Raw genomic sequence first — 54,737 nt, forward strand, 5'->3', positions numbered from 1 at the left:
TGGGTGTCCGGTGCCGCGCCGGGGTGTCTCCTCGGCGTGAAGCTTTCGTGTTCGGCTTTCCGCCGTCGTTCGTCTCGACCTGCGGGGACACCCCACCGCGTCCCCGTCCCGCCGGTGGCCCACTGTCCGGTTCCGGGTGTGCCCGGGTTCACCCCAGCCCGGGGCCCGTTTCCTCGGCGTGCGGCGGCACACCCCCCAGCGCGGGACCTACGGTCCCCACTTCACGGGCCAACCGTCCCGCGCAACATCCCCGGTGCAGGGTGCGCCTACCCGAGTGCCCCCTGGGGTCTCGTTGGCGTGCTGCGGGCCGGTGGCACGGGTTGTGCCCACCCTCCCCCAGCTACCGCTGGGAGGTGCCCCCTCGCCATGCGGAACGCCTGCCCACAACAAGGGTGGTGGGCCGCCGTCGCTGGCTTCCCGGGCAGGGCTGGGCCCGTACCGCCAGGTGCGGGCACACAGCATGGGAACAAGCGGAGGGGGCACCGGCCGGAGGTTGGCCACCGGGTGGGAGGTGGTGCGGTGGGGTGTCCCCGCAGGACGAGCAAGTCACCGGCGGGGAGTCGAAAACGAAAGCTTCACGCCGAGGAGACACCCCGGCGCGGCGCCGACCCCCACCACACAGGCACCCCATAACCACGGTCCGCGCCATGAATCACGCGGCGTCAGCCGCGTCGCACCGTCACCACACGCCGTAGCCACCGGCCCGCACCCGGAACACGGCGAACCGCCCCACGCAAGGGACCCCGCCCAGGCGTGCTGCGGCACAAAAATCAGCGCGGGACCCTACGGCACCCACCACACCGGCCAACCGTCCCGCGCAACACCCCCGACGAACCGGGCAACCCCCCGTTCCCTTACGCACCCCGCGAAGGGGACCCGTCCCGCGCAACGCCCCCGGCGACGGGAACACCCTGCAACGGCGAACCGCCCAGCGCAGCGTCCCCGCGGCGGATCCGCTCGACCCCCCACGCGCCCAGCGGTCCGAGCGCCTGGTTGAGTGTGTGGCCGTGCTCGGTCAGGGAGTACTCGACACGGGGCGGGACCTCCGCATAGACCTCCCGCCGCACGAGGCCGTCCTCCTCCATCTCGCGCAGATGCTGCGTCAGCATCTTCTCGCTCACGCCCACGAGACCACGCCGGAGCTGTGCGAAGCGCCGTACCCCGTGCGCGTCGAGTTCCCAGAGGATCAGGCCCTTCCACTTGCCGCTCACGACGTCGAGCGCCGCGTCGATACCGCAGATGTAGGGCCCGTTCCTCGGCGCCTTGACCACCGTTGACCTCCTTGCTCACCAAAAGGTAAGTACCGCAGTAATAAGTGGGTACTTCCGAGGCTAGCCGTGCGCTCCGAGCATGGAGGGGTGAACGGACAACACACCACAGCCTCCCGTCAGCAGAGACCTGTCACCGTCATCGGGCTCGGCCCCATGGGCCAGGCGATGACCCGCACGTTCCTGACCGCGGGGCACCCTGTCACGGTCTGGAACCGCACCCCTGCCCGCGCGGACGGAGTCGTCGCCGAGGGAGCGACGCTCGCGGCCTCACCCGCCGAGGCGGTCGCGTCGAGCGATCTGCTGCTTCTCAGCCTCACCGACTACCGGGCCATGTACGACATCTTGGGCGGCGTCACGGGGCCGCTCACCGGCCGCACTCTCGTCAACCTCAGCTCGGACACCCCCAACCGGACCCGCGAGGCGGCCACCTGGGCGGCGGGCCACGGCGCCACCTTCCTCACCGGCGGTGTCATGGTCCCGGCGCCGATGGTCGGCACGGAGGCGTCCCTCGTCTACTACAGCGGACCCTCCGAGGTGATGGAGCGTCACCAACAGGCGCTGGCGCTGCTCGGCTCCCCCAGGTATCTGGGCGAGGACCACGGCCTGGCCCAGATGATGTACCAGGCGCAGCTCGCGGTGTTCCTCACCGCGCTGTCAGGGCTGATGCACGCGACCGCGATGCTGGGCAGCACGGGCATGAAGGCCCAGGAGGCGCTGCCGGAGCTGCTCTCCCTCACCGATTCGATCGGCGCCATGATGAGGGCGGGCGAGGAGGCACCCGGTGCGGCCATGGACGCCGGGGAGCATCCGGGCGACCTCAGCACCGTCACGATGATGGGCGCGACCGCCGACCACATCGTGGAGACCAGTGCCTCGCTCGGCCTCGATCTCGCACTCGCGGAGGCCGTCCAGGCGCACTACCGGCGGGCCATCGAGGACGGGCACGGCGGCGACAACTGGACCCGCATCATCGACGGCATGCGCGCCCCACGCTGACCCCGGGCCCCTGACCCCCACCCCGACAACTCCCCGGTGCGCAGCGCCCGTCGGCCCCGAGAAAGGCCAGGGTAGGGGAGTGTCCGCAGGGATGACGGGGTGGGCGGGCGGGGGTCGCAGAGTGGAGGCGGTCGTACCGCCTTCCCCTCTGGAGCAACGATGCCCGCACGTCACCGTACCGCCCTCGCCGCCGCGTTCGTCGCCGTCCTCGTCCTCGGACCCGCCGCACCCGCACTGGCCGCACCCGGAGCCGGAACCCGAGACGCGGGGGCGGCGTCCATCCGGGCGTACCAGGCGCCCGACGCCGCCGCGCTGCGTGCCGCCATCGCCGGGCTGCCGGACGAGGAGGGCAAGGAGGCGACGGCCGCGCTGGTACGGGTCGGGGGCGCGGGCGGGGGCTGGCGCGGCAGCAGTGGCGTCGCGGCGTTCGGCTCCCCGAGACCGGCACTGGAGCACGGCAGGTTCAGGGCGGGCAGCACCACCAAGGTCTTCACAGCGGCCGTCGTCCTCCAGCTCGCGGCGGAGCGCAGGATCGACCTCGACCGGCCCGTACAGACCTATCTGCCTGACCTGCTGCCGCGGACCTTCGACCCCGTCACCGTGCGGCAGTTGCTCAACCACACCAGCGGCATCCAGCCGGCCGACGGACCCGGCGACACCTTCGAGGATGCCTACGCCCACCGCTTCGACACCGTCACGCCGGAGGAGACCGTCGCCTCCGCGGTCGCCAAGGGGCCGGAGTTCGCACCCGGTGCCGAGCAGCACTACCTCAACATCAACTACACCGTGCTGGGCCTCCTCATCGAGGAGCGCACGGGCCACACGTACGCGGACGAGGTCGCACGTCGCGTGCTGCGCCCCCTCGGGCTGCGGCACACCTCTGTCCCCGGCACCGACCCGCGCATCCACGGGCCGCACAACCGCGGCTATCAGTCCGTCGCCAACGGCGACGGCGGCACGGAGCTGAGGGACGTCACCGAGTGGAACTCCTCCAGCAGCTGGGCGGCGGGCGACATCATCTCGACCACGGCCGATCTGGAGCGCTTCCTCACGGCGCTCTTCCGCGGCCGGGTGGTCCCCGAGCCGCAACTGCGCGAGATGTTCACGGTCCCGGAGGGTGTGCGGACGCACGGCAGCGGCGAGCCCGCCGCGTACAGCGCGGGCCTGACGCGCCTGGAACTGTCCGACGGGACCGTGGTGTGGGGCAAGTCCGGCGGGCGGTACGGCTACAACACCCTGATCGCCGCCACCCGCGACCTGTCCCGCACCCTCGTCGCCTCCGTCAACGGCACCGACGCGAAGGGCCAGGACATGAACCGGGTGATCGGCGACCTCACCTTCGCCGCGTTCGGCCGCTGACCAGCACCGTTGACCAGCACCGTTCACGCCCTGGCCAGTGCCGCGTTGTGCTGGATCAGGGCCTCGGCCATGCCGTTGACGTTGGGGTAGTCCATGGGGACGATGCCCAGACCGCTCCAGCCGCCGCCCTCGTCGCCGGACAGCAGCGCCTTGACGCGCGGGTTCAGCGTGTCCGAGGTGGAGCGGGGCGGGAGCAGCGCGGCCGTGCTGACGTAGTTGGTGAACAGCTTGCCGGGGGAGTCGACGGCCTTGCGGAAGTGGGCCGCAACCAGCTCGTACTTGCGGCCCGGCTCGGCCATGTACTCGTCCTGGATGTTGAACAGCTCGGTGTTCCCGTACCGCACCCCCGGCAGCCCGTCGGAGTCCCCGAGCAGCACCACCTTGCCCCGCGCCGCACCGAGCGTGGGCAGGGTGGAGTCCAGGCGGAACAGGGAACGCCAGCCCTTGCCGTCGAGATAGCCGTCGAAGAGCCTGCGGAACTCCTCGGCGCTCTCCTCCGAATACTCCTGCTTCACCCGCATCAGCACCGTCTCGGAAGGGTGCCGGGACAGGAAGTCGCGGCAGGAGCCGAGGACGTCGTCGAAGTTGAGGTGCTGGTAGTAGGCGCCGTGGTGGATGGCGAAGGAGCCCTCGAAGGCACGGCAGCGGATGTCGAGGAAGCGGATGCCGCTCTCCAACTGCGTGCCGATGGAGGTGTTCTGGCACTCGGTCCAGGGGCCTCCGTGCCGCGCGCCTGAGTTGTGCGTGCCCGGCAGCGTCAGCCGCTGCACGGGGGTGTCGTCGGGGAGGCCCGAGAGCCATTCCGGGGGTGCGGGGAGCGCCGCGCGCTCCGCCTCCGCCGTCGCCGTACCGGCCGCACCCACAGCCCCGGCCGCTCCCACCGCGCCCGCCGACAGCACTCCGGCGGCCGGAACGGCGACCGCCCCTCGCAGAAAACTCCGCCGTTCGATCGTCATGGGAACGCATCGAAGCACGCCTGGCCGTCACTGACCAGACGCCCTCCCGCCCGCGCGCCGCGTCGGCCGCCGCCCCCGCTCCCGTCCCGGCACCGTCACATACGGGCCCGCAAGCGGCGGTCGGCTGCGCGCAGCGAGCGACCACGCACATGCGAACGCGCCCACGGATCGGCGCCCTTCAGCCGCTCCTCCAGGTTCCGCACCGTCCAGCGCCCTGGGGTGAGATCCGGGTCGTCCAGCTCGTCCCAGCCGATGGGCACGGCCACCGGTGCGCCCGGCTTCGCGCGTACGGAATAGGGGGCGACGGCGGTCTGCGCGTAGGCGTTGCGCTGGATGTCCAGATAGACGCGGTCGCCGCGCTTGGCCTTGCGGGGCTCGTCGGTGAGCCGGTCCGGGTTGCGCTGGACGAGGAGCGCCGAGACGCGGCGGGCGAAGTCCCGCACCGCGTCGAAGTCCGCGTTCCGGTCCAGCGGGGCGAGCACGTGCAGACCGCGGGAGCCCGTGGTCATCAGGAGGGTGGGCAGCTCCACCTCCTCCAGCACGCCGCTCACGCAGCGGGCCGACCACCGTACGTCCTCGAACCCGGCCTTGCCGCTGGGGTCCAGGTCGAAGACGAGGACGTCGGGGTGGTGCGGGCGGTCCTCCCTGGACAGCCAGCGGTGGAGCGTGACGCACGCCTGCCCTGCGAGGTACACGAGCGTGTCGGCGTTGTCGCACACCACGTGGCGCACCTCGCCGTCCTCCTTGGGGAGCACGGCGGTGTGGATCCAGTCGGGGAAGTAGTCCGGCGCGTTCTTCTGCATCAGCGGCTTGCCGCCGATGCCGTCCGGATGCCGCTCCATCATCACCGGGCGGCCCCGCAGCCGGGGCACGGCCCTGCGCGCCACTCGTCGGTAGTGCTCCGCCAGCTCGCTCTTGGTGATCCCGTCGTCGGGGAACAGCACCTTGTCCGGCCTGGTGATCTCCACGTCGTTCACGCCGCCACGGGTTGCCGCGACGGGCGCCGGTAAACGGGGCCGGACGGAGCGTTCCGGCCGGACGGGAACGCTCGCGCGAGGGCGGCCCCGCAGCCGGACCCGTAGGCGGATTCGTGGGAAGCTACAAGAGGTGTCGGGTGTTCGCTGGAGCAATGTACGATGGAGCGGTCCTGCGCAACGCGCGTAGAGTCCCTCGCGTTCCTGATCAGGGCGTTGCAACGACGCACTATCGCGCCTGAACCACCGCACGGAGCCCATCCTCATGGCAGACGCCCCCGACGCGACCACAGCGGCCACCACCACAGCGGCCACCACCGCGACGGCCGAGACCGACGAGACCATCGAGACCCGAGGCATCGAGCCGGTGCCGGAGAACGAGCGCCGCGGCAGGGTCCGCGAACTCTTCCCGACGTGGGTCGCCGCCAATATCAGCGTGCTGCTGCTGACCATGGGCGCCGGGCTCGTCGTCTTCAACGGCCTCAACTTCTGGCAGGTCCTGCTCGCGGCCGTGGTCGCGGTGACGGTCTCCTTCGGCCTCTGCGGCCTGCTCTCCCTCTCCGGCAAGTGGGGCGGCGCGCCGGGCGCCATGCTCTCGCGCGCGACGTTCGGCGTCCGCGGCAACTACTTCCCCGGCATGATCCTGTGGGTCGCCCGCTTCGGCTGGGAGACGATCAACGCGGTCACCGGCGCTTACGCCGTCCTGACCGTCCTGGACCTGCTGTTCGGCATCCGGAGCAGCACCCCGCTGATCGTCGTGACCCTGCTGCTCTTCGTCGGTGCGACGTTCGTGGTCAGCGGCATGGGCCGCAAGGTGCTGAACCTCTGCAACACCTGGTCGACGTACCTCTTCGGGCTGTTCAGCGTGCTCGTCCTCGGCTATCTCGTCAGCACCGTGGACTGGGGCGCCGTCTTCGACCGGCCCGCCGGGAGCACCGCGCTCATGATCGCGGGCATCGGCACCATCGCGGCGGGCGGCATCAGCTGGATCCCGACGGGCCCGGACTTCGCGCGCTACCTCCCGCGCACCGCGCCCGGCGGGAGGATCGTCACCACCACCGTCTCCGGCGCCGCGCTCGTGTTCGTGCCGATGGTGCTGATGGGCGGGGTGATGGCGGTGGCCACGCCCGGGCTGGCCAAGACCAGCGACCCCGTCTCCTTCCTCGGCGACGTGCTCCCGATGTGGCTCTCGGTGCCGTATCTGGTCACCGCGGTCGTCGGGATGCTGCTGATCAACAGTCTTTCGATGTACTCGGCCGGTTTCACCGCGCAGACCATGGGCGTCAAGCTGCCCCGCGCGTGGGCCGTCAGCGTCAACGCGGTGATCAGCCTCGTCGGCGGGCTGCTGCTGATGCTGGTGGCCAAGAGCTTCTACGGCTCCTTCATCACCTTCCTCACCCTCCTCGCGGTCTCCTTCTCCGCCTGGGTCGGCGTGTACGGGGTGGACATGCTTCGACGGCGCACGATGGCGGTGCCGTACGAGGCCGAGGGGCTGATGGACACGGGCCGCACGAGCCGTTACTGGTACGCGGGCGGCTTCTGCTGGCAGGCCATGACTGCCTGGGCCGTGGCGCTGGCTGCGGGGATCGGCTTCACGAAGGTCGACTGGTTCACCGGGCCGCTCGCCACCACCTGGGTCGGCGAGAACGGGCTGGGCTGGGCCGCGACGATCGTCATCGCGGCGGCCGTCTTCGCGCTGCTGCCGAGGCCCCGCGAGGGCGCGGCGGCGGACCCGTCGGCGGATGCGGGTGCGAGTGCGTCGGCGGATGCTTCGGCGGGCGGTTCCGCGCCCGCGCCCGTGCCCGCGCGAGGGGAGGCGCCCGCGGCCGTCTCCGATCCGGCCGCCCGGACCGCCTCGCCGTCCTCCTCGGACTGAGCCTCCTCGTCCCGGACCGGGCCTCCTCGGACCGGGCCCCGAGGGCTGCCCCTTCGCGACGCCCGGGACCGCGCCCCGTCGCGCCCGTGTGCCGGTCACCACCACGGTGACCGGCACACACGTGCCGGGCCGCCGCTCCCGCGCGCCTGGGCGGCCCCCGCGCGGCCCCCACGCATGGGCACCGCCCCCCGGGGAACCCCGCACCGTCACCGCGCCCGCCGCCCGGGATTCCCCCTCGGGGGCGGTCTTGCGCGGAGGCGGGGGGCGCCACCAAGCTCTTGGGGTGCCCGATCCCGGGGGAGGGATGACGCGCCCGCCGCCCCTGGGGAAACCGCGCGGAGGACGGCCGCGCGACATGCGAGAGGAGGCGCGCCATGGAAGCCACACTGGACGAGGCGGAGGCGGAAGCCTACGTCGGCGGGATCTGTTTCAAGACGGGCCCGCCGCGCCGGGTGGGAGTGGAACTGGAATGGCTCGTCCGGGACCGCTCCGACCCCACCAGTCCCGTACCGCTCGCCCGGCTCACCGGCGCACTCGCGCCACTGTGGCCGTCCGGGGGTCTGCCAGGCGGCAGCAGGCTGACCCGGGAACCAGGCGGGCAACTGGAGTTGAGCACTCCACCCGGTGACACCCTCGCCGAGTGCGTCACCGCGGCAGCGGCCGACGTCGCCGTACTGCGGGAGCGCGTCGGACAGGCGGGAGCCCTGCTGTACGGGTGCGGACTGCACCCGTATCTCACCCCGCCCCGCGTGCTGGAGCATCCCCGTTACCGCGCCATGGAGGCGCACTTCGACCGCCGCGGCCCCTCGGGCCGCACCATGATGCGGGCGACCGCCGCCGTCCAGGTCAGCCTGGACGCGGGCGACGACTCCGACGGCGCCACCGGCTACCGCCACCGCTGGCGGCTGGCCCACCGGCTGGGCCCGGTCCTCGTCGCCGCGTTCGCCAACTCCCCTCTACGGCAGTCGCGCCCCACCGGCTGGGTCTCCACCCGGCAGAGCGTCTGGGCGCAGACCGATCCGGGCCGTACACATCCGCCACGCGCGGACGGGGACCCCCGCGAGAGATGGGCGCGCTACGCGCTCGACGCGGACCTGATGTGCCTGCGCAGGGAGCCGCCCGCCGACTGGACGGCGCCGACGGGGCTGACGTTCCGCTCCTGGCTGCGCGGCGGGGGCGGCGAACGCCCGCCCACCCGCGACGATCTGGACTACCACCTGGGCACCCTGTTCCCGCCCGTACGCCCGCGCGGCTGGCTGGAACTGCGGATGATCGACGCGCAGGACAGCGACGACTGGATCGTGGCGACCGCCGTACCGGCCACGCTGCTCAACGACCCGCGTGCCGCCGGGGCCGCCTGGGCGGCGACGGAACACCTTGAGGACGCCGACCAACTGTGGCTGCGCGCGGCCCGGCTCGGGCCGACGGACCCGCTGCTCGGACCCGCCGTGCGCGACTGCGTCGCCGCGTCGGCCGAGGCACTGGCCAGGACCGACCCCGGCAGCGCGCTGCACCGTGCCGTCACCGGCTTCGCCGAGCGGTACTCCGAACGCGGCCGTTGCCCCGCCCATGACCGACTGGACGCCCTGAGCCGGTGACGGGCCCCGGCCGGTGCGGTGCCGTACGCGCGCCGAGCGTGCGCTGTACGTGCCGTGCCGGCCGGGCACGCGGAGCCGTCATGTCGTCCACAGAACCCGGACCCCTCCCGAGCGCCAGCGAGGCGCGCGCCGACCGACGATCCGAGGAGCACACCCGATGGCCGAGCACACCTCTGCCCAGGGCAGTGCACCGCTCACCGCGGCGCCCCCCGCCGAGTCCGCCCAATCCGCCGCGCCCGGCGAGTTCGACGCGGGGGCCCGCGAGCGGGCCAGAGCCGCGCTGGAGCGGGCGCGCGAGCGCACCCTCGCGCTCACCGACTGCCTGGACGAGGACGGGCTGACGGCACAGCACTCCCCGCTGATGTCCCCGCTCGTCTGGGACCTGGCGCACATCGGCAACCAGGAGGACATCTGGCTGCTGCGCGAGGCGGGCGGCGGCCCCGGGCTGCGCCCCGCACTCGACCCCGTCTACGACGCCTTCCGCACCCCGCGCGCCGACCGCCCGACGCTCCCGATGCTCCCGCCCGACGAGGCGCGCGCCTTCGTCGCCGAGGTGCGCGCGGGCGCCCTGGAGGTGCTGGAGCGGGCACCGGCCGGCGGCAGCCCGCTCCTCGCGGGCGGCTTCGTCTTCGGCATGGTCGCCCAGCACGAGCAGCAGCACGACGAGACCATGCTCGCCACCCACCAACTGCGCCGTGGCCCCGCCGTGCTGACGGGCGAGGAGCCGCCACGCCCCGACCCCGCCGACGTGGCCGCGCTGCCCCGCGAAGTGCTCGTCCCCGGCGGTGTGTTCACCATGGGCACCAGCACCGACCCGTGGGCGCTCGACAACGAACGCCCGGCCCACCCCGTCGACGTGCCCGCCTTCTGGCTGGACACCGTCCCCGTCACCAACGGCGCCTACCAGGAGTTCATCGACGACGGCGGCTACCGCGACCCGCGCTGGTGGTCGCCCGAGGGCTGGGAGTACGCGCGCAGGGTGGGCCTGGAGGCCCCGTTGTTCTGGAAGCGGGAGGGCGGCATTCACGGCGGGGGCGGCACCTGGACGCGCCGCCGCTTCGGGCACACCGAACCCGTACCGGCCGGTGAACCGGTGGTGCACGTGTGCTGGTACGAGGCCGACGCGTACGCGCGCTGGGCGGGGCGGCGGCTGCCTACCGAGGCCGAGTGGGAGAAGGCCGCGCGCCACGATCCCGCGACCGGCGCGTCGCTGCGCCACCCCTGGGGCGAGCGGGACCCGGAGCCCCGGCACGCCAACCTGGGCCAGCGCTCCCTGCGCCCGGCCCCCGCCGGTGCTTACCCCGAGGGGGCCGCGCCGTGCGGGGCGCGGCAGTTGCTCGGGGACGTGTGGGAGTGGACCGCTTCGGAGTTCACCGGCTATCCGGGCTTCACGGCGTTCCCCTACCGCGAGTATTCGGAGGTCTTCCTCGGCGACGGCTACAAGGTGCTGCGCGGCGGCTCGTTCGGCACGGACGCGGTCGCGTGCAGGGGCACGTTCCGCAACTGGGACCACGCCGTGCGGCGCCAGATCTTCGCGGGCTTCCGCACGGCACGCACCGCCACCGAGGGGGAGGGGGACCTGTGCTGAAGCGCGTCCCCCCGACCGCCCCCGATCCCGCCGTCGACGGAGGATCCTGATGTGCCGTCACCTCGCCTACCTCGGGCCGCCCGTCTCGCTGGCCTCCCTCGTCACCGAACCGGCGCGAGGACTGTACGAGCAGTCGTGGGCGCCCCGGAGACAGCGCCACGGCACCGTCAACGCGGACGGCTTCGGCCTCGGCTGGTACCCGCAGCGCGGCCCGGCACAGGGTCCGGCCCAGGGCCCGGACGGTGACGGCGCCGCCCCGCCAGCCCGCTACCGTCGCGCCGTCCCCATCTGGGCCGACCCGAACCTGCCGGACTTGGCCCGCGCCCTGCACAGCACGGCCGTCGTCGCCGCCGTCCGCGACGCCACCGTCGGCACGGCGCAGGACGAGACGGCAGCGGCACCGTACGCGAGCGGCCCCTGGCTGTTCAGCCACAACGGCGCCGTCCCCGACTGGCAGCGGCTCCCCGACGACCTCGGCATCCGCCTGGACGCGGCCACCCTCCTCGGCCTTGAGGCGCGCTGCGACTCCGCGCTGCTGTGGGCGCTGCTCCACGCGCGGCTCGTCGCTGGCGAGCCGCCGGGCGAGGCGCTGGCCCGGCTGACGCGGCGCGTGCGGGCCGTACGTCCTGGGGCCCGGCTCAACTTCCTGCTGTCCGACGGGCACACCGTGGCGGCCACCCGCTGCGGCGACACCCTCTTCCACCGCTCGGGCCCCGGCAGCGTGCTCGTCGCCTCCGAGCCCGACGCCGCCGACGGCTGGCGGGAGGTCCCGGCCGACTCCGTCCTGCTGGCCACCCGCTCCGAGATCACCGTCACCTCCCTCGCCCTCCCCTCCGAGAGGAACGCCACCGTATGACGGGCCGATTCGCCCTCACCCGCCGCCTGCCGCCCGGCTACTTCGCGCAGGCACTGCACGACGACGCGCTCAAGGGGCTCACCGCCGAGCCCAAGACGCTGCCGCCCAAGTGGTTCTACGACGGCCGGGGCAGCGAGCTGTTCGAGCGGATCACCGAGCTGCCCGAGTACTACCCGACACGTGCCGAGCACGAGATCCTGCGCGCCCGTGCCACCGAGATCGCCGCACGGACCGGCGCCGGCACCCTCGTCGAGCTGGGCTCGGGATCCTCGCGCAAGACACGGCTGCTCCTCGACGCGCTCTCGGCGCACGGCACGCTGCGCCGTTACGCGGCGCTCGACGTGAGCGCGGAAGCCCTCCAGGAGGCGGGCGACGCGCTGCGCATCGACTACCCGGAGCTGCGCATCGACGCCGTCGTCACCGACCTCGACACCGACCCCTTCCTGCCGCCGTCCGACGGCTCGCCCCGCCTGGCCGCCTTCCTCGGCGGCACCCTCGGCAACTACGACACCGAGGCCAGGCCCGCCTTCTACGCGGCCCTGCGCGAACGTCTCGACGAGGGGGACGCGCTGCTGCTGGGAGCCGACCTGGTGAAGGACCCCGGGGTGCTCGTGCGGGCCTACGACGACGCGCAGGGCGTCACCGCCGAGTTCAACAAGAACGTGCTGCGCGTGCTCAACCGCGAGCTGGGCGCCGACTTCGACCCGGCGGCCTTCGACCACCGCGCCGTGTGGAACGCGGAGGAGGAGCGCATCGAGATGCGGCTGCGCTCCCGCCGCGCCCAGACCGTCGCGCTGCCCGCGCTCAACCTGAGCACCGGCTTCGAGGAGGGGGAGGAGCTGCTGACGGAGATCTCCTGCAAGTTCCGCCGCGGTCCGCTCGTCGCGGAGCTGGAGCGCGGCGGGTTCGGCGTGCGGCGCTGGTGGACGGATCCCGCGGGCGACTTCGCACTGCTGCTGGCGGTTCCGGTCTGAGCGATTCCCTGGACGGGCCCCGGGGTGCGGGGCCCGCTGGGACCGGCGGCCCCGCGGTCACGGTCCGGTGGCCGGTCGGGCCCGCTCACCGGTCCGGTGGCAGGGGCACCGCCTTGCCCGACGGCCTGGGCCGATCACCGGTCCGGCCACGGGTCCGGTCCGGCCACGGGTCCGGGCCGGACCGGTGCGGGCTGACGGGCCGTCACGACGGCCGGGGCGGGCGGTGCGGCCCGCGCCGGGACCGGCCCCGCGCCCCGCTCGGCGCGCGGGCGAGGCAGGATGGAGTACGGCCGCACACGTGGCCGCAGCACCGTTCTGGGGGAAACGCCGTGACCGCTGACACCACCGCTGCCGCCGCCGGGCCCGACCCGTCCGGGAGACCCGACCCGTCCGGGGCGCCGGAACCGGAACCGGAACCGGAGGCGGTGACGGGGGAGCCCGCCGCCCCGGCCCCGGCCACCGAAGCCCCGTCCGTGGCCGGGGCGTCCGACGAGAAGGCGCCCGCCGAGGGCCCGCCCGCCTGGCGGGTCCTGCTCGGATACGTCCGCCCGTACCGCGGCGCCCTCCTCGTCGGAGCGCTGCTCTCGCTCGTCACCGGAGGCACCGGGCTGGCGCTGCCCCTCGTGGCGCGGCAGCTCATCGACGACCTCTCCCACGACCGCGCCCTCGCGCCCACCCTGCTGGCGATGACCGGGCTCGTGCTCGCCAACGCCGCGCTCGGCGCGACGGGCGGCTATGTGCTGCGCCGTACCGCGGAGTCCGTGGTGCTCGGCGCGCGGCGTGCCCTCGCCTCGTATCTGCTGCGCCTGCGCGTCAGCGCCCTCGACCGCAGCGAGCCCGGCGACCTCATGGCCCGGATCACCTCCGACACCACCCTGCTGCGCGAGGTGACCACCGACTCGCTCGTGGGCGTCGGCACGGGCGGGCTCACGCTGCTCGCCACGCTCGTGATGATGGCCGTCGTCGACCTGCCGCTGCTCGGCGTGACCTGCGGCGTCATCCTCCTCGCCGGAACCGTCATCGGCGTGATCATGCCCCGCATCAACAGGGCCAGCAAGCGCGCCCAGGAGTCGGTCGGTTTGATGGGAGCAGCGCTGGAGCGCGTCCTCGGCGCCCTGCGCACGGTGAAGGCGTCGGGCGCCGAGCACCGCGAGCGGGACAACGTGCACGCGGCGGCCCAGGAGTCCTGGCGGCAGAGCGTACGGGCCGCCAAGTGGAACGCGATCGCGGGCAACACGGCGGGCCTGTCCATGCAGATCGCGTTCCTCACGGTGCTGGGCTTCGGCGGCGCGCGGGTGGCCACGGGCGCCATCGACGTCGGCACGCTCGTCGCGTTCCTGATGTACGTCTTCTATCTGATGTCGCCCATCCAGTCGGTGGTGGGCGCCGTGACGCAGTATCAGGTGGGCGCGGCGGCCATCGCCCGCATCCAGGAGGTCGAGCGGCTCCCCGCCGAGCCCGAGAGCGAGGCGGCGCCGCTGCCCGCGCCGGGGTCCCCGCCCGCCGCGCTCGCCTTCGAGGACGTCCGCTTCCGCTATGCGCCAGGGCTGCCCCCGGTGCACCACGGCGTCACCTTCACCGTGCCGCCGCGCGGGATGACGGCCTTCGTCGGCCCGTCGGGCGCGGGCAAGACCACCGTCTTCTCGCTGATCGAGCGCTTCTACGACCCGACAGACGGACGCGTCCTCCTCGACGGCCGTGACATCCAGGAGTGGGACATCCCCGCACTGCGCGCCGCCATCGGCTACGTCGAGCAGGACGCGCCCGTGCTCTCCGGCTCACTGCGCGAGAACCTGCTGCTGGGCACGTCCGTCGCGAACGAGGAGGAGGTGCGCGAGGTACTGCGCACCACCCGGCTCGACGGCCTCGTGGCACGCCTGCCCGAGGGCCTCGACACCCTGGTGGGCCACCGGGGCACCAAGCTCTCCGGCGGCGAGCGCCAGCGCGTCGCGATAGCCCGCGCCCTGCTGCGCCGCCCCCGCCTGCTGCTGCTCGACGAGGCGACGTCGCAGCTCGACGCGGTGAACGAGGCGGCGCTGCGGGACACCGTCGCCGAGGTCGCGCGGACCACGACCGTCCTCGTCGTGGCGCACCGGCTGTCGACGGTGACGATGGCCGACCGGATCGTGGTGATGGACGCGGGCGCTGTGCGGGCCGTGGGCAGCCACGGGGAACTCGTGGCCGCCGACCCGCTGTACGCGGAGCTGGCGGCCACGCAGTTCCTCGCGTCGGCGCCCTCCGGGCCAGAAGGCGCGGAGGGCGCTCAGGACGCGTCGGGCACGACGGTCTGAGCCGTCAGCCGCCGATGCTCCAGGAGACGGTGGAGTCGGCGCCGGCGACCGTCGCGAGGACGATCAGATCGGCGACGCCGAGGCCCAGCCCGAACAGGGCGCGGCCACGGCGTGCGGTGCCGCGCAGCAGCGCGAGACCGGCCAGCACGATGGCGATGGGGCCCAGGACGACGTTGAAGACGAGCAGCCCCGTCAGCCCCAGGACGAAGGAGGCGACGGCCATGCTGTCGGGCTCCCGCGTGCCGCTGCCGCTGCCGCGCTCCGTGGAGGCGGTGCCGGTGCCGGCGTCGGCCTCGCGGGGCGGCTCCTGCGGGCCGTCGTGCTCCCGCCCGCGCCCCTCGGGACGCCGGGTGTCCTGGCGGTCGTCAGGAAACACGTCCTCGTCGGGACGGGGCCGGGGACGGATCAGGGTGTTCGTGGCGTTCATGTCCTGTCAGCTCCCTTGACGGCGCTTGCGCTCACGGAAGGCGAAGACCAGCAGCCAGCAGCCGATGACCGTCGCCGCGACGACGGTGGCCGTGACCGGAATGTGTGCCGCGGTGCCCACCAGGAGTCCCAGCAGGAGGAACGCGGCGACCAGGAAGATCATGTGCGGCCTTTCTCCGAGTTGTGGTCGAGGGGCCAATGATCACGCTTCAGTGAACAACTGGTGTGACAACTGTTCACTGAGTTCCAGCCTACATTGCGTGGGGTGGGCGTACGACTGTTTACTGAATGACATGAGCCACACCCCCACCCTCCGTGACGTCCAGAAGGCCAAGACCCGCCGCGCCCTCCTCGACGCGGCGCTGGAACTGCTGGAGGACCAGAGCCTGAGCAGCCTCGGCCTGCGGGAGGTGACGCGCGCCGTGGGGGTGGCGCCAGCGGCCTTCTACCGGCACTTCAGGGACACGGCCGATCTCGGCGTCGCCCTCGTCGAGGAGTCCCTCGGCAGCCTGCACGAGGTGATCAGCGCGGTGCTGGAGGAGCGCCACGACGAGGACGAGCGCATAGGGACCACCGTCGCCACCATCGCGCGCTACGTGCGCGAGTACCCCGGCCATATCCGCTTCGTGGCCCGCGAGCGCCACGGCGGCGTCCAGGCCGTGCGGGCCGCCATCGGCACCGAACTGGACAGATTCGCCGACGAGGTGGCCGTCGTGCTCGGCACCGACGAGGTCTCGGCGGGCTGGAGCCCGGAGGACATGCGCATGCTCGGCGAGATGTACGTGGACCACATGGTGATGACCGCCTCGGCCTTCCTGGAGGCGGCGCAGGGCGAGGGCCCGGACGAGGCCAGCGTCTCCCGCACGGCCCGCAACCAGCTCCGGCTCATCAGCCTGGGCCGCCGCCACTGGCGCGACGCGTAGCGGCGGTCCCGCGGCCGGTCCGGGTACGGCGGTCCCGCCGTCGGTGCCGTACGGATCAGGTCATGCGGTTCAGGCCGTGTGGTTCAGGCCGTGCGGGCGCGGAAGGCCAGCCCGCCCAGGGGCACCGCGAGCGCCAGCAGCCCGGCGCACCAGGCCAGCGCCTGCCAGGGCGTCGCGCCCGTGGGTTCCGCGAGCAGCAGCCCTCGCAGGGACTCGATCACTGACGTGACCGGCTGGTGCTCCGCGAAGCCGTGCAGCCAGCCGGGCATCGTCTCGATCGGCACGAAGGCGCTGCTGGGGTACGGCAAGAAGAGGAACAGGAAGGTGAACCCGCTCGCGGCCTCGGGGGAGCGGGCGAGCAGTCCCACCGCGGCGGACAGCCACGACAGCGCGGCCACATAGGCCACCAGGATGCCCACTGCCGCGGCCCACCCCGGCGCGTCGGCCCGGGGCCGGAAACCGATGGCGAAGGCGACGCCGAGCACCGCGGCCGTGGCGGCGGCGTTGCGCGCGAGGCTCGCGGCCACGTGCCCCGCCAGTATCGCGAACCCGCCGACGTCCATCGACCGGAAGCGGTCGATGATGCCCTCGTCCATGTCCCGGGAGACGCCGACGGCGGTCATCGAGGCCCCGTACCCGGCGCACAGGATCAGCACGCCGGGCGCGACATAGGTGACGTAGACGCTGGTCCCCGAGCGGATCGCGCCGCCGAAGAAGTAGACGAAGACCAGCATCAGCATGACGGGCAGGACGAGCGAGACGACGGCGGCGTCGGGAGTGCGCGTGCTCAGCCGGACGCAGCGCCCCGCCATGGTGCGCGCGTCCCTGAAGGCGTGCGACGCCGCGCGGGGCGTGGCTGCGGGCGGGGTGTGCAGCGCGGTGGACTCAGACATCGGCGTACTCCGTCTCCCGGTGTGCATCGCGGTCGGTGGCGCCCTCGCGTGGAGTCTTCGTTGCGGCGCGGCCCGTCAGGCTGAGGAACACGTCGTCGAGCGTGGCGCCGTGCACGGCGAAGCGGTCCACGGCCACGCGCTCCGGGTCGAGTTCGTCCAGCAGCGCCCGTACGTGCGCCGCGTGCCCGTCCGTGGCCACGCCCAGCGTCAGCGCCTCCCTGTCCGCGCCGAGCGCGCGGGTGCCGAGGTGCGCGGCGACGGTCTCGTACGCGGCGGCGTCGGCCAGTGTCAGCTCCAGCCGCTGGCCCGCGACCCGCCGCTTCAGCTCGGCGGGCGTGCCCTCGGCGACGATCCGGCCCTCGTCGAGCAGGGCCACCCGGTGGGCGAGCCGGTCCGCCTCCTCCAGGTACTGCGTCGTGAGGAAGACCGTCGCGCCGTCGTCCACGAGACCGGAGACGGTGTCCCACATGGCGCGGCGGCTGCGCGGGTCGAGCCCGGTGGTCGGCTCGTCCAGGAAGACCACCTCGGGGCTGCCGGTGAGACCGGCGGCGAGGTCGAGGCGGCGGCGCATCCCGCCGGAGTACGTGGCGACCCTGCGCCCTGCGGCCTGGCCGAGTCCGAACCGCTCCAGCAGGGTGCGTGCGCGCTCGCGCGCTCGGTGCGCGGACAGCCCGTTGAGCCGGGCCATCATGCGCACGTTCTCCTCGCCGGTCTGCGCCTCGTCCAGCGCCGCGTACTGCCCCGTCAGGCTGATCGCGCGTCGTACGCGACCGCGCTCGCGCACGACGTCGAAGCCCGCGACCCGGACGCTGCCCGCGTCGGCGCGGGTGAGCGTCGTGAGGACGCGTACGGCGGTGGTCTTGCCCGCGCCGTTGGGCCCGAGCAGCGCGAAGGCGCTGCCGCGCGCCACCCGCAGGCCGACTCCGTCCAGCACCTTCGCCGTCCCGTAGGACTTCGTCATCCCCTCGGCCTCGACGGCCGGTCGTTCCCCCATGCCGGTTCCCCCTGCACTGTGTATGTCGTACGCACTACTGTGTATGTTATACACAGATCGGAGAGGGTGACCAGCCTCTCCCACGGGGCACGACGCGGGCGGGAGCGGGACGGCGGCGATGGCGAAGGCGAAGAAGGCCGGGGGGACGGGCGGTTCGGGCGGCGCTGACGGCGGTGCGGCGGGCGGCGGCACCGGGCTGCCGCCCGGCATCGAGGCGGCCTGGGGGCTGCGGGAGCGCCCCACGAAGGGCCCGGCGCGCGGTCTCACCGTCGAGTCGATCGTCGCCGCCGCGACGGACATCGCCTCGTCCGAAGGGCTCGCCGCCGTCTCCATGAGCAGGGTCGCCTCGGCTGTGGGGGTCTCCACCATGGCGCTGTACCGCTACGTCTCCTCGAAGGACGACCTCGTCGTCCTGATGACGGACGCCGCCTACGGGACGCCTCCGGACGGTCCGCCGCCGGGCGAGGGGTGGCGCCGGGGGATCGAGCACTGGGCGCGGGCGCAGCGCGCGATGCTGCACGGCTGCCTCTGGACGCTCCACGTCCCCATCACCATGCCGCCCGCCACCCCGAACTCGGTGGCGTGGATGGAACGCGGCCTGGCCTGCCTGCGCGGCACGGGGCTCGACGAGGGCGAGAAGCTCGGGGTGCTCTCACTGCTGGGCGGCTACGTACGCAACGAGGCGGTCCTCATGGCCTCCCTCGTGGAGGCGGCCCGCGCCTCCGGAAGGACCATGGAGGAGGCCACGGCCTCCTACGCCCACCTGCTGCGCCGGCTCACGGACCCCGAGCGGTTCCCCGCGATCACGGCGGTCCTCGCGTCGGGGGTACTCGAACCGTGGCGCGACGCGGAAGGGGGCGCAGGGCAGGATCCCGCTCCGGACCCCGAGCCGGACCCGGAGCAGGACCTCGACGGGGACTTCGCCTTCGGCCTGGACCGCATCCTCGACGGCATCGAGGCGCTCGTCCGCTCCCGCACAGGCGAGGGCGGCGACGGTGAGGGCGACGACGGCACGCGCACGCGTGCCCCCCTCACTCCGTGACGCGGAAGCTCTGGGCCGCCACGTCGAAGTACGGCTTGGCCGCGTCCCATTCGGCGTCCGGCGCCGAGAGGTAGATGGCGTACTGGGTCTCGCCGACCTTGCCGAAGCCCAGGTCGACCACGTGGTAAGGCCGCACCCGCCCCTGCCAGGTGTACTCCCAGATCGCGGCGGGCTCGCCCTGGTACGCGGTGGCGTTCATGCGCAGCCGCTCGTAGCCGGGGGACTTCGCCCGCACCTCGGGCTCCAGCTGCCGCCAGTGGTGCAGCGGGCTGGTGTCGGCGAAGTCCAGGACGCTGAACTTCAGCCCCGTACGGCCCGAGGGCGCGATGTAGTCGGCCTGTTCGCCCGACGTCGCCTGACGGTGCCAGCCGTCGGGCACGTCCACCGAGAAGCCGAGCGGGTCCTGGACGCGGTGGTACCCCTCCGGTGTGGCGGGGCGCGAGGGCGACGGGCTCGCGCTCCCGGACGGTGCCGTGGAGGGCGAAGCGGCGGACGTGGCGGGGGTCGCCGTGCTGTCCCGCGCGAACCACCAGCCCCCGGTCGCCGCCGCGCAGCCGACGACCGCGACCGTGACGGCCCACGCCAGCGCGCGGCCCCGGCGGCGCGGATGGCGCCCCGTGGCCAGCGTGGGTTCGGCGCCGTTTCCGCCGCCGACGGTGGTGCGGCGCTGCGCGCCGGTCGTCGCCGTCGCCGGTTCGGCGGGCCCGGCCGTCAGGACCTCGGCACCCGCAGGAGCGCCGGACCCGGTGCCCTCGGGCCGCGTCGCCGCCGCCGCGCCGCCGGAGGCCACCGTCGCCGTGCTGCCGGACAGCATGGCCTCGGCCTCTTCCAGCGTGGGGCGTTCGCCGGGCTCCTTCTCCAGCAGCCGCTCGATCAGCGGCGCCAGCGCCCCGGCCCGCTCCATCGGCTGCGGGGGCTCACTTGCCGTGGCGTAGGCGGTCTCCACCCAGGTGTCCCTGCGGAACGGCGGCTTCCCCTCGACCGCCTCGTACAGCGTGGCACCCAGCGCCCACACATCGGCGGCCGGGCCCGAGACGCCGCCCTGCATCCGCTCGGGCGCCGCGTAGTCGATGGAGCCGACGAACTCGCCGGTACGGGTGAGGGTCGAGGTCCCGGAGGCCGCCGCGATGCCGAAGTCGGTGAGGACGGTGCGTCCGCCGTGCGCGCCGTGCGCCGAGTGAGGGGCCGAGAGCAGGACGTTGGCGGGCTTCACGTCCCGGTGCAGCACGCCCGCGCCGTGCGCCGCGCGCAGGGCCGACGCCATCGCCAGCCCGGCGCCCGCCACCCGCTCGGGGGAGAGCGGCCCGTCCTCCTTGAGCACCTGGCTCAGCGAGCGCGAAGGCACGTACTCCATGACGATGCACGGCAGCCCGTCGTCCTCGACCACGTCGTGCACGATGATGACGCTGGGGTGGCTGATACGGGCCGCGCTGCGCGCCTCACGGCGTGTGCGCTCGTACAGCCGCGCCCGGTCGTCGTCCTCCAAGTGGGCAGGGACACGCAGTTTCTTGACCGCGACCTGACGGTCGAGGAGCGCGTCGGAGGCCAGCCACACGGTGCCCATGCCGCCCCGTCCTAGCTGCCGCGTCAGCCGGTACCTTCCGGCCACCAGCCGGTCCTGGTCGCTCACGCCGCACACTCTCCGCTTCCCCCTGGGGCACACACGTTCCTCCAGGCACCCTAACGGGGTGATCCCCGGGCACCGGTGGGGGAGGTGCGCAAGGAGCCCGGGGGTGCCAGGGAGACGTCCGGGGTTGTCCGGGGATGACGGGTTCGCCGACGCACACGGTGAAGGGTTCCCCACGGGCCCCACGGGCCCCCACGGGTCCCCCACAGGTTCGGCGACGCGTCAGACGGCGCCGGGGCGGCCCCGGTTCCCGCCGCGCGTGCCGGTGCGGTCGGCTTCCGGCGGGTCCTCCGGGGTGCCGAAGCGCAGGTACGGGGCCGAGGCGCGCTCCAGCTCCAGCACCCACACCTCGTTCGCCCCCTCCCTCAGCACCGGGCCCGGCACATAGAGGGTGCGCTGCGGTCCCGTCGCCCAGTAGCGGCCCAGACAGAAGCCGTTGACCCACACATGGCCCCGAGTGAAACCCTCCGGCGCGCAGACCGCGTCGCCCGCGCCCCGTACCTCGACGGAGCCGCGGAACAACCCGCGCCCCGCGTCGGGCAGTTCCCCCTCGCCCCCGTGTGCCGTGTCCAGGGGTCCGGCCAGGGGCACGAACGGCACCCGGTCCAGTGCGCCGGGCTCCTCCAGCGCGTCCAGGCGCAGGCCCCGCGCCCGCACCCCGTGCACGTACTGCCGCTCGTGCAGCACCCCGCCCGTGATGCCCTTGGGCTCGCCCAGCCGGGGCCCGTAGTTGACGCGGCCCAGCGACTCCACCCACAGCTCCACGGCGGCCGGTCCCGCCACCTTGCCGACGGCCACCGACTCCGCGTCGCCGCCCCCGTTCCCGTTCCCGTCCTCGCCCCCGGCGTCCGCGCCCGCGTGCGTCCCGAGCACGCCGACCCGCCGCCCGTCCACGTAGGCCACGGCCAGGTCCCGCAGCCCCGTGACGCGCAGCGGGTACGGGCGGCGCGGGCCCGGCACGTCGAGCCGGTAGCGCACCAGGCCCCTGTCCACGTCCAGGTCCTCGAAGCTGGGCGGGAGCGCGGTCTCCGTCTCCTCGCCGCCCAGCGCGTCCACGACCGCGCCCAGTGGCGCCCACCGCACCGGCCGTGCCCCGGTGGGCGCGCCGAGCGCGGGCGGGGGCGGGGGCAGTGGGGGGAGCGGGCCCTCGGCGTAGGGGGCGAGGACGTCGCGGAAGCGCCGGAACTTCTCCGTCGGCCGCCCGTACTCGTCGACGGGCGCGTCGTAGTCGTAGGAGGTCAGCGTCGGCTGGAGCGCTCCGTCGTGCAGCTCGCCCGCGCGGTTGGCGCCCGCCCAGCCGCCGAAGCTGGTGCCGCCGTGCGCCATGTAGACGTTGACCGAGGCCCCGCACTCCAGGATCTCCCGCAGCGCTTCGGCCGCCTCGGCGGGCGAGCGCACGACGGGCTCAGCGCCGCCCCAGTGCCCGAACCAGCCGCACCAGAACTCCATGCACATCAGCGGCCCGTGCGCGCCGTGCGGCCTGTGCCGCCGCAGGGCCGCGAACGCGTCGCGGGCGCCCGAGCCGAAGTTCGCCGTGGCCAGGACGCCGGGCACGGAGCCGCCCGTCAGCATGTGGTCCTCGGGCCCGTCCGAGGTGAACAGCGGCACCGTCACGCCCGCGTCCCGCAGGGTCCCGGCGAGATGTTCCAGGTACGGCAGGTCCGAGCCGTAGGAGCCGTACTCGTTCTCCACCTGCACCATCAGCACGGGCCCGCCCCTGTCCGCCTGACGCGGCACCACCTCGCGCAGCACGCGGCGCAGCCAGCTGTCGGCGAGGTCCAGGTACCCGGGGTCGCGCGTGCGCGCCCGCGGCCCCAGCCGCCCCGTCAGCCACGAGGGCAGCCCGCCGTTCTCCCACTCGGCGCAGATGTACGGGCCGGGGCGCACCAGTGCCCACAGCCCCGCCTCCCGCGCGGCGTCCAGGAACCGGCCCAGCGCCGCCACGTCGCGGTACCGTCCCTCGCGCGGCTCGTGAAGGTTCCACGGCACATACGTCTCGACGCAGTTGAGGCCCATCGCGCGCAGCGTCCGCAGCCGGTGCGGCCACTGGGCCTCGTGCACCCGGAAGTAGTGCAGCGCCCCCGAGAGAAGGCGCACGGGCCGCCCGTCGAGCAGGAAGTCCGCTTCGCCCACCGTGAACTCGGCCACGTCTCGCAGGCCCCCGCTCTCTCCGTCGTCCACCGGGCCTCATGCACCGGGCGTCGTCCACAGTGATCCGTGTGCGGGGGCCGGTCCATGGACAAAGCCCGTGACCGGTTGGACTGATCGCGTCAGCTCGGCCGCGTCAGTCCTCCGCGTCAGCCCTTCGGGTCCGGCTTCCAGTCCTGGGCGAGGAGCCCGAGCAGCACCTCGTCCTTGAACTCGCCCAGCACCCAGGCCGAGGAGCGCAGCACACCCTCGCGGACGAAGCCGTTGCGCTCGGCGGAGCCCAGCATCGCGGCGTTGTCCGACAGTGTCTCTATCTGAAGCCTTTGCAGGCCGCGCACGACGAAACCGTAGTGGCACAGCACCGCGACCACGTCGGTGCCGTAGCCCTTGCCGCGCGAGGAGGGCAGCAGCCCCAGGCCGATGTGCGCTGACCGGTTGTGGTTGTCGATGCCCCACAGCGTCGCGGTGCCGATCAGCGCGCCGCCGTCCAGCTCCACCACCGAGAACGCGACGACCCCCTGCTGCGTGTCGTCCACCACGAGCCGCGGATCCTTCGTATCCGGCTTGAGCGGCCGCCACGGTCCGCCTTCGGCGCGCGAGGCGTTGACCACGTCGTCGTACAGCTCCGTCCGCAGAACCGGAATGTCGTCCTCGTGCCGGGCCCTCAGCCCGACCTTGCCGCCCGTTAGCATGCAGGCTTCCTATCCGACGGGCCTGGCCTGCGGCAACCGAATAGAAGACGGGACGGGACGGGACGGGACCGGACTACGCGCCCGCCGCGCCCCTCGCGTTCCGCGCACCGTCCTTCGCGTCCCGCGCCCTGCTGGGCTGGACCCGTTTCGGCTCGCCCTTCATCTTCGGGTGCTCGGGCGGGTAGGGGAGGTCGCCGAGGCCGTGTTCGCGCTCGTCGCGGTCCGCGAGTTCCAGCGCGGCGTCGAGACGGCACGGCCGCGCGTCCATCCCGGCGTGTACGTCGCCGAGTTCCGCGTAGCGCGCGGGCATCGTCACCAGGTCGAAGTCCTCGGGGCGCGCCGCTTCCACCTCGTCCCAGCGCAGCGGCGCCGACACGGGCGCGTGCGGGCGCGGGCGTACGGAGTAGGCGCTGGCGATGGTGCGGTCGCGGGCCGTCTGGTTGTAGTCCACGAAGATCTTCTCGCCGCGCTCCTCCTTCCACCAGGCGGTGGTGACCCGCGCGGGCGCCCGCCGCTCCAGCTCCCTCGCGACGGCGATGGCGGCCCTGCGCACCTGCGTGAACGTCCACTCCGGCACGAGGGGCACGAAGACGTGCAGGCCGCGCCCTCCGGAGGTCTTCGGCCAGCCGCCGTCGAGCCCGAGTTCCGCCAGCAGCGGGCGCAGCTCCAGGGCCGCGCGCACCGCGTCCGCGTAGTCCGTGCCGGGCTGCGGGTCGAGGTCGATGCGCAGTTCGTCGGGCCGGTCGGTGTCCGCGCGCCGCACGGGCCAGGGGTGGAAGGTGAGGCAGCCCAGGTTCGCCGCCCACAGCACGGCGGCGGTGCCGTCCGGGCAGATCTCGTCGGCGTACCGGCCGCTGGGGAAGCTGATGCGCGCGGTGGGGATCCACTCGGGGAGGTTCTTCGGCGCCCGCTTCTGGAAGAACGACTCGCCCTCCACCCCGTCGGGGTAGCGCTCCAGTGTGGTGGGCCGGTCGCGCAGCGCCCGCAGCACGCCGTCGCCGACGGCGAGGTAGTAGCGGGCGACGTCCAGCTTGGTGAGGCCCCGTCGCGGAAAGTAGACCTTGTCCGGGTGGGACACGCGCACGGTACGGCCGTCGGCCGTCAGCTCCACCGCCTCTGCCATACGGTCACGCTAAGCCGGGAGGCGGGGCCCCGCCTCCCGGGCGCGGACGCGTACGGGCCCGACAGGCGAGGCGCCCAGGGCCGCCGCACAATCGCGACCATGGACCTTCCGGTGATGCCGCCCGTGAAACCCATGCTCGCCAAGCCGGCCGCGCGCATCCCGTCGGGCATGCACTACGAGGCCAAGTGGGACGGCTTCCGCGCCCTCGTCTTCCGTGACGGCGACGAGATCCGGATCGACAGCCGTACGACCAAGCCGCTCACCCGCTACTTCCCCGAACTCGCCGACGCGCTGCGCGCACGCCTCCCCGAGCGGTGCGTGCTCGACGGCGAGATCGTCATCGCGCGCGACGGACGGCTCGACTTCGAGGCCCTGCTGGAGCGCATCCACCCGGCCGACTCACGCGTGCGGCTCCTCGCCCAGGAGACCCCGGCGAGCCTCGTCGCCTTCGACCTGCTGGCGCTGGGCGACGGCTCGCTGCTGGACGCGCCGCTCAGCGAGCGTCGCGCGGCGCTGACGGAGGCGCTGAGCGGGGTGCGGGGCGAGGGGGCGGAAGGAGCGTCGGGGCCGCTGTTCGTCGCGCCAGCGACGGACGACGTCGAGGTGGCACGGGAGTGGTTCGAGCAGTTCGAGGGCGCGGGCCTCGACGGCGTGATCGCCAAGCGCCCGTCGCTGCCGTACCGCCCCGACGAGCGCGTCATGGTCAAGGTCAAGCACGAGCGCACCGCCGACTGCGTCCTCGCGGGCCTCCGCGTCCACAAGAGTGGCGAGGGCGTGGGCTCGCTGCTGCTGGGCCTGTACGACGACTCCGGCACCCTCCAGCACGTGGGCGTCAGCTCCGCCTTCACGGCGTCGCGGCGCCGCGAGCTGCTGGCGGAGCTGGAACCGCTGCGCATGGAGTCGGCCGACGGGCACCCCTGGGCCGAGTGGGAGAGCGAGGAGGCGCAGGCGGCGTCCCGGCTCCCCGGCGGCCAGAGCCGCTGGTCGGGCGGCAAGGACCTGTCGTGGGTGCCGCTGCGCCCGGAGCGGGTCTGCGAGGTCGCCTACGACCACATGCAGGGGGCCCGCTTCCGGCACACCACCCAGTTCCGCCGCTGGCGGCCCGACCGCGAGCCGCGCGAGTGCACGTACGCGCAACTGGAGGAGCCCGTCAGCTACGACCTGACGGAGGCGCTGACGGGTCACCCCGGCACCGGCACCGGAACCGGCTGACAGCTCCGGCTGACGGCTCCGGGGAGGGGGGCCATCACCCGTACGGCCCAGCCCGCCGGGTGGCGCGGGAGGCCGCCGCCAAGACTGGGGGAGGAGACACACCGAGGCCGCGCGGGACGCCGGGAAGCCCCGGGAGCCGGGCCCGCCCAGGAGGGACACCCATATGACGCACAGGCACCCGCACGCGCACCCGTGCCCGCACGCGCGGGGCACCCGCGCCGAGTGGCACCAGAAGAGGAAGGACCTCGGACTGCTCGCGCTCAGGGCCGGGACGGGCGGGGTGCTGTTCGCGCACGGCGCGCAGAAGCTGTTCGGCTGGTTCGGCGGCCACGGTCTGGAGGCCACAGCGGGGGCCATGGAGCACATGGGCTTCCATCCGGGCAAGCAGAGCGCTCTCGCCGCGGGCGCCGGTGAGGCGGGCGGCGGTGCGCTGCTCGCGCTCGGCCTCGGGACACCGGCCGCGGGCGCCGCGGCTGCCGGTGCCATGGCGGGCGCCGTCGCCGTGCACGCGCCCGCGGGCTTCTTCGCCACCTCGGGCGGCTACGAGTACCCCGCGCTGCTCGGCTTCGTCGCGGCCGGGCTGGCCCTGACGGGCCCGGGCCGGTACTCACTGGACCGGCTCACCGGGCACCGCCTCGATCAGCCGTGGACGATGGCGCTGGCCTTCACCGGGACGGCCCTCGCGGCGGCGACCGTGCTGTCCCGGCGGAACCGCGCTCAGGCGGCGGAACCGGCGGAGGACCCTGACCCGGACTCGGCCCCGGACCCGGGGGACTCCGACGCGGCGGCTTCCTCCGCCTCCACCTGACGGCGCACCTCGTCCATGTCCAGGGCGCGCGCCTGGCCGATGACGTCCTCCAGCGCTGCCTCGGGCAGTGCTCCGGGCTGGGAGAAGATCACCGTGCGGTCCCTGACGATCATCAGGGTCGGGATCGACTGGATCTCGAAGGCCGCGGCCAGCTCCTGCTGCGCCTCGGTGTCGACCTTCGAGAAGACCAGATCGGGGTGCCGCTCGGCCGCGGCCTCGTAGACCGGCGCGAACGAACGGCACGGCCCGCACCAACTCGCCCAGAAGTCGATCAGGACGAAGTCGTTGCCGGAGACAACCTCGTCGAAGTTGTCCTTGGTGAGCTCTAGCGTGCCCGTGCTCATGTCTCTCTCCTGCGGTGGGGACTCTCGGTCTCGTCCGGTCTCGTCCGCTGTGCGGGTGTGGGGAAACCTGCCCGTGGAACGATGTCGTACGGCCCCGCATTCCCTGCGACGGCACGAAGATGCACGAGAGGTGCGGTAGACATGAGCAATCTCGATCTGCGGCCGGCCCCGTCCTCCTGCGGTGGCCGCGAGGAGGTGTCGGCCCGCCCCGTGTGTGAACTGCTGGAGCCGCGCACGGTGCCACTGGGCGAGAGCACCGAGGTACGCAGACTGCTGCCCAACCTGGGGCGTCGGATGGTGGGCGCGTGGTGCTTCGTCGACCACTTCGGCCCCGACGACATCGCCGACGAGCCCGGCATGCAGGTGCCGCCGCACCCCCACATGGGGCTCCAGACCGTGAGCTGGCTGCACGAGGGCGAGGTGCTGCACCGCGACAGCCTCGGCAGCCTCCAGACGGTACGGCCGCGCGAGCTGGGCCTGATGACCTCGGGCCGCGCCATCTCGCACTCCGAGGAGTCACCGCGCGAGCACGCGCGGCTGCTGCACGGGGCACAGCTGTGGGTGGCGCTGCCCGAGGAGCACCGGCACCGGGAGCCCGCCTTCGAGCACCATGCGCGGCTGCCCCGGGTCACCGGCTCTGCGGGCGCGGCGAGCCAGGGGCTGGACGCGACGGTCATCCTCGGCGAACTGGACGGTGCCACCTCACCGGGCACCGTCCACACCCCTCTCGTCGGCGCCGACCTGACCCTGACCGAGGGCACCCACGCCCGCCTGCCCCTGGAACCGGACTTCGAGTACGCGGTGCTCACCATGTCCGGGACCACCGAGGTGGACGGCGTGCGGCTGGCCCCCGGCTCGATGCTCTACCTCGGCTGCGGACGCGACTCCCTCCCCCTGCGCGCCGACACGGACAGCGGGCTGCTGCTGTTGGGCGGGGAGCCCTTCGAGGAGAAGCTGGTGATGTTCTGGAACTTCATCGGGCGTACGGGGGAGGAGATCGCCCAGGCCCGCGAGGACTGGACGTCGGGGACACGGTTCGGGGAAGTGAAGGGCTACGACGGGGCCCGGCTGCCCGCGCCCGAGCTGCCGCCCGTGCCGCTGAAGGCGCGGGGGAGGGTGCGCTGACCTGCGACGCTGAGGACGTCCCTCGCACGGTGGGGCGGGCAGTCTTGAGCTGGGACTCCGGACCACTCGAATGTTCGGCCGCGCACGCGGCAAGGCGCGGTCTTCTTCGACTGGTGCTGACCGGCGCGTTGACCGGACTCTGTTTACGGGGTTCCAACAAACCTCGTACAGCGCATCACGCTGTAGAGGTGGGTGTTCGCGACGTGCTGATGTGTGGCATCCGACGCCAGGGCGGTTGTGGGGCGGGCGCCTGAACGCAGGGGTCAGGAAGTCGAGGGCGGTGGCGTGGTCGGTACGGGTCAAGGCCGCGCGCTCCAGCTCTGCGGCATCGATGGCCGACAGGAAGAGCGCGGCGGCCGGTCCGGGAGCGGGTACGTCGGCGACCGCGACGCGGGCGTGGCCGTCGAAGACGGTGCTGTCGGGGTCTTCGCAGGCCAGGATGAGGTGCGGGTGGCTCGCCTGCCTGTGGTTGATGGTGTAGCTGGTCAGCGCGCCCGGGGCGATCCGCTGGCCGTTGATCTCGACCGTGGCCTTCGGACCCCGCGGTGATCCGTACGCGGTGGTTGCTCGCGTCGTGATGGTCCATGCGGACGAAGCTCAGGCCGGTGTCGGACAAACGCCGTGTGGTGTTGTGGCCGGGCCCGGCGGCCCGTCTCCGCGGACCGGGGATGTTCAGCCGTTTCACCACGGGAACCAGGGACGGTGGCCCCGTCCTGTCGCGACGCCTCTGGATCGGCCGGATCGTCTCATGGGCGTCGTCGGCTCGACCCCGGCTGGTCGTGACCGGCGAGCCCACCGGCTAACCCCGAGCGACCTCAGCGGTGTGCGCGGGGGTGTAGCGCTCGCCCATTACCTGGTCGCTCAGCGGGTCCAGCGCGGCCAGCGCCTCGGCGTCCAGGGCGAGCTCCAGCGCGGCCGCGTTCTGCTCCAGCCGGGCCGGGCTGCGGGTGCCCGGAATGGTCGCCACCGCCACCCCGAGCCGCTCGGCCTGGGCGTACACCCAGGCCAGCGCCACCTGGGCCGGGGTGGCACCCAGCCGGTCGGCCACCTCGCGCACGGTCTGCGCGATCTTCTCGTTGGCCTCGCCCGCCTCGCCGGCGAAACGGGGGTTGGTGCGCCGGAAGTCCTTCTCGCCCAGTGTGGAGCGGTCCAGGGCGCCGGTCAGGAACCCCCGCCCCAGCGGCGAGTACGGCACCAGCCCGACCCCCAGCTCGGCCATCACCGGGGTGACCGCCTCGACGTCGCGGGTCCACAGCGAGTGCTCGCTCTGCACCGCGGTGATCGGGTGCACCGCGTGCGCCCGGCGCAGCAGCTCGCCGTCGACCTCGGACAGGCCCAGATGGCGGACCTTGCCCGCCTCGACCAGCTCGGCCATCGCCCCGACGGTCTCCTCGATCTCCACGTCCTGGGGCGGGCGGTGGGCGTAGTACAGGTCGATCACCTCGACGCCCAGCCGCAGCAGCGAGGCGTCGCAGGAGCGCAGCACATAGTCCCGGGCACCGCGGATGCGGCGTGACCTGTCGCCGGCGCTGCGGTCGATGCCGAACTTGGTGGCCAGCTGCACCTGGTCCCGGCGGCCGTGGATGGCCCGGCCCACCAGCACCTCGTTGTGCCCGGTGCCGTAGGAGTCGGAGGTGTCCAGGAACGTGACGCCCAGCTCCAGGGCCCGGTCGATGGTGGCCAGGCCGCCGTCCCAGTCGGCGGCGCCGTAGCTCTCGCTCATCCCCATGCACCCCAGGCCCATCGCGCTGACGGTGAGACCGGACGAGCCGAGCGTGGTTCGGTTGATCATGCGCGGATACTCCTCCTGCCCGGCGGACCGGGCGGTACCTCGAGGGCTGACGAACACCTGGAAAACTAGGACTTGGAGCGCGCTCGAAGTCAAGCCGGAGGACCGGCCCCGCCGGAGGGTCAGGCGCGGCAGGGGTGGGTGAGGGTGAAGCGGTCCACCGGCAGCAGGTCTCCACAGGGCCCGGACACCTGGGTATCTGCGCGGGACTTCCGCTCCGACAACGAGCGGCCCGACAGGTCGGGTGCGTCGCCCATCACCGCTCGTCTTCGCCGTCCTCGACCGCGTCCGGGTCCCGCAGTGGGCGCAGGCCCTGGCCGGGGCCGCTGGCTTGATGTTGAACAGGTAGCGGCCCAGGAAGTTGATGTGCCGGTCCTTGAGCGGAGAGAGGCGGGCGACGTCCTCGTCCTTGCTGTCGTGGCCCTCGGCGCGGAGCTGTGCGACGGCGGCGTCCAGGTAGCGGGTGTTCCACAGGACTACGGCGTTGAGGACGAGGCCGAGGGCGGCGAGCTGGTCCTTCTGGCCCTCGCGGTACGCCTGGCGGATCTGGCCGCGGCCGCCGTGGCAGATCGCGCGGGCGAGGCGGTGGCGGGACTCCTGCACGGTGAGCTGCCGGTTCATCAGCCGACGGTAGGTGTCGTCGACCGGGTCGACCAGCGCGAGCAGGTGCATGGTCTTGTCGATCCGTCCGTACTCGGCGAACGCGGCGCCGAGCGGGGTGGGGTGGGGTGGCCTTCGCGGCCGAACATCCGCAGCAGGTCGTAGGCCCGGACCTGAGATCAGTACCTCGATCGATGACTTGTCACCGCGCTGTGCGGCGCTGACGAGTTGGTCGCCCGGCCATGAACTCCTGGTGGACTGGGCCACGTTCCGCCCGCCTCCTTCGACTCTTCGGCCGTATGGCCGCTCATCCTTGTGTGCATAAGAGCCGGTGGCCGGTGCAAAGGATTCACACGAGTTGGGCCGTGGCGAGCGGAGCCGTGGGAACGGGCCGCTCACAGGTCCAGGATGGTCGCTACCAGTTCGCGGCGGCTGCGGACACCGGTCTTCGTGAAGACGCTTTTCAGGTGGTCCTGCACGGTGGCCGCGGTGATGTGCAGTTCCATGGCGATGGCCCGCGAGGGCAGGCCGGCGACGACCCGCGCCAGGACGTCCCGCTCGCGCGGCGTGAGCCCGTACGCGAGCAGCAGCAACTCGGCCACGTCGGCGGTCGGCGCCGGGTGCATCGTCACCGCGAGGGGCCCCGGGCACGGGCCACCGCTCAGCGGCGAGGCGTGGACCGAGAGCCACCGGCCCGACCGGCCACGGATCCGCCCGTAGGCCGGCAGCGCCGCGCCTCTCCCCCGCGCGGCGACCTCCAGTACCGCGATGGGCAGCTCCGCCCCGGACCAGGCCAGTTCGTCCCGCCAGAGTTTCGCGGCCGGATTCTCCGAGAGCAGCCGCATGTCCTGATCGAGCAGGAGCACACCCGCCTCGGCCGGGCCGGGAGCGGTGTCGGCGGGTGCCCGGTGGACGGCCCGGCGCAGGGCCGCGGCCACCGGGGCGGACAGCCGCCGCAGAACATCGATGTCGGCCGGGGTGAAGTCGGGCCGCCCACCGCCGCGGAACAGGGCGATGGCGCCCCAGCACCGGCGGTCCACCACGAAGCTCGCCCGCAGCTCGTGCCGCGCGTCGATCATCGGGAGCACGGCCCGGTACCGGTGGCTGGACTCCGGGTCACCGCCGGTGGCCGCACCGAGCGTGCCCGCGGGCATCTCGGAGCGGGCGAGCGCCGCGAACTTCAGCACGTCGTCCACCAGGTACTCGTTGTGCACGGCGGCCGCGGCCGCGTCCGGCGTGAGCCCGGCACTCACGTCGTCGGTGATCAGCAATGTCGCGGGGTCGATCGCGCCGAAACAGTAGGAGTCGGCCGGGACGAGCCGCGTCAGCCGCTCGGCGATCCGGCGTCGCAGCTCCCGGGAGCCGAGGTCGAGACGGCAGACCGCCTCGACGTCACGCACCGTCTCGCGCTGGGCCACCGGGGAGCTCACGGCCGAACGGTATCCCAGAAGTGTGGGAGGGCCGGGTGGCTGCCCCGCTGCCTACCCTCAGTCCGGAAACGTAAGGCAAGACACAGGAGGTATCACGGCATGTCCCCATCCATGCTCACCGTCGGGCTCGATCCCGCGCTGGTGGACGACGCGCCCTCGTCGCGGGCGGCGTTCCCCGAGATCGACGCCGAAGCGGTGCGGGCCGGTGTGGCCGCCGAGCGGGCCCGGCTTGAGGAACTCGGCTTCACCGTCGACCTCTGCCTGCTCGACTACGGCCGCACGGCCGAGGCGGTCTACCGCGCCGCGCTGTCCGGGAAGGACTACGACCTCGTGATGATCGGCGCCGGCATCCGGCTGGACCCGGCGCTGACCCCGCTCTTCGAGATCCTGGTCGACACCACCCGCGAACTGGCACCCGGCGCGAAGCTCTGCTTCAACGTGAGCCCGTCGACGACCGTCGAGGCCGTCCAGCGGTGGTGGCCCGAACGCGGGCCACTGGTCTAGCCGCTTCCTCCAGACTCATCCATCAGTGCTGGTCAAGGCTTGAGTGTGGAGAGCGTACGGGAACGTCCACGACCAGCGGAGTCCGGCAGCGGCGGCAGGCGCGGCGGGCACGGCAGGAGAGAGGTGCGGACGTATGGGTGCCAGTGGTGTCGTCGGCGAGACCGGGACGGGAGGGTCCGACCAGGCAGAGCCGTCGGTTCCCGCGGCGGACAGGACCGACGGGGGCGTCTCGGGGGAGCGCGTGGTGCTCTTCACGGACGCGGTGACCGCGATCTCCATCACCCTGCTGATCCTGCCGCTGGTGGACCTCGTCCCGGAAGCCGCGTCCGCCCACGAGGGCGCCAGGGAGGTGATCACCGGCCACCTCGGCCAGATCTGGAGCTTTCTGCTCAGCTTCGCGGTCATCGCGAATATCTGGCGGGAGCACCACCGGACCTTCTCATCGGTCACGGAGTTCACCCGCTCCCTGACGGTATGGAACATGGGATGGCTGCTCTCCGTCATGCCGAGGCTGGCGCGTCTCCGACGCCAACGCACCGCCCGCTGACCACTGGAACGGCCGCCGCCCGGACACCCGCCTGAGCCCTGGGGACAGCCGCTCCGCAGCTCGACATGATCGCTGCTATGGCTCAAGACATCCTGCGTGGGGAGATGCACGAGGACGCGCCGACCGCGACGGGCGGGGGCGGGCCGTGACCGTCCGTGCCGTCTTGCTGCCGGTCCGCCGCGAGCCGTTCGCCCTCGATGCCGAGGTCGGGCATCAGCCGGTCCAGCCACTTCGGGGGAGATCCCGCATCGGGGGCCGTATCAGTTCACCGCGCTCTTCGTGGAGTCCGCGCAGAAATCCGTCCCGCCGAAGACGGGCCCGGCGGGATGGCCCCACCCGAAGCTGCTCCCTCCCGCGCCCACCCCGGTCGTGAGGACATTTCCGGTCTGCGTTCCGGGACCGATGACGCATGAGCAGCGGACCGAACTGTCCGAAGCCCTCACCCGATACGGCGGATCACGCTGGCTGAGCTTGGCCAGCGGACCGGAATCAGCGAGAGCACGGTGTCTCGTCTGGAGGGCGGCAGTCGCAAGCCGACTTTGGAGCTGCTGCTGCCACTCGCCGAGGTGTACGCGGTGCCCCTCGACCATCTTGTGGGCGCGCCCCGTACGGGAGCCCCGGGCATTCACCTGCGCCCGGTGACCCGGGGAGGCGTGACGTTGGTGCCGCTGAGCGATTCTGGCGGCGCGTTCCGCGAGGTCGGCCGCGTGATCCGCACCGTGCAGCTACTGCGCTGCCTCTCCGACGCCCCGCTGCGGCAACGGGTGACCGCTGCGACTGACAAGGTCGAGGCGTACGACCGGTGCCCGTGGCGACTCGCACGTAGGTTATCGAGCGCGCTCGTCGATGAGTGCGGCCAGGCCGTCCAGGATGCGCTGTAGGCCGAATTCCCATGCCTGGTCCTGTCCCTCGGACCGGGCTGCCGAGGCGAGGGCCTCGGTGAGCGCGGGGAACCGCTCACCGTGCGCCTGCACCAGGTCGCCGAGGATGGCGCCGAGCTGGGCCTCGGGGTTGCCAGCGGGACCCGCTGCGCGGGCCTGCTGGGTGATGCCGCGTACGTGACCCACCAGAAGGACGGCTGCGTCCATCCGCTCGGCACCGCTCAGCCCCGTACCGTCCAGTGCGGCGACGGCACGCTCCAGCCAGGACAACTCCCCAGGTCCCACGACCCGCGGCCCGAGGGTGGCCTCCAGCGCCCAGGGGTGCTGGGAGAAGACGGCGAGCAACTGACGGGCCCAGCCCTCCAGTTGCTCCCGCCAGCCACCGTGCGCCTGCTTCGCTGTCGGGCAGGGGCCGATCGCGGCGTCGACCATCAGCGCGACCAGCTCGGCCTTGCCCGGCACGTACCGGTACAGCGCCATTTTGGTGACGCCCAGTTGTGCGGCGACCCGCTGCATGGAGACATCGGCCGACCCCTCCGCGTCGGCGATCTCGATACCGGCCCGCGCGATACGGGCCAGGTCGAGTGTCCGCCTGGGGCCCCGCGCGGGCTTCGGGTGCGGCCCCCACAGCAGCCGCACCGCCTCGGCGTGCGCGTCGCTCAAGTCCCCTCCGGTCCTGCCTTGTTGAGGCAATTCAGCTGTGTCTATGGTACACAGTAATTATCAGTGTCCGTCGGACACGGTTTCAGTGAGGGGCATCCCATGACCACGAACGTCCTCATCTCCGGCGCGAGCATCGCCGGCCCGGCGCTGGCCTACTGGCTGGGGCGCCACGGCTTCAACCCCACCGTCGTCGAACTCGCCCCGGCCCTGCGCAAGGGCGGTCACGCTGTCGACTTCCGCGGTGAGACACACCTGACCGTGCTGGAGCGCATGGGCCTGCTGTCGGAGCTGCGCCGTCTCCAGACCGGCGGCAGCCCGATGCGCTTCGTCGACGAGGCCGGCCGGACGCTGCTGCGTCTGCCCGCCGAGTTCGCAGGCGGCGAGATAGAGGTCCTCCGTGAAGACCTGGCCCGGGTGCTGTACGAGCACAGCGCCCCCTACACCGAGTACATCTTCGGCGACTCGATCACCGGCCTCGCCGAGACCCCGTCCGGCGTGCGGGTCGAGTTCCGCGGCGGCGCCTCACGCGACTTCGACCTCGTGATCGGGGCGGACGGGCTGCACTCCAACGTCCGCCGCCTCGCCTTCGGCCCGGAGCGGGACTACGTCAGCCATCTCGGCTACTACGCCGCCACATGGCAGCTCCCCAGGGACAGCTACCCGGGGCTCGCAAAGGGTTCGGTCGGTTACAACGCGCCGGGGCGGCTGGCCTCCGTCGGCGCCGACCACCGGGACCCGGCACGGGCGGGAGCGTTCTTCGTCTTCGCCTCGCCCGAGCTGTCGTACGACCGGCACGACCCCGAACAGCAGAAGAAGCTGATCGCCGATGCCTTCTCCGGCCTCGGCTGGGAGGTGCCCCGCCTGCTCGCCTCCCTTGATCAGGCCCCCGATCTGTACTTCGACTCGATCAGCCGGGCCGACGTGGACACCTGGTCCACGCGGCGGGTGTGCCTCGTCGGCGACGCGGCCTGCGGAGCCACCATCGGCGGCATGGGCACGGGAACCGCGATGGTCGCCGCCTACGTGCTGGCGGGCGAGCTGGCGCAGGCCCGGGGCGAGCACCGCACTGCCTTCACCCGGTACGAGAGCAGGCTCCGCAAGTACGCCAAGGGCTGCCAGGAAGGCGGCGACCGTACCGGGAAGTTCCTCGCCCCCGCCACCGCCACCGGCGCGCGCCTCCGCAACACCTTGCTCTCGCGCTCCTTGTTCCTGAACGGCATGCTCAAACTGGGCGAGAGGGTCAGCAGCACCGTTGCCCTGCCGGACTATCCAGCCGATCCAGTCGCGTCAGCTCATGACTGACGTGCGGCGTCACCGGAGCACGCCCCGGCCCGGTGTTGCCGGTCAGCAGTTGGCCCACTTGCGGGACGAGAACTTGTTGTCGGCGTCGGCCCAGCCCAGTTGGCCCCACCACTGGTTGCGCCTCACGCAGCCGATGTACGCCCTGTACTGGCTGCTCTTGTCCGAGTTACCGCGGGTGGGCGCCCGGAGAAGCACCAGCGCCGCAAGCCTTCAGCCGCGGGAGCGCAGTATGCGGCGCATCCTGTCGGCCCGGTCCAGGAGGTTCGTGCGGACGACCGGGACAACCTGTGCCGCCAGGTCTTCCGCTCGTCCCACGAAGTTCAGGTCGATACCGAACACCGGGAAGAGGCTTTTGGCGTAGGTCGTCGTCGGCTGGGTTCCGCTGCGGTGGATGGTTCGCACGAGATCGAGGTAGGCCTCCGTGTGGGGCCTGAGCAAGTCGTCCTGGCCGGCGCTCCAGAACAGCGTCGCAACTGAGTGGACCGAAGCGATAGGCACCGCGCGGTCCGTCGCCAGCGTCTGCCAGACTGCCTTCTTCTCGGCCGCGTCCGGGGTCGCCGCGCGGACCTGGAGCCTGCTGATCCATGCGTCGGGATCCGGGTCGCGGTCGAGCAGAGCCTGTGCCTCGGCTGCGGTCGGGCTTCCGAGCTGAGCCTTGCGAACCAGTGCCCGCCACTGGAGATCGATGTCTTCCCCGGCCTCGGTCTGGAGCCACGCAACCTCCTCCAGCCCGGACGCAGTGCGGGCGAAGCCACGCAACGCCGCTTTGCGGTAGGCGCCGACGTCGGAGAGGCTGCGGCACGCCTCAGCCACTGCTCGCAGCAGCTCGTCCCGCTCCGATTCCGGGCTCCACAGATCTGCGGCCTCGACGGCCAGGTTGAGATACGGCTCGATCACCGACGCGGACGTCTCGACAGCGAGCACTCCGGTCAGGCACTGCACGGCTTCGGCGGCTGTCGCTTCGCCGTTGATCAGCATGTCCCAGGCCGTGGTGACGGCGACACCCCGCGCGGTCGCAGTGGGCAGGCGAGCGGCGTTGCGGAAGAACGCGTCTCTGGTCGTGGCGTCGGGTCTCGTCGAGGCGAAGGTCAGGTCTTCATCGTTGACCAGATACAGGTCGGCTCCTGCTGGTAGGCCGAGCCGGGTCCGTTCGCCCGTTACCTCGACTTCGACGAGTGCCATGCGCTCAAGGCGGTCCCCGGACCGCTCGTAGGCGCCGACGGCAAGCACATGCGGGCGTGGCCAGCCACCCGGCCCCTGAGCGACCAGGGCGAACCCGTCTGCATCGTGGTCGAGAGTCAGCCGGTCGGTGCCCGCTGTTTCCAGCCATCCCGTGCGCCACTGGTCCAGGTCACGTCCACTGGCGTCGGCGACCGCGTCGATCAGGTCATGCAGCGTGGTGTTGCCCCAGGTATGCGTGGCGAAGTAGCTGGTGAGACCGGCGGAGAAGTTTGCCTCGCCGACGTACGTCATCAGCTGGTGCAGTACGGACGCGCCCTTGGGGTAGGTGATGGCGTCGAACGTCGCTTTCGCCTCGGAAACGTCGCGGACCTGCTGGCGGATCGGGTGCGTCGTCGGCCCCTGGTCCATGAAATAGGCTCTGAGCTTCTCACCGGCCAGATGTGCCGTCCAGGCATCGGTGTACGACGTCACGCTCACCGCGGCCCAGTTGCTCGCGAACTCCGCCAACGCCTCGTTCAGCCACAGGTCGTCCCACCAGCGCATCGTGACGATGTTGCCGAACCACATGTGCGCGAGTTCGTGCAGCAGGTACCGCGAGAAGATGTCCCACTCCGCCCTGGTCGGAGTGGTCCTGCGCAGGAACCAGTCCATCCAGGTGACGCAGCCGAAGTTCTCCAACGCGCCGGGGAACTCGGGCGTGAAGACCTGATCGTATTTATGCTGCGGAAACGGCATGCCGAACTTGCCAGCGAAGAACTCGAGCCCCTGAGTGGTCAGGGTGAACAGCTCATCGGCGTCCCGGTCCAGGATCGAAGCCAGCGACTGCCGGGCGAAGAGACCGAGATCATGACCAGCTCCGCGACGACGCAATTCGTAGTACGGGCCCGCATTGATCACAGTGTTGTACGCCGCCAGCGGCGGCGTCGGCGGGAAGGTCCAGCGCCGCACTGAGCCGAGCTCTTCAACCTGCGGGTCACCGCTATTGCTCAGCACCCGCCAGTCGGCAGGAGCGGTCACGGTGAATGCCCACGGCGCCTTGAGGTCCGGCTGGTCGAAGCAGGCCAACACATACCGGGCGTAGTCGGGAGCGAAGTCGGTGTAGACATACGTCTCGCCGTCGGCGGGATCGACCGCCTTGTGCACGCCCTGGCCATCGGCCGAGCACTCCGTCACCGAGACCACCGTGAGGACGCTGCGTTCGGCAAGATCAGTCAGCGCGATCCGGCCCTCAACAGCCGACCGCAGCACGACCCCGTTGAGCGTGGCGCTCTCAACCGCCGCCGCACAATCGACAAAGGTCTCGGCCCCGGGCCGGTGACACGTAAAGGTTATCGTTGATTCGCACCGGACCCGCGAACCGGTCATCAACTCCGAAAGATCGACGGCCACGTCATACCGCTCGACCGTCAGCAGCCTCGCGCGCCCCTCAGCCTCGGTTTGAGTCAGACTCTTGCCGCTCATCGCTTTCCCTCTCGCAGATCCGCTCATTCGAGTAGTTCCTGCTCATTCCTGCTGTGGAACCTGGCGATCACCTGATTGAAAAGTAGGGTGCCCAGTCGCCTGCCATACGCTCGTCTGGCATGGCGCGCCGGTTTAGTGAGTATGTGGGAAGATGGCGTCGGCGGTGCCCGGACATGGGTGTGGCCCGGTCGGGCGTCCCCGGTCGAGCCACGTGACGGTGTGGCTGTCCTCGCCGACGAGGACAGCGGAGTCCTGCGAGATCGCCGATCCGGGGTCTAGCTAGCCCGAAAACGCCAACGGGGCTCCCCGCCCACAAGAACGGGAAGCCCTACCGGGCTGCCAACCTGCGCCGGTCAACCGGCCATGGCCGCCACGACCAGCGAAGCAGCCGCACCGCACAGCAGCACGACAAGCGGCCATGCCAGCCAGCCGCGCCCGGTACGCCTGCGCCACAGCACCAGCCACAGTGCACATGCCGCCACGAAAACGAGCGTCACGCCGCCCAGCTCGCCCTCCCGCCACGCCACCCGCACGGCGCCAGGGTGAGCACCCCACACAAGGAGCGCAACGAGGACGCCCACGGCCAGTGCACACACCGCTTCCAGCAGCCTGCTCATACGGGCCCTTCTTCTCCGGCGTGTCCGTCAGGCCAGTGCGCGGGCGGCCGGGGCGCGGAGTTGGGGTGTGGTGCGGCCAGAGAGCAGCAGTCCGGAGATGAGGGACTTCACCGCGGGTCGGGAGTGCGTCTCCTGGGGTGCCTGGTGCTCGGCGGCGAGGAGCGTGCGTAGGTACAGACCCACCCGAAACCCTACGCCGGCCGGTTGCTGCGCACATGATCGTCCACGCGGCCTGAGAGGTGCTTACCAGCCGAAGACGCGGAGCCAGGACCATGACTTGGGGCCTGGCAGGCCGTCCACGATCAACCCGGCACCGGCGACGAGGAGCAGCCCCCCGACCGCTCCCGTCACCGTCGAGCGCCATACGCCGACGCCCGCACCGCGTACACGCATACGCACACGCGCTGGCCCCGCCCCCCGTTTCCCCCGTTGACGTCTCCGGGCAGTGCGGCCCGGTGACGACCTTCGGGTGAGAGTCTGCGGGCCCGGCGCGCCGCGCCGGTAGCGGTTTCGGGCGAGTCCGAAACCGACAGGTCAGGTGTTTCCGGTGAGCAGCTCGGCGCCCAGCGGGGTGAGGGCGTGGCGTACGCAGTGGGATTCCCGCGTGCTGGTGACGAGCCCGGCGCGGCGCAGCACGGCGGCGTGCTCGCTGGCCGAGGACAGGGAGACCCCCGCGTGTCCTGCCAGCTCGGTGGTGGTGCGGGGGTGCCGGAGCGTTTGCAGCACGGCTGTACGGGTGTGCCCGAGCAGCGGCGCCAGCCGGGATTCCGGTACGGCGGGCGGGCCGGGCGGTTCCGGCCTGGCCGGGTAGACGAGGACGGGCAGCAGCGTCTCGTTGACGAGTGCCACCGGTGTGCGACGGCAGAAGTACGAGGGCACGAGCAGCAGTCCGCGCCCGTGCAGGTGCATGTCCCGGTCCACGGGATAGTCGGCGCACAGCACCGGCGGCTGCCAGCGCAGCAGAGGCGCGAAGGTGCGCAGCATCGCCTCGGTGCCCAGGCGGCATTGGGTCCGGCTCCGGTTCAGGCGGTCGGCCTCGGTGCGGTGGGTGATGCGCTGCCAGCTCGGTTCGAGGACCGAGGCGTGGTACTGGCGCAGTGCCTGCCCCACGCGGCGCAGGGTGTCGCATTCCCCGTCGGCCAGGGCCCGGGCCCAGGCGGGCACCGGGTTGCGGGCCGAGAGCAGGGTGACCTCGCTGCGCAGCTGGTGGCGCGGGGTGGAGAGCACGGCGTCGATCCCGCACTCCAGCCCGCCGGACGCCGCCGCCGGGGTGAGGAAGTCGGGGAAGTAGCCCTGGGGCGGCATCAGCGGTGCCAGGACGCGCTGGGCCCGCACCCCCGGCGTACGCGCGTCGTGCCGCCAGGAGCGGAGGACGGGGTCCCGCCGCCGCTCGTGGAGCTGATGGATGCTCAGGACGATCTCCCATAACGGGTCCAGCCCGTCCGCGACCCTGGTGCGGGCCAGATCTCCGGCGCTGAAATGGATACGCAGCACGACTTCCCCCCCGGACAGTCCGTTACTGACGCCATCACGAGAACGGCTCTTCTCTGCTGAAGACCGTAGTGGCGAGAACAGCCGTTCTCAAGCCGCGTAAGGGTGACATAGGAGCCGAATGCGCTTACGGGTCACCAGAGTTGGCGTGGAGGGAGGCTGCGCGCCACGGAGGAGGACGAGACGCTCGGGCGCGTGGTCGCGGTCGCTGGCGACCTCTTCTACGCCCACGGCGTCCACGTGGTGACGATGCGACGCATCCGGGACGCGGCGGGCGTGCGTGTGCGGGGGCCCGGAGGCAGGCTTCAGCTCGACGGTGTCACCGTGGAGCGCCCGGTGTGGGTGGCGCGCCGTTGAGGCCGCCGTCGCCCCGCCGCCCGGGAGGCAGCGTCAGTCTGGGCAGCGTGTAGCCGACCAGCGGCCCGATGCCACCGGCGAAGACGACGGTGGCCACGCCCACGCTGCCGCCCAGCAGCCAGCCGACGACGAGCACGCTCACCTCGATCCCGGCGCGGGCCGCGATCAGCGGGATGCCGTGGCGCGCGAGCCCCGTCATCAGCCCGTCGCGAGGACCGGGCCCCCATCCGGCTCCGACATACAGTCCCGTGGCGACGGCGACGCCGAGCACGGCCATGGCCATGAACACGACGCGCACGCTCCAGTGGGCCGGTGCGGGTATCCAGGCGATTCCCAGGTCCACGAACGGGCCCACCATCAGCGCGTTCGCGGCCGTGCCCAGTCCGGGGCGCTGGCGCAGCGGTACCCACAGTGCCAGCAGGGCCAGCGAGACGACGATGGTGGTCTGGCCCAGTGTGAACCCGGTGACCCGCGTGAGGCCTTGTGTGAACACGGTCCACGGATCGGTGCCGAGGTGGGCTTTCACCAGCACCGCCTGGCTCGTCCCGTACAGCGCCAGCCCCGCCGCGATCCGCAGCGCGCGCTGCACGGGACGGTCGTCAAGACGCGCCATGGCTGTGCGTGGCGGACGCCAGGAGCGCGGCGGCGGCGTGCGCTGCCGCGGTCGTGGCCGCGCTCGCCTCGCCAGGGCCGTGTACGAGGACCCGCGCGGCAACTCCGTCGATCAGCAGAAGCAGCTGCGAGGCGAGCTCGTCCGGGTGGTCGCACCCGGTCTCCGCGCACAGTTCTCGCAGCACACGCAGCAGCCACTGCTTCTCGGCCCGTACGGCGGCGGCCACCGTGTCGTCCGCGGGGGACTCGGCGGCGGCGTTGAGGAAGGCGCAGCCCCGGCCGTTGGCGTGCTCGTACCAGGAGGCGAACCAGTCGAACAGGGCGGTCAGGCGCGGCGCTCCGGGCTCCTCGTCCGCCAGGTGTGCGGCGAGGTCGGCCGCGATGCGCTGCTGTCTCGCCTCCAGCGCGCCGGCCACGAGCGCCGACTTGGAGGCGAAATGCGCGTACACGGTTGGTTTGGTGGCTTTGGCCGCCCGGGCGACGGTGTCGATGTTCGTCCTGGTGATGCCCTGCTCGTAGAAGACCTGCTCGGCCGCGGCCAGCAGGCGAGCGCGGGAGGTCGTGTTCCGCTGCATTATTTTAACTTACCAGATAGTTAAAATAAGGGCCTGGACGGGCTCGGCTCGGCTCGGCCGGAGGGTGCCGACGAACTGGTGCGCATGTGGTGCTGCCCCTGCTGCCCCTGGGGCTCCGGAAGCGTGTGAGCGTCAACTGCCCCGCGCCCGTGGGCACTCGGTCGGGTGGTGTGCGTGGTGCGTGCGTTGCCGGGGTCTCTCGCGGGGCAGCCTCGGCACGCTCCACTCAACGGACACCCTTCGCTAAAGGAGATCCATGCGCCACTCATGCTTCCGGGTAGCTATGGCCACCGCAGCCGCGCTGGCCGGTGTCCTCGTCGGCAGCGGTTCGGCACAGGCAGCACCCGGCGACGTGCCCTCCGAACCCTCCGTCCTGACCAACCACGCGTACGACAACTACCTCGTCCCCGACGACACGGTGGGCAACCCCGGCACCTTCCTGCAGGTGTACTACGCCGACGACAACACCATCCCGCGGACCTTCACCTTCGAACGGGTCAGTGGGCACTCCGACATCTACAAGTGGAAGTCCGCCAAGACCGGCTCCTGCGCCGAGACCCAGGGCAACGGAAAGGCCGGCACATCGGTGCTGCTCCAGAAGTGCGGCACCAACAAGGCGCAGTGGTGGGTCGTCCGGCCGGTGGGCGGCACCAGCGACCAGTTCGTCATCTCGCCCTACAACGACGAGGACCTGGCGGTGACCGGTCTCTTCGGCAACGACAACTACGCTCCGCTGCGCCCGCTCCCCAGCAGCAACACGTCCACAGCGGCCCAGCGTTGGCACATCAACCCTGAGTAGGGAGCAGAGGCGGGACCGTCCGCAGCCGCGCACACCGTTCGCGGCTGCGGCCACCTCATCGGGTGCTCATCGTCCGCTGGAAGCGGGGGAGCTCCCTCGGATTCCGTCCAGGAGATACGTGGTGCGGCGGTCGTAGTCGTCCCGGGGAGGCCGCTTGCCGTGCTTGAGGGCGAGGGCGTTGTCGACGACGAGCGCGTGGAGGTCGTCCGCCGTGAACTCCGGCCGCAGTGCGCCGGTGGCCCGCGCCGCCGCGATGAGCTCTTCGTTGGCCGCGCTGCCGACCCGGCAGATCTCCATGAGCTGCTGCGAGTGCGGATAGGTCTGCAACAGGACGTCGTTGAAGGCGGGCCGGCGGTACTGGAGGTCGCGGATCGCGGTGAGGTAGTACGCGATCCGCTCGCCGACGTCGTCGATGGTCCGGGTGTGGTCGATCACGGCGAACAGCTCACTCGCGACGAGCTCCTCGATGACGGATTCGATGAGGCCGATCCGTCCGCCGAACCGGTTGAAGATCGTGGCCTTGCTCACCCCTGCCGCCTTGGCGACCTCCTCCAGCGGCACCGTCAGGCCCTGCCCCTGGAAGGCGCCGATCGCGGCGGAGCGGATCTGCTCGGAATTGCGCCGGGCGTCGGCGCGCAGCCGGGAGCCCGAAGACACCGCACCGGCCATGGCCCTCACCGCCTCCTCTTGTCACCCGCCGTCGTAATTTGACTGACCGGGTCAGTTTACCTACGGTCGCAGCCAGAAGGGAAACTGACCAGCTTGGTCAACGTATGATTGCGCCCACCGCCAGGACGGACACCGTGGGCGCTCGGGAAGGGCAAGAACATGATCGTTGTCACCGGCGCCACCGGCGGGCTGGGCGGCGCCACCGTCGAGCACCTCCTCAAGCGCATACCCGCCGACCAGATCGGCGTCAGCGTCCGCGACACCGCCAAGGCGCAGCACTTCGCCGACCGCGGTGTGCGCGTGCGGCAGGGCTCCTACGAGGACCCGGCCGCGCTGCGTGACGCGTTCGCCGGTGCCGAGCAGGTCCTTCTGGTGTCCGGCAACGACCCGGCCGCCGACATGGTCGGCCTGCACCGCAACGCCATCGAAGCCGCGGTCGCGGCCGGCACCCGGCGGATCGTCTACACGAGCCAGCAGGGCGCCGTCCCCGGCAACCCGTACCGGCCGTCGGACTTCCACATCGCCACCGAGGCGCTCCTCGGCGACTCCGGAGCCGCCTGGACCGCGCTGCGCAACGGCGCCTACGGCCCGCTCGACCAGGTTCTCGGTCCGTGGCAGCGGACCGGCGTGATCGCCCAGCCGGAGGACGGCCCCATCCCGTACACCGACCGTGCCGACATAGCCGAGGCCACCGCTGTCGTCCTCGCCGGTGGCCGCTCCCTCGACGGCCCCGTCACCCTCGCCGCGCCGGCCGCCGTCACCTTCGACGACTTCGCCGAGATCGCCTCGGACCTCACCGGCCGCACCATCGAACGCGTCGTCGTGGACGACGAACAGTGGGTCGCCGACCAGATCGCGAGCGGTGTGCCGGACCAGACGGCCCGGCTCATGCTCACCTGGTACCAGGCATCCCGCGAGGGCTACTTCGCCGAAGCCGACCCTCTGCTGGCCGAACTCCTCGGCCGCGAGCCCCGCACCGCCGCCGACCGGCTCGCAGCCCTCATCGCCGACTGAACGTGAATCCCGCGTGGGTCTGTGAGTCCTGGTCCGCCGGGTCCGCTGCCGCACAGGGCCCGCTACGCACGTCCACGGGGACCGGCGGCGGGCCATGCTGGATGTACGTCCTCGGGATGAGTGACAGAGGACGGATCACGGCATGCGCACGGCACAAAGGGGTTCCACGGCCTTCCTCCGACGGGCGGCCGATGAGCGGGCCCACACCACGGCCGGCGCTCTTGCGCGCTCTGTCGCCGTCGCGTCATGCCTGGCCACCGACTGTTCCGGAGCAAGGTGCCGCCTGCCCGGGATGTCTCTTCACAGAACAGGAACTCGTATGAGCAAGGGCAAGGTTCTCCTCGTCATGTCGGCTGCCGACGTGTGGGAGCGCACCGACGGATCGAAGTACCCGACGGGTTACTGGGCGGAGGAGCTGGCCGCTCCGCACGAGAAGTTCGTGGAGGCCGGTTACACGGTCGACTTCGCTTCTCCGGGCGGGGTACTCCAGCCGCTGGACGAGCACAGCGCCGACCCGGCGGTCGCGGGGGAGGAGTGCGCCCGCCATGTGGCACACGCCCAGAAGGCGCTGGAGGAGTTCGGCCCGCTGCTGAAGCTCGAGGAGGTCGGCATCGACGACTACGTCGCGGTGGTGCTGCCCGGCGGCCACGGCCCGGTCGTCGACCTCTTCCAGGACGCCGGCCTGGGCCGTCTGCTGGCCGAGGCGGACAAGGGCGGCAAGCTCATCGGCGCTGTCTGCCACGGTCCGGCCGCGCTGCTCAGCGCCAAGGACGAGGACGGCAACTGGCTCTTCGCCGGCCGCAGGATGACCGCGTTCACCGACGAGGAGGAGCGGCTTTTCGGCACCGCCGAGGGCGCTCCGTGGCTGCTCGCCTCGCGTCTGCGGGAGCTGGGCGCAGACCACGTCGAAGGGGCGGCATACCAGCAGCACAACATCGTCGACGGCAACCTCTTCACCGGCCAGAACCCCGCCTCCAGCGCCAGGCTGGCCGAGGACATGATCGCCGCGCTGCGCTGACACACCACCCGGCGCACGAGGAGCGGGCCCTCCCTTCCGGTACGGGGGCGGGCCCGCTCTTCGGCACCCCCGTCCTGGCCGACGTCGCTCACCAGGCAGGAGGCTCTTCGGTAGCCAGGAGGTTCCTCGGTCACCCGGCTTCGAGCGCCGCAGGCGCAGCACTGGAGAGGGCACGCGGTGAGCCGGTTCGTATGGCCTCGCTGACGGCGCGTACGGCGCGTGTGACGCTCGCCGCCGTGGCCGTGGGGGAGGGCTGCTCGGATTCGTGGATGAACGCGGTGACACCACGGCGGCTTCCGACGTAGTCGACGATGCCGTGCTCGATCTGCGTCCGCAGCGCCTGTTCGTATCCGTGACGCTCGTAGGTGCCGGAGTCGGCTCCGGCGACGGGCAGCAGATGTGTCGTGAGCCGTTGCAGCTTCGGGCGCAGACCCGACTCGGCCGTGTCCTCGAAGGCCCAGCCGTTGACGAACACGCGGTCGATCCACCCCTTCAGCAGCGCCGGCACGGACCACCAGTACACGGGGAAGACCAGGACGAGGTCGGTGGCGCGGTCGAGACGGCGGTGTTCGCGGGCGACATCGGGAGGGTGGTCGCCGCCTCCGTGATAGGCCCGGCGGTCCACCGGGGTGAACCTGGGGTCGAACCGCTCCCGGTGCAGGTCCGCCACCTCGACCGCCCGGGGGCGGAGGGCCGCGACGAGTCGTTCCGCCACGTGGTGGGTCAGGGAGTCGGCGTCCGGGTGTGCCGTGACGAGCAGGGTCAGTGCGTTGTCGTCATCAGTGCTCATGACCACCACTGAACACGTGCTGGCCGCACGTTCACATGGGCAGGAAGCCGCAATGCCTTTGTGATCGTCTATCTTGTGGGTGTGGACGTCACCAGCGACCTCTTCCGCGGGGTGCGGGCCCGCGGCTCCCTGTTCGGCAGTTCGACGCTGTCCCCGCCCTGGTCGCTGCACTTCGTGGACGGTGCGCCGCTGACGCTGTGCACTGTCCTCACCGGCGCTGGCTGGATCGTGCCTGAGGGGCATCCGCCTGAGCGCCTCGGCGCCCACGACACGATCGTGGTGCGTGGTCCGACGACATTCACCTTCGTCGACGAACCCGGCAGCACGGCGGAGCCGATCGTCTGCGGGCAGGACTGCGCGACGCCCGAGCAGGGCGGCACACGGCACCGTCTGGGCTGGCACGATCCCGGCGAAGAGGGCGGCGACGGCAGTGGTGCGACGACTTTGGTGGTCGGTGCCTATCCGGTCAGCGGCGAGATCAGCCGGCCGTTGATGGACGCGCTGCCCGTCGTGCTGCGCGTGGACGCCGGAGACACCGGCGACCCGGTGCTGGACCACCTCGCCTCCGAGGTCGCCCGCGACGAACCGGGCCAGCAGGTCGTGCTCGACCGGCTCCTCGACTGGATGCTGGTCTGCACACTGCGCACCTGGCTGGACCGGCCCGGCGGCCACCCTCCGGCCTGGTGGACCGCCCAGAAGGACCCGGTGGTCGGCCAGGCGCTGAGCCTCTTGCACACCGAGCCCGCTGCGCCATGGACGGTGGGCGAGCTGGCCCGGCGTGCGGGGGTGTCCCGCTCGACGCTCGCGAAACGGTTCGCCGATCTGCTCGGCGAGCCGCCGCTGGCCTATCTGACCCGCTGGCGCATGACGCTGGCGGCTGATCTCCTCGTCGAGCGGGAATCCTCGACCGTCGCTCATGTGGCACGCGCCGTCGGCTACACCGATCCGTTCGCGTTCAGCGTGGCGTTCAAGAGACTCCGGGGCACCAACCCGAGCGAGTTCCGCCGCCGGTCCGGCGCTGTTCGCCCCGCGATCGACGCCGCTCGCTAGCATGTGGCGTCACTTAGTGTCAGTATGGCGCTGAGTGAATGCAGTGCGATGGTGAAAGGGGCCGACGGCGTGGCATCGACCGAACGCGGCCGTGGCGGGATGAGCGAGCGGCGGCGCCGTCGCGTACGTCTGGAGATCTCGCGGGAGGCGGCACGCCTGTTCTGGGCGCAGGGCGTCGGCGGCACGAGCGGCGACCAGATCGCGGAGGCGGTGGGGCTGTCGACCCGCACCATCTGGCGTCATTTCCGCAGTAAGGAGAGCTGCGCGGAGCCGATCGTCGCGCAGAGCGTGGAGTGGGAACTCGCCACCCTGCGCAGTTGGCCGCCGCACCGTTCTCTGGAGGAGCACTTCGCCACGGAGGCGAGGCGGTTGGCCGACGAGGCCGGCCCGTCGGAACAGGCCGATGCCGGGCTGGGTATCAAGATGATTCGGCTGGCCGATACCGAACCGGCCCTGCGCACGGCCTGGCTGATGGCCTGCGACCAGGTGGAACGCGAACTGGCCGGGGTCATCGCGACGCGCCTCGGAGTTCCGCCCGACGGCCTTGAGGCGCGGCTGCACGCCGCGGCCGCCGCGGCGGCCCTGCGCGTCATCAACGAGTACGTCGGAGCCGCCCTTCTGGAAGGTGCCGATCCGCGGCAGCTCGGTGACGAGAATTTCGGCTTCATCGCGGACGCCGTCCGCACGGCCACCGGGGGCGCCGTGGGCGATCCGGTCCACCTCGGCGAGGCGCCCGCCGCGCCGGAGGCGGGCGCCTGGGCGTGACTCAGGTCACAGTGCACGAAGTGGCTTCGATCGTCGTGCAGTGTCAGACTGTCACTTAGTGACGAACGATCGATGTGTCCCCGAGACGACCCCGGAAGAGCTGATCACCATGCAGACCACCACCAGTCCCCAGGCGGCGGCGACCGACATGCAGACGGCAGGCGACCGGAAGCGGAAGTCGGCGCTGGAGCAGGCGGGCGGCACCAGGGGGATCGTCTACTCGGCGCTGCCCGCGCTGGTGTTCGTCGTCGCCAACAGCCTCGGCGGACTCAAGGTGGGCATCCTCGCCGCTCTGCTCGTCGCCCTGGGCATCGCGGTGGAGCGGTTGACGCGCAAGGAGTCGATCCAGCCCGCACTCGGCGGCGTGTTCGGCGTGGCGATCGCCGCGGGGATCTCCTGGTACACGGGATCGGCCAAGGACTTCTTCCTCATCGGCATCTGGGCGAGCCTGGCCGGCGCCGTCGTCTTCGTCCTCTCCGTGGCGCTGCGCTGGCCCCTGGCCGGTCTGATCTGGAACTCGGCGACCGGCAAGGGCACCGTCTGGCGGGCGGACAAGCGCTCGCGGATCTACTACGACATCGCCACCCTGGTGCTGGCCGCCATCTTCGGCGCCCGGTTCGCCGTCCAGCAGTACCTCTACCAGGCCGACGAGGTCGGTTCGCTGGGCTTCGCCAAGATCGCCATGGGCTACCCGCTCCTCGCCGTCGGCCTCCTGGCCGTCGCCTGGGCCGCCCGGGCTTCCGACAAGCGGCTGAAGGTCATGGGGCTGCTGCCCGCCAAGCGCGCCTGACCGACGGCTCCGCTCCCCCGCGCCCCTGGCTCGTCCCGACCAGGCCGGAAGTTCTCCGATAATTTTCGAAGATCTTGACCAGGTCATTGATCACCGCATCGACGCATTCGGTGATCGGTCCGGCCTTCGCGTGCTCAGTACGGCACTGAGCTGCCCTTATTTCCTCCTCGTCAATTTCCGAACAAGAAGAGATTTCCGTAATACTTCCGGAAACCGTTGACAACCCGTGGAGCCGGTTCAACACTGTCGGTCATCGACAGGCCGCACCGCTGTCGATCCGGGCCGCCCGTCATGGCCCGGTTCTCCGGTCGTCGAGCCGCGCGCGACCGGCCCCAGCCCCGCCGCGTCGCAGGACGCCGACGCGCGGTCGCCGCCGCCTGGCCGCCACCACCCCCCTGCCGGGTCGTATCACGCTGCCTGGCCTGTGCCAGCCCTCACGAGGAGGAAGCATGCACGAGAACGACGCCCCCACACCCCGCCCGATCAGCCGCCGGAGTCTCATCGTCCGCGGCGGCACTCTGGCGGTGGCCACGACGTCCGCGGTGATGCTGCCCAGCACCGTGGCCCGTGCCGACTCCGACAGAACCGTCAACTCGAACCAGACCGGCACCCACAACGGCTACTACTACTCGTTCTGGACCGACGCGTCCGGGACGGTCTCCATGAACCTGACCGGCGGCGGCAGTTACAGCACCTCGTGGCGCAACACCGGCAACTTCGTCTGCGGCAAGGGCTGGAGCACCGGCGGACGCAGGACCGTGCAGTACTCGGGCAGCTTCTCTCCGTCGGGCAACGGCTATCTGTGCCTCTACGGGTGGACGTCGAACCCGCTGGTGGAGTACTACATCGTCGACAACTGGGGCAACTACCGGCCCACGGGAACGCACCGCGGCACGGTCACCAGCGACGGCGGCACGTACGACATCTACCACACGATGCGGTACAACGCCCCCTCCGTCGAGGGCACCCGCACCTTCCCGCAGTTCTGGAGCGTGCGGCAGCAGAAGAAGACGGGCGGCACCATCACCACGGGCAACCACTTCGACGCGTGGTCCCGGGCCGGGATGTCCCTGGGCAGCTTCCGGTACTACATGATCATGGCGACGGAGGGCTACCAGAGCAGCGGCAGCTCGAACATCTCGGTGAGCGGCTGACCGTTCCCGCTCCCCTTCGGCACCCCCGTGACGCGGCGGCCTCCTCCTGGCCGCCGCGTCACCAGTTCACACCCTCGGAGCCGCCGCGGCGCTGACGGCGCGGCGAGACGTGGTGCGGGGCAGCCCAGTAATACGTCCCGGCGTGGTCAGCGCCGTGCGAGCCGCCGCTCGCCGCCGCTGCCCTGCTCGTAGGCCAGGCCGTAATGCGCGAACACCGACTCCTCCTCGGCGGCCCGCAGCTCCCCGTCGGTGTCGATCGAGGGGGCGTCCTTGACCTGGTCCTTGGAGTGGGTGACCTTCAGATAGCCAGGGCCCACGGTCGCCCCGTCCAGGGGGACGAACGCCAGCCGCCGACGGGTGGGCAGGCCCAGGGTCACCGTCGCGAAGGCGGGCCGGTCGGTGCGGGTGTCCACGTAGACCGACTCCAGCGAGCCGATCTTGTGCCCGTCCAGGTCCACCACGTCGTGGTCCCGCCACTCCTTGATGTCGTGTGCCTCGAACATCGTCGTCCTCCGCTCCTCGGCGGTCTCCATGCTCCTGCACGGGGCCGACGGGCACATCCGGGGGAACCCGGTTGGCCGTGTCCGTCCGGGTATCCGCCCGCACCGGCGCACACGTGAGGGCCCGCGCGGACGCCTTCGTCCGCGCGGGCCCTCACTCCTCAGACCGCTGCCCGTCAGGCCGCGGTACGGGGCGCCGAACCCCGTACCCCCTGTGCCCCCTCCCGGTGGATCGGTGTGCCGGACCCGGTGAGCGGCATGCCCGTGCCGCCGTGCCGGGCCGCGACGATCTCCGCAGCGATGGACAGGGCCGTCTCCTCCGGCGTGCGGGCGCCGAGGTCGAGGCCGATCGGCGACCGGAGCCGCGCCGTCTCCTCCTCCGTCAGCCCCGCCTCGCGCAGCCGCCGCTCGCGGTCCTGGTGCGTGCGGCGCGAACCCATCGCGCCGACGAAGGCGACCGGCATCCGCAGCGCCTCCCGCAGGAGCGGGATGTCGAACTTGGCGTCGTGCGTGAGCACGCACAGGACGGTGCGCGCGTCGGTCTCCGTACGCAGCAGGTAGCGGTGCGGCCAGTCGACGACGATCTCGTCCGCCTCCGGGAAGCGGGCCCGCGTGGCGAAGACGGCGCGCGCGTCGCACACGGTGACGTGGTACCCGAGGAACCGCCCGGCCCTGACGAGCGCCGCGGCGAAGTCGATCGCGCCGAAGACGATCATGCGAGGCGGAGGCAGGCTGGACTCCACGAGCAGGGTGACGCCACCGGGGCAGTGCGAACCGTCCTCCGAGAGCGTGACCGTGCCGGTGCGGCCAGCCTCCAGCATGGCCAGGGCCTCGGCCGCCGCCGTGCGGTCCAGCTCGTCGGGCCCGCCGAGGGTGCCCTCGAGGGTGCCGTCGGGCCGCAGGAGCAGGGCCCGCCCCGGCAGCCCGGCCGGGCCCTTGACGACCCTGGCCAGGGCGACGGGCTCGCCGCGCCGGACGGCCGACACCGCCGCGCGGTGCACGGCGGCCCCTGCCGTCCGGGCCCCGGCCGGTACGACCAGGACGTCGATGACTCCGCCGCAGGTGAGCCCGACGGCGAAGGCGTCCTCGTCGCTGTAGCCGAACCGTTCGAGTACGGTCTCGCCGCTCCGGAGCGCCTGGAGGCACAGCTCGTACACCGCGCCCTCCACGCAGCCCCCGGAGACCGAGCCGATCGCGGTGCCCTCGCTGTCGACGGCGAGCGCCGCGCCGGGGTCGCGGGGCGCGCTGCCGCTGACCCCGACGACGGTGGCGACGGCGAACTCCCGGCCCTCCGCCGCCCAGCGGTCCAGCTCGGCGGCGATGTCAAGCATCCGCCGCTCCCGGACCCGCCCCCGAACCCGAACCCGCTCCGGCCCCCGTCTCCAGGACGCGGTCGGGCCGGATGGGCAGGCTCCGGTGCCGCACACCCGTCGCGTGCCACACCGCGTTGGCGACGGCGGCCGCCGCGCCCACGATGCCGATCTCGCCGACGCCCTTGATCCCGACCGGGTCCTCGGGGTCGTCGTCCGACACCCAGTCGACCTCGACGGGCGGCACGTCGGCATGCGTGGCGACGTGGTAACCCGCGAGGTCGGCGCCGTAGAGGCCGCCCGAGGCCGCGTCCCTGACCGCCTCCTCGTGGAGGGCCATGGACAGGCCCCAGACCATCCCGCCCGCGAGCTGGTTGCGGGCCGTGAGCGGGTTGACGACGCGGCCCGTCGCGAAGATCCCGAGCATGCGCCGCACGCGCACCTCGCCGGTGGCGACGTCCACGGCGACCTCGGCGAACTGCGCCCCGAACGAGTGCCGTTCCTTCTGGGCGAGCGCCGCGACGGCCTCGCTGGTGTCCGAGCGGATGGTGATCCCCTCCGGCGGCACCTCGGTACCGGGGATGAGCCGTTCGCGCAGCTCACGGGCCGCGGCCGTGACCGCCCACGACCAGGAGCGGGTGCCCATCGAACCGCCCGCGATCATCGCGGGCCCGAAGTCGCTGTTGCCGATGCGCACCCGGACGCGCTCGGGCGCCGTCTCCAGCGCGTCGGCGGCGACCAGGGTCAGCGCTGTGCGCGCGCCCGTTCCGATGTCGGCGGCGGCGATCCGCACCGTGAAGGTGCCGTCCGCCTCGGCGGTCACGGCCGCCGTGGACGGCATGGCACCGGACGGGAAGGAGGCCGCTGCGGTGCCGGTGCCGATCAGCCAGCGGCCCTCGCGGCGCTGACGGGGACGGGGGTCCCTGTCGGCCCAGTCGAACCTGTGGGCGCCCTCGCGGAAGCAGGCCAGCAGGTTGCGGGTGCTGAACGGCATCCCGGAGACGGGGCCGCGCTCGGGCTCGTTGCGCGCCCGCAGTTCGATCGGGTCGATCCCGCACTTCTCGGCCAGCTCGTCGAGGGCCGACTCCAGCGCGAAGGACCCCGGTGCCTCGCCCGGCGCGCGCATCCACGTCGGGGTCGGCACGTCGAGGCGTACGACCTGGTTGGAGGTGCGGTGCGCCTCGGCGTCGTACATCACGCGGGCCACCCCCGCGCTGGGCTCGACGAACTCGTGCACGGACGATGTCTGGCTCAGCGCGCTGTGGTCCAGCGCGCGCAGCCTGCCGTCGGCGTCGGCGCCGAGCCGCACCCGCTGCGCCGTGGGGCTGCGGTATCCGGCGAGCGAGAACATCTGACGGCGGGTCATGACGACCCGTACGGGCCGCTGGAGCACGGTCGCCGCCAGCACGGCGCCCACCTGGTTTGCGCGGGTGCCCTTGCTGCCGAAGCCGCCGCCGACGTGCTCGGAGCGCACCCGCACCGAGCCGGGGTCGAGCGAGAAGAGCTGCGCCAGATCGCCCGCCACCCAGCCGCTGCCCTGGTTGGAGTCGACGACGTCGAGGCGGCCACCGTCCCAGCGTGCGGTCGCCGCGTGCGGCTCCATCGGGTTGTGGTGCTCCTCCGGCGTGTGGTACTCGGCGTCCACCACGACGGCGGAGTCGGCGAGTCCGGCGGCCTGGTCGCCCTTCTCCGTCTCCGCGGGCATGTGCCCTTCCAGCGGATAGGCGTCCGGGCGTCCGGGGGAGAAGGCGACGTCGTGCGGCTCCTTCTCGTAGTGCACCACGAGCGCTTCGGCCGCCTCCCTCGCCTGCTCGGAGGTCTCGGCGACGACGAGCGCCACCGGCCAGCCCAGGAAGGGGACGCGGTCGTGCTGGAAGAGGACGGAGGCGGGGTCGGGCGGGGTGCCCATCATGCTGATGAAGTCGCCGTTCACCCGCGGCGCGTTGCCGTGGTGGAGGACGGTGAGCACACCGGGCATCTCCAGGACGGCGTCGGTCTCCACCGAGACGATCCGGCCGCGGGCGACGGTGGAGAGCACCAGCCATCCGTGGGCGAGGTCGGCGAAGGGGATCTCGCCCGCGTAGCGGGCGGCCCCTGTGACCTTGTCCCGGCCCTCCACGCGGGTGTGCGCGGTGCCGACGGACGCGGGGGGTGCCGACGTACCGGTTGTGAGGGTCGTCATCGGGCGGTCTCCTCCGTCAGTTCGGTCAGGACGGCCACGGTCAGATTGCGCATGAGGGTCACCTTGTAGGCGTTGTCCCGCAGCGGCTCGGCCGCCGCCAGTTCGGCGTCAGCCGCTGCGGCGTAGGTCTCGGCCGTCGCCGGGGCTCCGACCAGCACGCGTTCGGCGGCCCGCGCCCGCCAGGGGCGGGAGGCGACGGCGCCGAAGGCGAGCCGCGCGCCGGTCACGGTGCCGTCGCTGATCTCCAGCGCGGCGGCGACGGAGCCGATCGCGAACGCGTACGAGGCCCGCTCGCGCACCTTGCGGTAGCGCGAGTGCCCGGCGACGGGCGCGGGCGGCAGGGTGACGGCGGTGATCAGGGCGCCCTGCGGGAGGGCCGTCTCCCGGTGCGGGGTGTCGCCCACGGGCAGGTAGAACTCGGCGAGCGGCAGCTCACCGGGCCCGTCGGCCGTCTCGTAGGAGACGACGGCGTCGAACGCGGTCAGCGCCACACCCATGTCGGAGGGGTGGACGGCGACGCAGTGCCCGGAGGCGCCGAGGATGGCGTGATTGTGGTGCTCGCCCTCGACGGCGGGGCAGCCGCTGCCGG

The 54,737-nt window shown here is 72.3% G+C and carries 55 protein-coding genes and 1 pseudogene (1 of these 56 only partly in view); 25 read left to right on the top strand and 31 right to left on the bottom strand.

Annotated elements, in window-relative coordinates; all coding sequences use genetic code 11:
• Positions 1-854: 854 nt before the first annotated feature.
• Positions 855-1,271: a winged helix-turn-helix transcriptional regulator gene (locus ACYVOO_RS28465; protein WP_461018568.1), complete on the bottom strand. Its 417-nt coding sequence runs from the start codon at positions 1,269-1,271 to the stop codon at positions 855-857.
• A gap of 87 nt (positions 1,272-1,358) precedes the next feature.
• On the opposite strand from ACYVOO_RS28465, the gene ACYVOO_RS28470 reads away from it, so the two are divergent.
• Both ACYVOO_RS28470 and ACYVOO_RS28475 read left to right on the top strand, forming a co-directional pair.
• Positions 1,359-2,267, top strand: coding sequence for an NAD(P)-dependent oxidoreductase (locus tag ACYVOO_RS28470; RefSeq protein ID WP_461018569.1), 909 nt, complete (start codon positions 1,359-1,361; stop codon positions 2,265-2,267).
• Between the two features lie 159 nt (positions 2,268-2,426).
• The gene (locus ACYVOO_RS28475) at positions 2,427-3,626 is read left to right on the top strand and encodes a serine hydrolase domain-containing protein (RefSeq protein WP_461018570.1); all 1,200 of its coding nucleotides are present in this window, start codon (positions 2,427-2,429) and stop codon (positions 3,624-3,626) included.
• Positions 3,627-3,649: 23 nt separating this feature from the next.
• Here ACYVOO_RS28475 and ACYVOO_RS28480 read toward each other — a convergent pair whose 3' ends face one another.
• Positions 3,650-4,582 (bottom strand): phosphatidylinositol-specific phospholipase C, encoded by a 933-nt coding sequence (locus ACYVOO_RS28480; protein ID WP_461018571.1) that lies wholly within the window; start codon positions 4,580-4,582, stop codon positions 3,650-3,652.
• 95 nt (positions 4,583-4,677) lie between these two features.
• Positions 4,678-5,559 carry a non-homologous end-joining DNA ligase gene (gene ligD / locus ACYVOO_RS28485; protein ID WP_461018572.1) on the bottom strand — a complete coding sequence of 294 codons (882 nt, stop codon included), beginning with the start codon at positions 5,557-5,559 and terminating at the stop codon, positions 4,678-4,680.
• A 262-nt stretch (positions 5,560-5,821) separates the two neighbouring features.
• Between ligD (ACYVOO_RS28485) and ACYVOO_RS28490 the strand changes: the two genes are divergently transcribed.
• From ACYVOO_RS28490 to ACYVOO_RS28515, 6 genes are all read left to right on the top strand, one after another.
• Positions 5,822-7,432, top strand: a complete 1,611-nt coding sequence (locus ACYVOO_RS28490; RefSeq protein ID WP_461018573.1) for a purine-cytosine permease family protein — start codon at positions 5,822-5,824, stop codon at positions 7,430-7,432.
• A 374-nt stretch (positions 7,433-7,806) separates the two neighbouring features.
• The gene (gene egtA, locus ACYVOO_RS28495) at positions 7,807-9,030 is read left to right on the top strand and encodes an ergothioneine biosynthesis glutamate--cysteine ligase EgtA (protein ID WP_461018574.1); all 1,224 of its coding nucleotides are present in this window, start codon (positions 7,807-7,809) and stop codon (positions 9,028-9,030) included.
• 157 nt (positions 9,031-9,187) lie between these two features.
• Positions 9,188-10,618 (top strand): ergothioneine biosynthesis protein EgtB, encoded by a 1,431-nt coding sequence (gene egtB / locus ACYVOO_RS28500; RefSeq protein WP_461018575.1) that lies wholly within the window; start codon positions 9,188-9,190, stop codon positions 10,616-10,618.
• Positions 10,619-10,667: 49 nt separating this feature from the next.
• Positions 10,668-11,474: an ergothioneine biosynthesis protein EgtC gene (gene egtC, locus ACYVOO_RS28505; protein ID WP_461018576.1), complete on the top strand. Its 807-nt coding sequence runs from the start codon at positions 10,668-10,670 to the stop codon at positions 11,472-11,474.
• Positions 11,471-12,448, top strand: coding sequence for an L-histidine N(alpha)-methyltransferase (gene egtD, locus ACYVOO_RS28510; RefSeq protein WP_461018577.1), 978 nt, complete (start codon positions 11,471-11,473; stop codon positions 12,446-12,448). The genes egtC and egtD overlap by 4 nt, the downstream gene beginning before the upstream one ends.
• A 473-nt stretch (positions 12,449-12,921) precedes the next feature.
• Positions 12,922-14,739, top strand: a complete 1,818-nt coding sequence (locus ACYVOO_RS28515; protein ID WP_461018781.1) for an ABC transporter ATP-binding protein — start codon at positions 12,922-12,924, stop codon at positions 14,737-14,739.
• A 4-nt stretch (positions 14,740-14,743) separates the two neighbouring features.
• Here ACYVOO_RS28515 and ACYVOO_RS28520 read toward each other — a convergent pair whose 3' ends face one another.
• Together ACYVOO_RS28520 and ACYVOO_RS28525 are read right to left on the bottom strand one after the other, a co-directional pair.
• On the bottom strand, positions 14,744-15,166 hold the full coding sequence (locus ACYVOO_RS28520) for a DUF4190 domain-containing protein (protein ID WP_461018578.1): 423 nt from the start codon (positions 15,164-15,166) through the stop codon (positions 14,744-14,746).
• 6 nt (positions 15,167-15,172) lie between these two features.
• Positions 15,173-15,328, bottom strand: a complete 156-nt coding sequence (locus ACYVOO_RS28525) for a hypothetical protein (protein WP_453350055.1) — start codon at positions 15,326-15,328, stop codon at positions 15,173-15,175.
• Positions 15,329-15,458: 130 nt separating this feature from the next.
• On the opposite strand from ACYVOO_RS28525, the gene ACYVOO_RS28530 reads away from it, so the two are divergent.
• A complete protein-coding gene (locus ACYVOO_RS28530) occupies positions 15,459-16,088 on the top strand; it encodes a TetR family transcriptional regulator (protein WP_461018579.1) in 630 nt (209 codons plus the stop codon).
• Between the two features lie 83 nt (positions 16,089-16,171).
• Here ACYVOO_RS28530 and ACYVOO_RS28535 read toward each other — a convergent pair whose 3' ends face one another.
• A complete protein-coding gene (locus ACYVOO_RS28535) occupies positions 16,172-16,981 on the bottom strand; it encodes an ABC transporter permease (RefSeq protein ID WP_461018580.1) in 810 nt (269 codons plus the stop codon).
• Entirely contained in the window at positions 16,974-17,975 is a 1,002-nt protein-coding gene (locus ACYVOO_RS28540; protein WP_461018581.1) for an ATP-binding cassette domain-containing protein, read from the bottom strand. The genes ACYVOO_RS28535 and ACYVOO_RS28540 overlap by 8 nt, the downstream gene beginning before the upstream one ends.
• Before the next feature lie 118 nt (positions 17,976-18,093).
• On the opposite strand from ACYVOO_RS28540, the gene ACYVOO_RS28545 reads away from it, so the two are divergent.
• Positions 18,094-19,017, top strand: coding sequence for a TetR/AcrR family transcriptional regulator (locus ACYVOO_RS28545; protein WP_461018582.1), 924 nt, complete (start codon positions 18,094-18,096; stop codon positions 19,015-19,017).
• Here the strand turns inward: ACYVOO_RS28545 and ACYVOO_RS28550 are convergent.
• The 4 genes from ACYVOO_RS28550 to ligD (ACYVOO_RS28565) form a co-directional block, all read right to left on the bottom strand.
• Positions 19,007-20,647: a serine/threonine-protein kinase gene (locus ACYVOO_RS28550; RefSeq protein ID WP_461018583.1), complete on the bottom strand. Its 1,641-nt coding sequence runs from the start codon at positions 20,645-20,647 to the stop codon at positions 19,007-19,009. The two genes, ACYVOO_RS28545 and ACYVOO_RS28550, sit on opposite strands and share 11 nt — an antisense overlap.
• A 219-nt stretch (positions 20,648-20,866) precedes the next feature.
• Positions 20,867-22,792, bottom strand: coding sequence for a glycoside hydrolase family 35 protein (locus ACYVOO_RS28555; protein WP_461018782.1), 1,926 nt, complete (start codon positions 22,790-22,792; stop codon positions 20,867-20,869).
• A gap of 149 nt (positions 22,793-22,941) precedes the next feature.
• Complete coding sequence (locus tag ACYVOO_RS28560) at positions 22,942-23,484, bottom strand: GNAT family N-acetyltransferase (RefSeq protein ID WP_461018584.1); 543 nt, start codon at positions 23,482-23,484, stop codon at positions 22,942-22,944.
• Positions 23,485-23,557: 73 nt separating this feature from the next.
• Positions 23,558-24,607: a non-homologous end-joining DNA ligase gene (gene ligD / locus ACYVOO_RS28565; protein ID WP_461018585.1), complete on the bottom strand. Its 1,050-nt coding sequence runs from the start codon at positions 24,605-24,607 to the stop codon at positions 23,558-23,560.
• Between the two features lie 99 nt (positions 24,608-24,706).
• Here ligD (ACYVOO_RS28565) and ACYVOO_RS28570 point away from each other — a divergent pair, with 99 nt between their 5' ends.
• Positions 24,707-25,819, top strand: coding sequence for an ATP-dependent DNA ligase (locus ACYVOO_RS28570; RefSeq protein ID WP_461018586.1), 1,113 nt, complete (start codon positions 24,707-24,709; stop codon positions 25,817-25,819).
• A 163-nt stretch (positions 25,820-25,982) separates the two neighbouring features.
• Positions 25,983-26,627, top strand: coding sequence for a DoxX family protein (locus ACYVOO_RS28575; RefSeq protein WP_461018587.1), 645 nt, complete (start codon positions 25,983-25,985; stop codon positions 26,625-26,627).
• Here ACYVOO_RS28575 and trxA read toward each other — a convergent pair.
• The gene (gene trxA, locus ACYVOO_RS28580; RefSeq protein WP_461018588.1) at positions 26,537-26,971 is read right to left on the bottom strand and encodes a thioredoxin; all 435 of its coding nucleotides are present in this window, start codon (positions 26,969-26,971) and stop codon (positions 26,537-26,539) included. The genes ACYVOO_RS28575 and trxA overlap by 91 nt on opposite strands.
• Positions 26,972-27,112: 141 nt before the next feature.
• Here trxA and ACYVOO_RS28585 point away from each other — a divergent pair, with 141 nt between their 5' ends.
• On the top strand, positions 27,113-28,096 hold the full coding sequence (locus tag ACYVOO_RS28585) for a pirin family protein (RefSeq protein WP_461018589.1): 984 nt from the start codon (positions 27,113-27,115) through the stop codon (positions 28,094-28,096).
• A 799-nt stretch (positions 28,097-28,895) separates the two neighbouring features.
• On the opposite strand, the gene ACYVOO_RS28590 is transcribed toward ACYVOO_RS28585, so the two are convergent.
• The 4 genes and pseudogenes from ACYVOO_RS28590 to ACYVOO_RS28605 form a co-directional block, all read right to left on the bottom strand.
• Complete coding sequence (locus tag ACYVOO_RS28590; RefSeq protein ID WP_461018590.1) at positions 28,896-29,888, bottom strand: aldo/keto reductase; 993 nt, start codon at positions 29,886-29,888, stop codon at positions 28,896-28,898.
• A 119-nt stretch (positions 29,889-30,007) separates the two neighbouring features.
• Positions 30,008-30,142 carry a hypothetical protein gene (locus tag ACYVOO_RS28595; protein ID WP_461018591.1) on the bottom strand — a complete coding sequence of 45 codons (135 nt, stop codon included), beginning with the start codon at positions 30,140-30,142 and terminating at the stop codon, positions 30,008-30,010.
• Positions 30,142-30,658 (bottom strand): annotated as a pseudogene (locus ACYVOO_RS28600) (Tn3 family transposase); the annotation flags it as partial. The gene ACYVOO_RS28595 and the pseudogene ACYVOO_RS28600, both read right to left, overlap by 1 nt.
• A 222-nt stretch (positions 30,659-30,880) precedes the next feature.
• Positions 30,881-31,915, bottom strand: a complete 1,035-nt coding sequence (locus ACYVOO_RS28605; RefSeq protein WP_461018592.1) for a helix-turn-helix transcriptional regulator — start codon at positions 31,913-31,915, stop codon at positions 30,881-30,883.
• A 99-nt stretch (positions 31,916-32,014) separates the two neighbouring features.
• Here ACYVOO_RS28605 and ACYVOO_RS28610 point away from each other — a divergent pair, with 99 nt between their 5' ends.
• The 3 genes from ACYVOO_RS28610 (at position 32,015) to ACYVOO_RS28620 (ending at position 33,847) form a co-directional block, all read left to right on the top strand.
• Positions 32,015-32,419 (top strand): hypothetical protein, encoded by a 405-nt coding sequence (locus tag ACYVOO_RS28610; protein WP_461018593.1) that lies wholly within the window; start codon positions 32,015-32,017, stop codon positions 32,417-32,419.
• A gap of 133 nt (positions 32,420-32,552) precedes the next feature.
• Positions 32,553-32,966, top strand: a complete 414-nt coding sequence (locus ACYVOO_RS28615; protein ID WP_461018594.1) for a TMEM175 family protein — start codon at positions 32,553-32,555, stop codon at positions 32,964-32,966.
• Between the two features lie 446 nt (positions 32,967-33,412).
• Positions 33,413-33,847: a helix-turn-helix domain-containing protein gene (locus ACYVOO_RS28620; RefSeq protein ID WP_461018783.1), complete on the top strand. Its 435-nt coding sequence runs from the start codon at positions 33,413-33,415 to the stop codon at positions 33,845-33,847.
• Here ACYVOO_RS28620 and ACYVOO_RS28625 read toward each other — a convergent pair.
• Complete coding sequence (locus ACYVOO_RS28625) at positions 33,794-34,510, bottom strand: TetR/AcrR family transcriptional regulator (protein WP_461018595.1); 717 nt, start codon at positions 34,508-34,510, stop codon at positions 33,794-33,796. The two genes, ACYVOO_RS28620 and ACYVOO_RS28625, sit on opposite strands and share 54 nt — an antisense overlap.
• 99 nt (positions 34,511-34,609) lie before the next feature.
• Here ACYVOO_RS28625 and ACYVOO_RS28630 point away from each other — a divergent pair, with 99 nt between their 5' ends.
• Positions 34,610-35,812: an FAD-dependent monooxygenase gene (locus ACYVOO_RS28630; RefSeq protein WP_461018596.1), complete on the top strand. Its 1,203-nt coding sequence runs from the start codon at positions 34,610-34,612 to the stop codon at positions 35,810-35,812.
• 42 nt (positions 35,813-35,854) lie between these two features.
• Here the strand turns inward: ACYVOO_RS28630 and ACYVOO_RS28635 are convergent, their stop codons facing one another.
• From ACYVOO_RS28635 to ACYVOO_RS28660, 6 genes are all read right to left on the bottom strand, one after another.
• Positions 35,855-36,007, bottom strand: coding sequence for a hypothetical protein (locus ACYVOO_RS28635; RefSeq protein WP_461018597.1), 153 nt, complete (start codon positions 36,005-36,007; stop codon positions 35,855-35,857).
• 15 nt (positions 36,008-36,022) lie between these two features.
• Entirely contained in the window at positions 36,023-38,455 is a 2,433-nt protein-coding gene (gene pepN / locus ACYVOO_RS28640) for an aminopeptidase N (protein WP_461018598.1), read from the bottom strand.
• Between the two features lie 353 nt (positions 38,456-38,808).
• A complete protein-coding gene (locus tag ACYVOO_RS28645) occupies positions 38,809-39,072 on the bottom strand; it encodes a hypothetical protein (RefSeq protein WP_461018599.1) in 264 nt (87 codons plus the stop codon).
• 27 nt (positions 39,073-39,099) lie between these two features.
• On the bottom strand, positions 39,100-39,255 hold the full coding sequence (locus ACYVOO_RS28650; protein ID WP_461018600.1) for a hypothetical protein: 156 nt from the start codon (positions 39,253-39,255) through the stop codon (positions 39,100-39,102).
• A gap of 60 nt (positions 39,256-39,315) precedes the next feature.
• Positions 39,316-39,465, bottom strand: coding sequence for a hypothetical protein (locus tag ACYVOO_RS28655; protein ID WP_461018601.1), 150 nt, complete (start codon positions 39,463-39,465; stop codon positions 39,316-39,318).
• A gap of 141 nt (positions 39,466-39,606) precedes the next feature.
• Positions 39,607-40,566 (bottom strand): ArsR/SmtB family transcription factor, encoded by a 960-nt coding sequence (locus ACYVOO_RS28660; RefSeq protein ID WP_461018602.1) that lies wholly within the window; start codon positions 40,564-40,566, stop codon positions 39,607-39,609.
• Between the two features lie 192 nt (positions 40,567-40,758).
• Between ACYVOO_RS28660 and ACYVOO_RS28665 the strand changes: the two genes are divergently transcribed.
• Positions 40,759-40,920: a hypothetical protein gene (locus tag ACYVOO_RS28665; RefSeq protein WP_461018603.1), complete on the top strand. Its 162-nt coding sequence runs from the start codon at positions 40,759-40,761 to the stop codon at positions 40,918-40,920.
• On the opposite strand, the gene yczE is transcribed toward ACYVOO_RS28665, so the two are convergent.
• Positions 40,883-41,533, bottom strand: coding sequence for a membrane protein YczE (yczE, locus tag ACYVOO_RS28670; RefSeq protein ID WP_461018604.1), 651 nt, complete (start codon positions 41,531-41,533; stop codon positions 40,883-40,885). The two genes, ACYVOO_RS28665 and yczE, sit on opposite strands and share 38 nt — an antisense overlap.
• Positions 41,520-42,107 carry a TetR/AcrR family transcriptional regulator gene (locus ACYVOO_RS28675; RefSeq protein WP_461018605.1) on the bottom strand — a complete coding sequence of 196 codons (588 nt, stop codon included), beginning with the start codon at positions 42,105-42,107 and terminating at the stop codon, positions 41,520-41,522. Before ACYVOO_RS28675 ends, yczE begins: the two co-directional genes overlap by 14 nt.
• 256 nt (positions 42,108-42,363) lie before the next feature.
• On the opposite strand from ACYVOO_RS28675, the gene ACYVOO_RS28680 reads away from it, so the two are divergent.
• Positions 42,364-42,906, top strand: a complete 543-nt coding sequence (locus ACYVOO_RS28680) for an RICIN domain-containing protein (RefSeq protein ID WP_461018606.1) — start codon at positions 42,364-42,366, stop codon at positions 42,904-42,906.
• Positions 42,907-42,972: 66 nt separating this feature from the next.
• Here ACYVOO_RS28680 and ACYVOO_RS28685 read toward each other — a convergent pair whose 3' ends face one another.
• On the bottom strand, positions 42,973-43,575 hold the full coding sequence (locus ACYVOO_RS28685) for a TetR/AcrR family transcriptional regulator (protein WP_461018607.1): 603 nt from the start codon (positions 43,573-43,575) through the stop codon (positions 42,973-42,975).
• A 159-nt stretch (positions 43,576-43,734) separates the two neighbouring features.
• Here ACYVOO_RS28685 and ACYVOO_RS28690 point away from each other — a divergent pair, with 159 nt between their 5' ends.
• Both ACYVOO_RS28690 and ACYVOO_RS28695 read left to right on the top strand, forming a co-directional pair.
• Positions 43,735-44,589, top strand: coding sequence for an NmrA family NAD(P)-binding protein (locus ACYVOO_RS28690; protein WP_461018608.1), 855 nt, complete (start codon positions 43,735-43,737; stop codon positions 44,587-44,589).
• Positions 44,590-44,908: 319 nt separating this feature from the next.
• A complete protein-coding gene (locus ACYVOO_RS28695; RefSeq protein WP_461018609.1) occupies positions 44,909-45,607 on the top strand; it encodes a type 1 glutamine amidotransferase domain-containing protein in 699 nt (232 codons plus the stop codon).
• Between the two features lie 130 nt (positions 45,608-45,737).
• On the opposite strand, the gene ACYVOO_RS28700 is transcribed toward ACYVOO_RS28695, so the two are convergent.
• Complete coding sequence (locus ACYVOO_RS28700) at positions 45,738-46,397, bottom strand: NAD(P)H-dependent oxidoreductase (protein ID WP_461018610.1); 660 nt, start codon at positions 46,395-46,397, stop codon at positions 45,738-45,740.
• Positions 46,398-46,478: 81 nt separating this feature from the next.
• On the opposite strand from ACYVOO_RS28700, the gene ACYVOO_RS28705 reads away from it, so the two are divergent.
• The 4 genes from ACYVOO_RS28705 (at position 46,479) to ACYVOO_RS28720 (ending at position 50,156) form a co-directional block, all read left to right on the top strand.
• On the top strand, positions 46,479-47,447 hold the full coding sequence (locus tag ACYVOO_RS28705) for an AraC family transcriptional regulator (protein WP_461018611.1): 969 nt from the start codon (positions 46,479-46,481) through the stop codon (positions 47,445-47,447).
• A gap of 69 nt (positions 47,448-47,516) precedes the next feature.
• Complete coding sequence (locus ACYVOO_RS28710; RefSeq protein WP_461018612.1) at positions 47,517-48,212, top strand: TetR/AcrR family transcriptional regulator; 696 nt, start codon at positions 47,517-47,519, stop codon at positions 48,210-48,212.
• Positions 48,213-48,321: 109 nt separating this feature from the next.
• On the top strand, positions 48,322-49,002 hold the full coding sequence (locus ACYVOO_RS28715; RefSeq protein ID WP_461018784.1) for a DUF3159 domain-containing protein: 681 nt from the start codon (positions 48,322-48,324) through the stop codon (positions 49,000-49,002).
• A gap of 449 nt (positions 49,003-49,451) precedes the next feature.
• Complete coding sequence (locus ACYVOO_RS28720) at positions 49,452-50,156, top strand: glycoside hydrolase family 11 protein (RefSeq protein ID WP_461018613.1); 705 nt, start codon at positions 49,452-49,454, stop codon at positions 50,154-50,156.
• Positions 50,157-50,302: 146 nt separating this feature from the next.
• Here ACYVOO_RS28720 and ACYVOO_RS28725 read toward each other — a convergent pair whose 3' ends face one another.
• The 4 genes from ACYVOO_RS28725 to ACYVOO_RS28740 all read right to left on the bottom strand — a co-directional run.
• Positions 50,303-50,659 (bottom strand): PRC-barrel domain-containing protein, encoded by a 357-nt coding sequence (locus ACYVOO_RS28725; RefSeq protein ID WP_453349702.1) that lies wholly within the window; start codon positions 50,657-50,659, stop codon positions 50,303-50,305.
• A gap of 173 nt (positions 50,660-50,832) precedes the next feature.
• Complete coding sequence (locus ACYVOO_RS28730; RefSeq protein ID WP_461018614.1) at positions 50,833-51,987, bottom strand: XdhC family protein; 1,155 nt, start codon at positions 51,985-51,987, stop codon at positions 50,833-50,835.
• Positions 51,980-54,148: a xanthine dehydrogenase family protein molybdopterin-binding subunit gene (locus ACYVOO_RS28735; protein ID WP_461018615.1), complete on the bottom strand. Its 2,169-nt coding sequence runs from the start codon at positions 54,146-54,148 to the stop codon at positions 51,980-51,982. Before ACYVOO_RS28735 ends, ACYVOO_RS28730 begins: the two co-directional genes overlap by 8 nt.
• Positions 54,145-54,737, bottom strand: partial view of an FAD binding domain-containing protein gene (locus tag ACYVOO_RS28740; RefSeq protein ID WP_461018616.1) — the 3' portion only. Its footprint extends 400 nt past the window's final position; only the last 593 of its 993 coding nucleotides appear in the window; the start codon falls outside the window, past its right edge; the stop codon is at positions 54,145-54,147. The genes ACYVOO_RS28735 and ACYVOO_RS28740 overlap by 4 nt, the downstream gene beginning before the upstream one ends.

The sequence above is a fragment of the Streptomyces daliensis genome, assembly GCF_054782395.1.

Excerpts from the sequence above, each read along its gene's own strand:
- ACYVOO_RS28475 (WP_461018570.1), top strand. The coding sequence starts at position 2,427 with ATGCCCGCACGTCACCGTACCGCCCTCGCCGCCGCGTTCGTCGCCGTC.
- ACYVOO_RS28480 (WP_461018571.1), bottom strand. The coding sequence starts at position 4,582 with ATGACGATCGAACGGCGGAGTTTTCTGCGAGGGGCGGTCGCCGTTCCG.
- ACYVOO_RS28490 (WP_461018573.1), top strand. The coding sequence starts at position 5,822 with ATGGCAGACGCCCCCGACGCGACCACAGCGGCCACCACCACAGCGGCC.
- egtA (WP_461018574.1), top strand. The coding sequence starts at position 7,807 with ATGGAAGCCACACTGGACGAGGCGGAGGCGGAAGCCTACGTCGGCGGG.
- egtB (WP_461018575.1), top strand. The coding sequence starts at position 9,188 with ATGGCCGAGCACACCTCTGCCCAGGGCAGTGCACCGCTCACCGCGGCG.
- egtC (WP_461018576.1), top strand. The coding sequence starts at position 10,668 with ATGTGCCGTCACCTCGCCTACCTCGGGCCGCCCGTCTCGCTGGCCTCC.
- egtD (WP_461018577.1), top strand. The coding sequence starts at position 11,471 with ATGACGGGCCGATTCGCCCTCACCCGCCGCCTGCCGCCCGGCTACTTC.
- ACYVOO_RS28520 (WP_461018578.1), bottom strand. The coding sequence starts at position 15,166 with ATGAACGCCACGAACACCCTGATCCGTCCCCGGCCCCGTCCCGACGAG.
- ACYVOO_RS28525 (WP_453350055.1), bottom strand. The coding sequence starts at position 15,328 with ATGATCTTCCTGGTCGCCGCGTTCCTCCTGCTGGGACTCCTGGTGGGC.
- ACYVOO_RS28530 (WP_461018579.1), top strand. The coding sequence starts at position 15,459 with ATGAGCCACACCCCCACCCTCCGTGACGTCCAGAAGGCCAAGACCCGC.
- ACYVOO_RS28535 (WP_461018580.1), bottom strand. The coding sequence starts at position 16,981 with ATGTCTGAGTCCACCGCGCTGCACACCCCGCCCGCAGCCACGCCCCGC.
- ACYVOO_RS28540 (WP_461018581.1), bottom strand. The coding sequence starts at position 17,975 with ATGGGGGAACGACCGGCCGTCGAGGCCGAGGGGATGACGAAGTCCTAC.
- ACYVOO_RS28545 (WP_461018582.1), top strand. The coding sequence starts at position 18,094 with ATGGCGAAGGCGAAGAAGGCCGGGGGGACGGGCGGTTCGGGCGGCGCT.
- ACYVOO_RS28560 (WP_461018584.1), bottom strand. The coding sequence starts at position 23,484 with ATGCTAACGGGCGGCAAGGTCGGGCTGAGGGCCCGGCACGAGGACGAC.
- ligD (WP_461018585.1), bottom strand. The coding sequence starts at position 24,607 with ATGGCAGAGGCGGTGGAGCTGACGGCCGACGGCCGTACCGTGCGCGTG.
- ACYVOO_RS28570 (WP_461018586.1), top strand. The coding sequence starts at position 24,707 with ATGGACCTTCCGGTGATGCCGCCCGTGAAACCCATGCTCGCCAAGCCG.
- ACYVOO_RS28575 (WP_461018587.1), top strand. The coding sequence starts at position 25,983 with ATGACGCACAGGCACCCGCACGCGCACCCGTGCCCGCACGCGCGGGGC.
- trxA (WP_461018588.1), bottom strand. The coding sequence starts at position 26,971 with ATGAGCACGGGCACGCTAGAGCTCACCAAGGACAACTTCGACGAGGTT.
- ACYVOO_RS28585 (WP_461018589.1), top strand. The coding sequence starts at position 27,113 with ATGAGCAATCTCGATCTGCGGCCGGCCCCGTCCTCCTGCGGTGGCCGC.
- ACYVOO_RS28590 (WP_461018590.1), bottom strand. The coding sequence starts at position 29,888 with ATGATCAACCGAACCACGCTCGGCTCGTCCGGTCTCACCGTCAGCGCG.
- ACYVOO_RS28595 (WP_461018591.1), bottom strand. The coding sequence starts at position 30,142 with ATGGGCGACGCACCCGACCTGTCGGGCCGCTCGTTGTCGGAGCGGAAG.
- ACYVOO_RS28610 (WP_461018593.1), top strand. The coding sequence starts at position 32,015 with ATGTCCCCATCCATGCTCACCGTCGGGCTCGATCCCGCGCTGGTGGAC.
- ACYVOO_RS28615 (WP_461018594.1), top strand. The coding sequence starts at position 32,553 with ATGGGTGCCAGTGGTGTCGTCGGCGAGACCGGGACGGGAGGGTCCGAC.
- ACYVOO_RS28630 (WP_461018596.1), top strand. The coding sequence starts at position 34,610 with ATGACCACGAACGTCCTCATCTCCGGCGCGAGCATCGCCGGCCCGGCG.
- pepN (WP_461018598.1), bottom strand. The coding sequence starts at position 38,455 with ATGAGCGGCAAGAGTCTGACTCAAACCGAGGCTGAGGGGCGCGCGAGG.
- ACYVOO_RS28645 (WP_461018599.1), bottom strand. The coding sequence starts at position 39,072 with ATGAGCAGGCTGCTGGAAGCGGTGTGTGCACTGGCCGTGGGCGTCCTC.
- ACYVOO_RS28655 (WP_461018601.1), bottom strand. The coding sequence starts at position 39,465 with ATGCGTGTACGCGGTGCGGGCGTCGGCGTATGGCGCTCGACGGTGACG.
- yczE (WP_461018604.1), bottom strand. The coding sequence starts at position 41,533 with ATGGCGCGTCTTGACGACCGTCCCGTGCAGCGCGCGCTGCGGATCGCG.
- ACYVOO_RS28675 (WP_461018605.1), bottom strand. The coding sequence starts at position 42,107 with ATGCAGCGGAACACGACCTCCCGCGCTCGCCTGCTGGCCGCGGCCGAG.
- ACYVOO_RS28680 (WP_461018606.1), top strand. The coding sequence starts at position 42,364 with ATGCGCCACTCATGCTTCCGGGTAGCTATGGCCACCGCAGCCGCGCTG.
- ACYVOO_RS28685 (WP_461018607.1), bottom strand. The coding sequence starts at position 43,575 with ATGGCCGGTGCGGTGTCTTCGGGCTCCCGGCTGCGCGCCGACGCCCGG.
- ACYVOO_RS28690 (WP_461018608.1), top strand. The coding sequence starts at position 43,735 with ATGATCGTTGTCACCGGCGCCACCGGCGGGCTGGGCGGCGCCACCGTC.
- ACYVOO_RS28695 (WP_461018609.1), top strand. The coding sequence starts at position 44,909 with ATGAGCAAGGGCAAGGTTCTCCTCGTCATGTCGGCTGCCGACGTGTGG.
- ACYVOO_RS28700 (WP_461018610.1), bottom strand. The coding sequence starts at position 46,397 with ATGAGCACTGATGACGACAACGCACTGACCCTGCTCGTCACGGCACAC.
- ACYVOO_RS28715 (WP_461018784.1), top strand. The coding sequence starts at position 48,322 with ATGCAGACCACCACCAGTCCCCAGGCGGCGGCGACCGACATGCAGACG.
- ACYVOO_RS28720 (WP_461018613.1), top strand. The coding sequence starts at position 49,452 with ATGCACGAGAACGACGCCCCCACACCCCGCCCGATCAGCCGCCGGAGT.
- ACYVOO_RS28725 (WP_453349702.1), bottom strand. The coding sequence starts at position 50,659 with ATGTTCGAGGCACACGACATCAAGGAGTGGCGGGACCACGACGTGGTG.
- ACYVOO_RS28730 (WP_461018614.1), bottom strand. The coding sequence starts at position 51,987 with ATGCTTGACATCGCCGCCGAGCTGGACCGCTGGGCGGCGGAGGGCCGG.
- ACYVOO_RS28735 (WP_461018615.1), bottom strand. The coding sequence starts at position 54,148 with ATGACGACCCTCACAACCGGTACGTCGGCACCCCCCGCGTCCGTCGGC.